Here is a 48,811-nt window from a genome sequence, read left to right on the forward strand (position 1 = left end):
GATGTGCGCGCCGACCTCGGACCCCTTCTCCAGCACCACCACCGACAGGTCCGGATCCACCTGCTTCAGACGGATCGCCGCCGACAGCCCCGAAGGCCCCGCCCCCACGATCACAACGTCGTAGTCCATCGACTCGCGGATCATCTCGGTCATGGCTCGTCATTCTCCCTTGGTTCGCCGGTCTCCGCGAAGCGGCTTTCCCTGCCTTCCTGCCTGCCGCCTGCTGGACAGGCGCCGAGCGGAACCCGCTGGTTCCCTCAGACGGGATCCCAGGTGAAAACGTCGCCCGACTTGTGCAGCGGATAGAAATCGTTGCGGAACATGGGGAACACCCGTTCCGCCACGGTTTCCGGCGTCCAGCCGTCCGCGGTATGCGCGGTGCGGATCGGGCGCGGCTGCGAGAACAGGTAGATCTCGTTGTTGCGCACGCCGAAGATCTGGCCCGTCACCTCCTTGCCCGCGTCCGAGGTCAGGGCCACGACGAAGGGCGCGATCTTTTCGGCGACCAGCTTCTTCAGCCCCTCGACCCGCTTCTTCTGCTCGGGCGTTTCGTCGGGGATCGAGGACACCATCCGCGTCCAGGCGAACGGCGCGACCGCGTTCGAGCGCACGCCGAAACGCTGCATGTCGATGGCGATGCATTTCGACAGGCCGACGATGCCCAGCTTGGCCGCCGCGTAGTTCGCCTGGCCCAGGTTGCCGATCAGCCCCGAAGTCGAGGTCATGTGGACAAAGGCCCCGGACTCCTGCGCCTTGAAATGCGGCGCGGCGGCGCGGCTGACATTGAAGGTGCCCTTCAGGTGCACCTGGATGACCGCGTCGAATTCCTCCTGGGACATGCGGTGGAACAGCACGTCGCGCAGGTTGCCGGCATTGTTCACGACCGCGTCGATGCGTCCGAAGCTGTCCAGCGCCGCCTGCACCATCGCCTGCGCGCCGTCCCAGTCGGCCACCGAATGGGCATCGGCGATGGCCTGGCCGCCTGCGGCCGTGATCTCGGCCACGACCTCCTGCGCGGGGCTGAGGCCGGTTTCCGAGGCGCCGCTCAGCGCCACGCCCAGATCGTTGACCACCACGGCGGCCCCGGCCCGCGCCATGTCCACCGCGATGCCGCGCCCGACACCGCGGCCCGCACCGGTCACGACGACGACCTTGCCCTGCATCAGACCCGTCATGGCGTAACTCCTCAGTAGGATTTCGGCAGGCCGAGAACCTTCTCGGCGATGAAGCTGGCGATCAGCTGTTCGGTGATCGGGGCGATGCGGGTCACCGTGACCTCGCGGAACAGCCGCTCGACATGGTATTCCTTGGCATAGCCAAAGCCGCCCAGGGTGAAGACCGCCCTTTCGCAGGCCTCGTAGCCGGCCCGCGCGCCCAGGAACTTTGCGGTGTTCGCCTCGGCCCCGCAGGGCTTGCCGGCGTCGTAAAGCTCGGCCGCCTTCATGGCCATCAGCCAGGCAGCTTCCAGATACATCCAGCGTTCGGCCAGCGGATGCTGGATGCCCTGGTTCTGGCCGATGGGCCGGTCGAAGACCACCCGCTCCTTGGCGTATTGCGTGGCGCGGCGCAGCGCGTCCTGGCCGATGCCGATGGCCTCGACCGCGATCAGCACCCGCTCGGGGTTGAGGCTGTCGAGGATGTAGCCGAAGCCCCGGCCTTCCTCGCCGATGCGATGCTCGTCGGGGATGAACAGGTCGTCGATGAAGATCGCGTTGGAATCCACGGCCTTGCGGCCCATCTTGGGGATGCGCCGCACGTCGATCTTGCTGCGGTCAAGGTCGGTATAGAAGATGGTGATGCCGTCGGTCGGACGCTTGCAGTCCTCGTATTTCGTGGTCCGGGTCAGCAGCATGATCTTGTTGGCGACCTGAGCGGTCGAGGTCCAGACCTTCTGGCCGTTCACGCGATATCCGCCCGGCACCTTTTCGGCGAAGGTCTTGATGCGGGTGGTGTTCAGGCCGGCGTCGGGTTCGGTAAAGCCGAAGGCCACCTGGTCCGATCCGGCGATCAGGTTCGGGATCCATTCCGCCTTCTGTTCGGGCGTGCCGTGAACCACGATCGGATGCGGCCCGAACAGGTTGATATGCACCGACGATGTCGCGGCCATGCCGCCGCCGTGGCTGGCGACCTCGTGCATCATGATCGCGGCCTCGGTCACGCCAAGGCCGGCGCCGCCGTATTCCTCGGGCATGGTGATGCCCAGCCAGCCGGCATCGGCCATCGCGCGGTGGTATTCGCGGGGAAACACCCCGTCCTCGTCGCGCGCGAGCCAGTAGTCGGCATCGAAGCGCGAGGCGACGGCGCGCACGCCTTCGCGGATCGCGGCGCGGGTTTCGGCCAGTTCCTCGGCGGATTGGTTCGTGGTCTGCAACATGGTTATCCTTTCCGCACGCTGGCGAGGGTTCGCCGCGCCTGCTTCAAATGGGGGATGTCGTACATCTTGCCGTCGATGCCGATCGTGCCGAGGCCGGGATCGGCATCGAAGGCGGCCACGATGCGGGCGGCCAGCGCCAGATCCTCGTCCGAGGGGGCAAAGGCCCGGTTGATGGGTTCCACCTGGGCCGGGTGGATGGCCAGCCTGCCGGCAAAGCCGTCGCGGCGCGAAATCCCGCAAGCCTCGACCAACCCGGATTCGTTGCGGAAATCGGCGAAAAGCGTGTCCAGCGCCGGCACCTCGGCCGCAGCCGCGGCCATCAGGCACAGGCTGCGGGCCAGTTGATAGGGCTGCGACCAGTCGCCGGCCGCATCCTTGTTCGAGACGGCGCCCACGACCGCCGACAGATCCTCGGCCCCCCAGGTCAGCGCGGCCAGCCGCGGATGCGCGGGCGCATAGGAACCGAGGTTGAACATCGCCTGTGCGGTTTCCGTCGCCACAACGATGATGCGGATCCCCCCGGCCGGCAGACCGGCGCGGGTCTCCAGCGCGTCGAGGTAATGGCCCACCCGCGCGACATCCTGCCCGCCGTTGGCCTTGGGCAGCATGATCCCCGCCAGTCCCGGCCGGACCACGGCCGCCAGATCGGCCAGCGTCAGGCCGCTGTCCAGCGCGTTGATGCGGACCCACAGCGCGGGTCCGTCCAGCCCCTCGTCCAGCCATCCGGCCACCATCGCGCGGGCGGCGTCCTTGTTCGGTGGCGCCACGCTGTCTTCCAGGTCGAGGATCAGCCCGTCGGACGCGGTGTCGCGCGCCTTGCGGTATTTCTTCTCGCTGTCGGCGGGAACGAACAGCAGGGAACGCAGCCCGGCGGTCATTCGGGCTGCCTCAGCATCAGCGCGTTGCGCAGGCATTGGCAGACGATCTCGTCGCGCTGATTCCAGCCGCGGTGCAGGAAGGTGACGATGCCCTGGGTCGGACGGCTCTTGGACACGCGCATGGCCCGGATCTCGGTCTCGGCGCGGATGGTGTCGCCGATGAAGACCGGCTTGGGGAACTTCACCTCTTCCCAGCCAAGGTTGCCGACCGTGGTGCCCAGCGTCGTGTCGTTGACCGAGATGCCGACCACCAGGCCCAGGGTGAAGACCGAATTGACCAGCGGCCGGCCGAATTCGGTGGTCTTGGCATATTCGTAGTCCAGATGGATCGCCGCCGTGTTCATCGTCAGGGTCGAGAACAGCGTGTTATCCATTTCGGTCACGGTGCGGCGCACGGCATGGGAAATGACCTCGCCGATGCTGAAGCCTTCGTAATAGCGTCCTGCCATGATTTCCTCCCAGAACTACAGGCGGCCCAGAACCGAAACCGCGACCACCGAATTCGAGGGCTGGCCGCCAAGGTTATGCGTCAGGCCGAAGTCGATGTTGTCCAGCTGGCGCGCCCCGGCCCTGCCCTGAAGCTGGTTGTAGACCTCGTATGCCATGCGCAGGCCCGAGGCGCCGACCGGATGGCCGAAGCATTTCAGCCCGCCGTCCACCTGGCAAGGCACCGCGCCGTCGCGATCGAACCGGCCGTCCAGCACGTCGGCCACCGCCCGGCCGGGATCGGACAGGCCCAGATCCTCCATCGCCACCAGTTCGGTGATGGAAAAACAGTCGTGCACCTCGGTCAGCCCCAGGTCGCGGCGGGGATCGGAAATCCCCGCCTCCTCGTAGGCGCGGGCCGAGGCGATGCGGGTGTTGCGGACGTAGGATCCGTCCCACTCGCCATACTGCATCTCCCACCCGTTCGAGGCGCAGACCTGCACCGACTTGACCGAGACGAGCGCGTCGCGGCCCAGGCTGCGGGCGATCTCGGGCGTGGTGACGATGGCGGCGGCCGCCCCGTCCGAAACGCCGCAGCAGTCGAACAGGCCCAGCGGGTCGGCGATCAGGGGCGCATGGAGGATGGTTTCCATCGACACCGGCTTGCGCAGATGCGCCTTTTCCGACAGCGCGCCGTTCTGGTGCGATTTCCACGACACATGCGCCATGGCGCGCTTCAGGTCGCCCGCGTCGATGCCGTGGCGCGCCGCATAGGCGCCGGCCAGCTGCGCGAAGGTGCCGGGTGCCGAGCCATAGGGCATCCACAGGTCGTTGACCGACCCCTTGGTGCGGATCGGCAACCCGCCGAAGCCGGTATCCTTCAGCTTTTCGACCCCAAGCGCCAGGGCGATGTCCACCGCCCCCGAGGCCACCGCATAGGTCGCGGCGCGCAGCGCCTCGGTGCCGGTCGCGCACATGTTCTCGACCCGGGTGACCGGGATCGGCGGCAGCCGCAGCGCCGTGGCCAGCGGAATGGCCGAATTGCCGACGTTCACGTCGTCCAGCGCCGACCCCAGCCAGGCCGCGCCGATCTGGTCGCGCCCGATGCCGGCATCGGCCAGCGCCTCCTCGAAGGCTTCGGCCATCAGCATGTCCGAACTCATGTCCCAGCGTTCGCCGAAGCGGGTGCAGCCCATGCCGATGATGACGGCCTTGTCGCGGATGCCTTGGGCCATGGGTCTACTCCTTTGCTGCAAGCTGCGGACGCGCCAGCGGCGCAGCCTTCCAGAAATAACTGCGGAACTGGCGCTGCCGGTCAATCGCCTTGATGCGGAACCGCATCCGCAAGGGGGCGCCCACCTCTTGCGCCGCGCCTTCGACATCGCAATGCTCCATCACGACGCGCGCGCCGTTCCCGAACTGCACCAGCCCGAAATGGAACGGCGGGTCCGGCGTGAAGTTCAGCCGGTCCGCCGTGATCGAGACCACGCGGGCCGGTTCGTCGCGCAGGATGACATCCTCGTAGACGCCCCGTTCGGCCAGGGCCGGGTTGACCGGCATCGGCGTCTTGGGGAACTGCACGTTGCCGCCCTGATCGCGGCCGCCGACAAAGCCGTGCATCTCGCGCCCGTGGCGCGCCAGCACGCTGGCCGAAACCTTCTGGTTCACCTCGGCCCGCGGCCCCCAGTCCAGGTCGATGCCGCCGGTCAGCGACAGCAGGCGCGAATAGCTGGTCAGCGGCGCGCCCTCGTCCAGCGCCCGGTGCGCGGAACGGCGATCGGACTTGGCCGTCACCTCCAGCACCAGCACGTCGCAGCCGTTGCCGCATCCCGCCAGCAGCACGATCTGGCCCGGCTCGGCCTGTTCCAGCGCCAGCGCCAGCCCGAAAAGCGGCGCGGCGGTGCCCAACTCGCCCGCCTCGGCGCCCAGCCGGTCGATGACGTTCGGCGCCGACAGGCCCAGCTTGCGCGCGGCAGCGGCATAAAGCCCCGAGACCGTCTCGGGCACCACGGCCAGCGCGACATCCTCGCCCCGCCGTCCCGCCTGGGCCAGCGCGGCCTGCGCGGCGGGAATCAGCGCCTCCGATACCATGACATCGCGGACAAACCGCTCCTCGGCGGCATAGGGCAGGCCGCGCGACACCGAGGTATAGATGTCGAGCAGGTCGAGATTGACCCGCCCGGCGCCCAGCAGCCGCGCCACGCCCGACCCGTCGCCGACCACGACGGCCGCCGCCCCGTCGCCCCAGGTCAGGTGGGCCGCGCTGCCCGGCTGGGCGGCGCGCCTTTCGCCCGCCGCGATCAGTTCGTCGCCTTCCGGGCCGCGCAAGGCCCGCAGCAGGGCGGACACGGCCGTCCGCCGGCAGTTCGCCAGATCGGCCGTTTCCACGTCGCGGGCAAGGTGCAGCGCCTCGGCCAGCAGCACCGCCTGCGAACGGTCGGAGAAGGCCGGAGAGGTCGAGGCGAACACGACCCTTGCAACCGTGCCGGCGCCTTGCGCAAGGGCCTCGCGCGCCGCCTCGACCCCCTGGGTCAAGGCATCCTCGTCCCAGCCGGCGACTGCGCGGCGGCCCTTGCCGTTGCCGCCCAGGCCGGACCATGCCAGTTCGGCCCGCGCGGCCTTCCGCTCGAACCGCAGCAAGGGCAGGTAAGCGCCGGTGCTCTTGATGGATCTGTTCGCCATGCCTTTTCCTCCGTGCAAGGCAAATATGCACTAATGTATACGATACGCAAGCATAACATTCAGCTTGAATTATGTCCTGTGCTTTATAATATGGCAGCGGTCAACAGACCGTGCTGGCCTCGGCTGCCGCGCACATAACCCGCAGACAGGACGAGGACATGGAGTGGAGTTGGACCCAAGCCGGCACGGATCGGCTGATCAGCTGGCTCGAGGCCCGCGAACTGGCGCCTCGGGGCAGCCTGCCCCGGGTCAGGATCATCGGAGAAGGGCATTCCAATGTCACCTCGCTGGTGGATCTGGGGGATTCGCGGCTGATCGTCCGCCACCAGCCGGTGATTCGCGCCAATGCGCCGGACGTGCTGCGCGAGGCGCGCCATATCGCCAAGCTCAACGCCGCGGGCGTGCTGGCGCCGCGGGTCCTGGCGATGGCCGCCGCGGGCGAGGCGCTGGACGTGCCGCTGTACGTCATGGAGCATGTACCGGGCATCGTGGTGTCGGGCGACCTGCCCGAACCGTTGCGGCAGGACCCCCGCGGCATGGCCCATGCGATGATCGACGCGCTTGCGGATCTGCACGGCATCGACGCCGCCCGCGTCACCGCGCGCCCGCTGGACGACCCCGAGGCCAACCGCCAGCATCTTGCCATGCTGCGCGGCCTGATCGCGGACCTGGACGGCGACGAGGGCGCGGCCCTGCGCGCCATGGCCGAACGGCTGGCCGAACGGGTGCCCGATGCGGTCCGCCAATGCGTGGTTCACAGCGATTTCCGGCTGGGCAACCTGATGTGGGCTGCGGACCTGCCGGTCCGGCTGGCGACGGTGCTGGACTGGGAACTCAGCACGGTGGGCGATCCGCGGCTGGACCTGGGCTATTTCATGATCGCCTATCCCGCGCCGGGGATCACCCGCACGCCGTTGCAGGATCTTGGCCGGGCGCTGTACCAGGCGGACTTCCCGGCGGTGGCGGACCTGCTGGCCCGATACCGCGAACGCACGGGCCAGGGGCTGGCGGACCTGCCCTGGTTTGCCGCCTTCGTGTCCTGGAAGACCGCGGTGTTCTATGTCCTGTCGCGCCGGCGCGGCGAGGATTCTTATTACGACGACGACGCACATTGCCGCGCCTTCCTGGGCGCCAGCACCGATTACCTGTCCCGCCGGGACACGTGACGAGGGAAGAATGGACATTGACGTATTGCGCCGCTTCCGGTTCGACGAGACCCGGCAAGGCTATTCCAACAAGGACACCATCCTCTATGCCCTGGGCCTGGGCTTCGGCAGCGACCCGCTGAGCCGGGACGAGTTGCGCTTCACCTATGAGGAGGATCTTCGCGCCGTCCCCGCGATGGTCAATATCCTGGCCCATCCCGGCCTGTGGGTGCAACGCCCCGAACTGCGCCTGGGCTGGCAGAAGCTGCTTCATGCCGAGCAGCGTTTCGACATCCTCCGCCCCCTGCCGCCCGCGGGCGAGGTGATCGCGAAATACCGTGTCACCGGCGTCGTGGACCGCGGCGCGGCCAAGGGGGCATTGCTTTATCTGCGCAAGGATCTGCGCGATGCCGACGGCCAGCCGGTCGCACGGGTCAGCTCGACCTACATGCTGCGGGGCGATGGCGGCTGCGGCATGTTCGGCGCGCCCGAACCCGAACTGGCCCCCCTGCCCGAACGTGCGGCGGATCACGTCCTGCGCCAGCCCACCCTGCCGCAGCAGGCGTTGCTTTACCGGCTCAGCGGCGACATGAACCCGCTTCATGCCAGCCCCGAACTGGCGCGGCAGGCCGGCTTCGACCGTCCGATCCTGCACGGGCTTTGCACGATGGGCATCGCCTGCCGGGCGCTGATGGCGGCGCTGTGCCCCGGCGCGCCCGAGCGGCTGCGGCACCTGTCCGTGCGCTTCTCGCGCCCCGTCTATCCCGGCGAAACGATCCAGACCGAGATCTTCGCCCTGGATGCGGGCGAGATCCGGTTTCGGTCCCGGGTGGTCGAACGCGATGTCGTCGTTCTGGATCGGGGGCGTGCGGAACTGTTGCCTGCGGTCCTGGCGGCTTCCAACGAGATGGAGGTCCTGCGCTAGGCGCATGTCACCCGCCGGCCAAGGCGGCGGACGGAAACGCAACATGCCAAGGGAGAAAGCATGGATTTCGCGACGAGCGAGGAACAGGCGGCGATATTCGATCTGGCGCGGGAATTCGGGGCCGAGCATATCGCCCCCCATGCGCGGCAATGGGAAAATGATGGCACCATTCCCCGCGACCTGTGGACGCGGGCGGCCCGGCTGGGTTTCGGCGGCGTCTATGTCACCGAGGATCACGGCGGCACGGGACTGGGCCGGCTGGATGCCACGCTGGTCTTCGAGGCGCTGGCGATGGCCTGTCCCTCGGTCGGGTCGTTCCTGTCGATCCACAACATGTGCGGCGGCATGATCGACAAGTTCGGCACCGACGCCAACAAGGCGCGCTGGCTGCCGGGCCTGTGCAGCATGGAAACGGTGTTTTCCTATGCCCTGACCGAACCGGGCAGCGGATCGGACGCGAGCGCCCTGCGCACCCGGGCCGAGCGGGTGCCGGGCGGCTGGAAGCTGAACGGCACCAAGGCCTTCATCTCGGGCGGGGGGTATTCGGATTGCTACCTCGTCATGGTCCGCACCGGCGGCGACGGGCCGCGCGGCATCTCGACCGTGGTGGTCGAGGCCGGAACGCCGGGTCTCAGCTTCGGCGCGCTTGAACACAAGATGGGCTGGAAGGCGCAACCCACCGCGCAGGTGCAGTTCGACGACTGCGTGATCCCGGAAGAAAACCTGATCGGCGAGGAAGGCCGCGGCTTTGCCTATGCCATGGCGGGGCTGGACGGCGGGCGGCTGAACATCGCGGCCGGCGCCCTGGGCGGGGCGCAGGCGGCGCTGGACGCGACCCTGCGCTACATGGGCGAACGGCGCGCCTTCGGCCAGACGCTGGACCGGTTCCAGGCCTTGCAGTTCCGCCTGGCCGAAATGGAAACGGCCCTGCAATCGTCGCGCGTGTTCCTGCGCCAGGCGGCCTGGAAGCTGGACCGAGGCGAGCGCGACGCCAGCAAGTTCTGCGCGATGGCCAAGCTGCATGTGACCGACCACGCCTTCGATGTGGCCAATCAATGCCTGCAACTGCACGGCGGCTACGGCTATCTGGCCGACTATGGGATCGAGAAGATCGTGCGCGACCTGCGCGTCCATCAGATCCTGGAAGGCACCAACGAGATCATGCGGCTGATCGTCGGCCGCGCCCTGCTGGCGGAGCGTGGCTGAATGACCGGAATGATCATCCGCAAGGACCGCCGCGCCGGCCGCCTGACCTTCAACCGCCCGCAGGCGCTGAACGCGTTGAACCACGAGATGGCGCTGGCCATCGACGCCGCCTTGCGCGAATGGCGCGATGACCCCGAGGTGGCGCTGGTCGTCATCGACGCCGAGGGGGACCGCGCCTTCTGCGCGGGCGGCGACATCGCGGCGGTTTACCGCGCGGCGCTTGAAGGCGACCACCAGGTCGGGCGCGACTTCTTTCGCGACGAATACCGCATGAACGCCCGGATCAAGGAGTATCCCAAGCCCGTGGTGGCCTTCATGGGGGGCTTCGTGATGGGCGGCGGCGTGGGCGTGGGCGGACACGCCAGCCACCGCATCGTCGGCGACAGCACGCAGATCGCCATGCCCGAGACCGGCATCGGCCTGGTCCCGGACGTGGGCGGCAGCTGGCTTCTGGGCCATGCGCCGGGGCGCTGCGGCGAATATCTGGGCCTGACCGGGGCGTGCATCGGCGCGGGCGACGCGATCTTCACCGGCTTCGCGGACAGCTATATCCCCGAGGCGGAATGGCCGGCGCTGATCGACCGGCTGGCCGAGACGGGCGACGTGGCGGCGATCCGGTCCCGTCCCCGCCCCGAGGCGCCGCTGGAGGGCCGCGACCTTTCGGCCTTCGGCAGGCAGACCATGGCCGAGATCGTCGCGGCGCTGGAGGCTGCGGGCGACGAGGCGGCGCTGAAGCCGCTGCGCCGCAACTCGCCCTTGTCCCTGGCGGCGACGCTGGCGCTGGTGCGCGCGGCGCGCAGCGACGCCAGCCTGCGCGACAGCTTGGCACGCGAGCTGCGCTTCACCTGGCGCGCCACGCGGGACAGCGATTTCCTGGAAGGCGTGCGGGCGCAGATCATCGACAAGGACCGCAAGCCCCGCTGGGCGGCCGACGCCAGCCCTGCGCATGTCAAGGCGATGCTGGCGCCGCTGGGCGACGACGAAATCGAATGGGAGAATGGCAAATGAAGATCGGATTCATCGGACTTGGCAACATGGGCGGCCCGATGGCGGCCAATCTGGCCAAGGCCGGGCATGATGTCGCAGGCTTCGACCTGGCCGCGCCGATGCCCGAGGGCGTCACCCGCGCGGGCAGCGCTGCCGAGGCGGCAAGCGGGACCGACGTGGTCATCACCATGCTGCCCAACGGGGCGATCCTGCGCGCGGTGGCCGACCAGGTGATCCCGGCCATGAAGCCGGGCGCGGTCCTGTGCGACTGTTCCACCGTGGATGTGGACAGCGCCCGCGCGGTGGCCGATCAGGCGCGGGCGGCGGGGCTGGATGCGCTGGACGCGCCGGTCTCGGGCGGGATCGGCGGGGCGCAGGCGGGCACGCTGACCTTCATGGTGGGCGGGTCCGACGACGCCTTCGCCACCGTCAAGCCCTTGTTCGACATCATGGGCCAGAAGGCCGTGCATTGCGGGGCGTCCGGCGCAGGCCAGGCCGCCAAGATCTGCAACAACATGATCCTGGGCGTCACCATGATCGCCACCTGCGAGGCCTTTGCCCTGGCCGACAAGCTGGGCCTCGACCGCCAGAAGATGTTCGACGTGGTGTCCACATCCTCGGGTTACAGCTGGTCCATGAACGCCTATTGCCCCGCACCGGGGGTGGGACCCAAATCGCCCGCCGACAACGGCTACAAGCCGGGGTTTGCCGCGGAACTGATGCTCAAGGACCTGCGGCTGAGCCAGCAGGCGGCCGAGGCCGCGGATGCCGACACGCCGATGGGCGCGCTGGCCGCCGCGCTTTATGCCCGCTTTGTCGAACACGAGGACGGAAAGGGCCAGGACTTCTCTGCAATGCTGCCGAGGTTCGAGAAGCGGGGGAAAACCCATGCCTGACCTGATCGAAGTTTCCCGCGAAGGACATGTGGCGCTGATCCGCCTGAACCGCCCCAAGCAGCTGAACGCGCTGAACAGCGCGCTGGCGCGCGACCTGATCGCCGCGGCCGAGGAACTGGACCGCGACACCGGCATCGGCTGCCTGGTGGTCACCGGGTCCGAACGCGCCTTTGCCGCCGGCGCCGACATCGCCGAGATGGCCGGCAAATCCGCGGCCGAGATGAGCGAGCTTGACTATTTCAGCGAATGGAGCCGCTTTGCCGACCTGCGCATACCGAAGGTCGCCGCCGTGAACGGCTATGCGCTTGGCGGCGGTTGCGAGCTGATGATGATGTGCGACTTCGCCATTGCCGGAGAAGGCGCCAAGTTCGGCCAGCCCGAGATCAAGCTGGGCGTGATCGCGGCGATCGGCGGCACGCAGCGGATGACCCGGCTGATCGGACGGGCCAGGGCGATGGACATGCACCTGACCGGGCGCACCATGGATGCGGCCGAGGCGCTGGCGGCCGGGCTGGTGGCCCGGGTCGTTCCCGACGACCAGGTCCTGCCCGCGGCGCTGGAAGCCGCACGGCAGATCGCCTCGTATTCACGCCCGGCCACCCGATTGGCGCGCGAGGCCGTGCGCCGCGCCGAAGAAGGCCCGCTGGCCGAGGGGCTGCTTTACGAACGGCGCTTGTTCCATTCCCTGTTCGGCACGGCCGACCAGATCGAGGGCATGACGGCCTTTCTGGAAAAACGTCCCCCGGTCTTTCACCGGACCTGACGCGGCCCCGCAGGGCCGCCGGATTGCGGCGGGCAATGCCCCGCCGCACGATCACGCCCGGACATTCGACCGATGTCCAGGACGGCACCTTTCCCTTATCCGATAGTATAGTGTCCTTTATGCCAGCATACAGGGGTTAAGCGTATAAATCGCTTGGTTACTACTTTCTTTCCCTGTAATCTCGAACGCGTGTGCCGATACGTGGCACCGCATCCTCAGGGAGGAGGAAACATGTTGGGGAAACATCAATCTCCCGCCGCAGTCGCGGTGGGCATGGCAGCTGCGTGCTTGATGATGGCGGGCAGCGCCCAAGCGCAAACGATGACGGAACTTGAAGCCCGCGTCGCCGCGCTGGAGGCGGAACAGCAGAAGCCGGCGCAGATCACCAACCGCTTCGGCATGCAGCTGAGCTTTTACGGCAAGGTGAAGGTCGATGCCGTCCTGGACAACAACTACGGGCTTGGCCCCTCGACCGGGGGGATCGCGCTTGTCACCGACGACACGCCCGAAGGCAGCGACCAGCAAATCCATGCCTATCAGACCCTTTTCGGATTCCGCGCCGAACAGGACACCGATTATGGAAAGCTGCGCTTCAACATCGAAGGCGACTTCTTCGGCAATGGCGGCGGCACGGTCCGCCTGCGTCACGCCTATGGGCAGATCGGCAACTGGACCATCGGCCAGACCTGGTCCACCTTCTCGATCCTGAACGAGACGCCGGCGGTCTGGGATTTCAACGGCACCGCAGGTCCGGCGAACTTCCGCGCTCCGATGATCCGCTATTCGACCGATGTCGGCACCGGCACCCATATCGACGCCTCGATCGAGGAGGATTACCAGAACTGGGGCGACCGGCCGGCCGCTGCCTTTGCCGTCAGCCAGAAATTCGAGAGGGGAAGCCTGCGCCTTGCCTATATCAATCGCAAGCTGCGCAGCGAGCAAGGCACCGCCAACGGCTGGGGCTTGAACATCGGCGCCACCTTCAAGCCGTGGGAAAACGGGCTGATCCAGGCCAGCTATACCCGCGGCGAGGGCATTTCCTCGATCATGGGGTTCAGCGGCTTTGCAGGCCAGCAAGCAGGCCCCGAAGGCGGCAGGACCTTCTATGACATCGACGCGGATGGAAACGCGGTCGAGATGGACGGCTATCTTGTCGCCATCAGCCACAAGATCCGGCCCGACCTGTCGGTGCTGGCGGCCTATGGCTCGCAAAGCTATGATTCGTTCGCCGGCGCCTTGCCGACCGACACGGAAAAACTGGAATCGGTCCATATCGGTGCGAAATACAACCTGCTGGAAAACCTCGCCATGGGCGGAGAGGTGATCTGGGACAAGCGCACGCAGGTTGACAACCAGACGGTGGACAACACCCGCCTGCATCTGAGCGCGACCTTCGAGTTCTGAGGCATGGGGCGGGCCGCGCATGGCCCGCCCGGCCAACCCCACGGGGTTCCGGCGCTCAAAACGGTTGATGCCACATATACCGTATGCTAGCGTATCATATGACGGCCGGAAACTGCTCCGGCCGTCTTCTTCCATGGAGACAGTCTATGACCGGAGCCGGTTACCTGCATCGCCTGGATCCCGCCCTTGCCGGCCTGGTTCGTGCCGAGGACGATCTGCGCCACCCCTGCCCGCCCGGCGGGCAGATGCGTGATTCGCTGTTCTGGCAGGTGAGCATCGCCGAGGAACGGATCTGCCTTCAAACCTATTTCTTCGCGACCGATGACGGGAATGCCGGCGCCAACATCTGCCTGTGGGGCGAGGGGATCGAGCCGGCAGTGGTCGATTTCCATTCGGGCAGCATTCCCGACGATTGCGATTTCTCGGTCATCAGCCTGGGGGGGCTGTCGGTGCGCCAGGACATCGCGGCCCAGCGTTCGACGCTGTCCTATGCCGGTGCCCGGCTGAGTTTCGACTTCAGCTTCAGCGCGCTGCACGAGGCCTTCAGCTATCACGCCAATGCGGACGGGTTGCCCGCATGGATGGCGGCGAACCGCATCGAGCAAAGCGGGATCCTGCAAGGCTGGATCGAGATCGACGGAAGGCGCCTGTCCCTGGACGGCCGGATCGGCCATCGCGACCATTCCTGGGGCCTGCGCGAATGGGCCATGCCGCAGCACTGGAAATGGCTTGCGGCCTATACGCCCGACGGGTCGATCACCATGAACGGCTGGATCTGGATCGCGGGCGGCGAACGGGGCGTGGCGGGCTATGTGGCGCGCGACGGCAAGGTCAGCCCCATCACCGCGATCCGCGACCATGCGGAATACGATGCCGAGATGATGCAGCAATCCGCCCGCATGAGCATCGACCATGGCGCCGCGCAGCCGCTGGAATTGGAACTGGACACGTTCTCGGCAATACGCTTTCCCAGTTCCCGGCGGAACCCGGTCACGATCACCGAGGCGGGCTGCGCCGCGACCCTGGATGGCATCGCCGGATCGGGACAGTTCGAGACCCACTGGCCCACGCCCTATCTGGATTACCTGCGCCAGCGCAAGCAGGCGGGCCAGGGCTGAAGCGCCCGCGGTCCGCCTTGCCCGATGAACGGCGGGCGGACTGATCCCGAAGGGGGAAACCTATCCCCTGCCCCGCAAGGCGGCGATCCTTGCCCGGATTTCGGGACCCGTCACCCGTGAATTGACGGCCATGGCCGTGGCGCGTTCCATCGCCAACGCCTCCTCGAAGGGCAACGCCCAGCCTTGCCGCAAAAGGGCCTTGTAGGCTTCGGCGCCGCCCTGGGGGGCCGCAAGGCTTTGCCGCGCCAGGTCGATCGCGGTGGGCAAAAGCGCCTCGGGTGCCACGAGATGATTGACGAGACCCCAGGCCAGCGCCTCCTCGTCGGACAGGAAACGCGCGGTCAGCGCCATTTCCATGGCGCGCGCCGGCCCTATGCGTCTGGCAAGCCGGACGCTTCCCCCCCAGCCTGGCAACAGGCCGACCCGGCTGTGCGTGTCGGCGAAGCGCGACCCCCGTGCCGCGACCAGCAGATCGCAGGCCAGCGCCAGTTCCAGCCCGCCGGTCACGCACAGCCCGTTGATCGCGCCGATCACCGGACCCGAGAAGCCCCGCAGGGCCGCCGCCGGATCATGGAGCCAGGCGCCGGCCGCGGCCGCCCCGGCGCTGTCCCATTCCGAAACCTCCAGCCCGGCCGAGAAGGCCCGGCCGTTCCCGGTCAGGATCAAGGCCCGGACCGCCGGGTCCGCCTCGAGCCGGGCCACTTCGGCGATGAAAGCCGCGCGAAGGGAAACGGTCAGGGTGTTGAGCCGCTCGGGCCGGTTCAAACGCAGGATGGCCCAACCCTCGGCCGAGATTTCCGTCAAAAGCTCCGGATCGGACATGAAGCCTCCATTTCCGTCACGTGCATGTCACAGGGCTGCGATTTAAAGGCGCCAAGGCGGATGCCGCTAAAGATCGTCGCCGATCAGCTCGTCCTCTTGCCCGTTGGTTCCGTGCAGTTCCTGCATGATGTTGGCCTTCATCATCGCCAGGACCTCTTCCGCCAGGCGGATGGAGTCCTGGGGAATATCCTTGAGGATCATGGCGTTCAGTTCCTGGCTGACGCTTTGCATCTGCCGAAGCGTGGCACGGCCCGCCTCGGTCACCACGACCCGCTTGGCGCGCCGGTCGTTCGGGCAGGGCATGCGGCGCACGAATCCCCCGGCCTCCAGCCGGTCGATCAGCCCGCCCACGGTGACCTTGCCCACGTCCAGGACATTCGCAAGCTCGGTCTGCAACATGCCCTGTTCGCCCAAGGTCTTTTCCGACCTGCCAAGTTGCGCCAGCACCCACCATTGCGACCGCGTCACCCCCAGCGGCTTCATCTTCTGGTCGAACAGGGTGCGTCGCAGACGCGATACGTCGTGCACGAAATAGCCGATCCGCAGGTCATTGTTGGTGCGACCGGTCTTGTCGATGACGACCGCCTTCTTGATGTCCATAGCAAACCTTTCGTTCATCCAATGCGCTGTCATCCGCGTCCGGCCCCGAAATCATGAAGCCAACGATCATGCAAACGATAATACCCAAGCATATGTTGCGCTACCAGAGCGAATAGACACATGGCTTACCATATGATACGCATGTGTAATATCAACTGGTGCCCGATGTCGGGCCGAACGAACGCCCGTGTCCGCGGTTCATCAGGATCGCGGCTTCATCAAGGATCCGACGATGCTCTTTTCCGAAGAACAGGACGCCGTTCGCGAAACGGCCATGCGATTCGCGCGCGAGGTGCTGCAGCCGGGCTATCTGGCCCGCGAAAAGCGCGGCGGGCTGGACCGGGACCTGATCCGCGAGCTGGGCAGGATGGGCTTTCTGGGATCCGATCTTCCCGAGGACCTTGGCGGACTGGGCGCCGAATCGATCATGGTGGGGCTGGTGGCCGAGTGCCTCGGCTATGGCGATTTTTCGATCAGCCAGGTGCCGGTGAACGTGTCGCTGAATGCCGCGATCCTGCTGCGCCACGCGCCCAGGCCCATCGTCGAGGAATGGGTGCCGCAGATGGTCCGTGGGGAAAAGATCATGTCGATCTGCCTGACCGAACCCCGGGGCGGGTCGGATGCGGCCAACATCCAGCTGCGCGCCCGCAAGCGCGGCTCGGACTATGTGCTGACCGGCGAAAAGACCTCGATCACCTTCGCGACCGAGGCCGACATCCACCTGGTCTTTGCCCGCACCGGCCCGGCGGACAGCGGCGCGCGGGGGATCTCGGCCTTCTTTGTCCCGGAAGGGGTGGCGGGCATTTCCACCACCCGCCTTGACGATGTCGGGTGCCGACAGATCGGGCGCGGATCGGTGTTCTTCGACGATGTCGCCGTGCCCGCCGAATTCATGCTGGGCGACGAGGGTTGCGGCTTTTCGCAGGTCATGCAGGGGTTCGACTATTCCCGCGCCCTGATCGCCCTGCAATGCTGCGGGGCCGCGCAGGCCTCGCTGGACGAGGCATGGGCCTATGCCCGCACGCGCGAGGCCTTCGGGCGGCCCATCGGCCAGTTCCAGAACGTGTCGGGACCGCTGGCGGATCAGGACACCCATGTCGCGGCGGCGCGCCAGCTTGCCTGGCATACCCTGCAACTGCGCGAAGCCGGCAAGGACCACACGGCGGAAGCCGCGATGTGCAAATGGCTGGGTCCGAAGGTCGCCTTCGAGGCGATCCATCAGGCGCTTCTGACGGAAGGGCATTACGGCTATGTGACCGACAGCGCCCACCAGCAGAGAATGCGCGACGTGCTGGGCCTGCAGATCGGCGACGGCACGGCGGGCGTGATGAAGCAGATCATCGCGCGCAGCCGCATCGGCCGCGCCGCGATCCAGTATTGACCCGCAGCGCCCCTTGGCCGTCGGGCATGGCGGGCGGGAACGGAACGGCCCGACCCCAGGCATCGGCAGGACAACCAGATAGCCCTTTCAGGTAAGGAACTATATGGTATGCTATGATACTAATTGCGGAAACGTGGAGGAGTAAGAGACATGCTGCCTGATCGCGCGGTCTATGACGAGGAACACCAGCAGTTGCGGGACACCGTGCGCCGCTTTGTCGCGGCCGAGGTTGCCCCGAACTTCGCCGCCTGGGAGGAGACCGGCATCGTTGCGCGCGAATTCTGGTCGAAGGCGGGCGCGGCCGGCCTGCTCTGCCCCACCGTTCCCGAGGAATATGGCGGCATCGGCGCCGACTTCCGCATGAACATGATCGTCTGCGAGGAAATGGCCTATTCCGGGTTTGCCGGGCCTGCCGCGGACATCTCGGTCCATTCGGATGTGTGCCTGGGCTATCTTCTCAAGCACGGCACCCCGGAACAGAAGGCCCGCTGGTTGCCGGGCATGGTGGACGGCTCGATCGTCTGCGCCATCGCCATGACCGAGCCGGGCACCGGATCGGACCTGCAGGGCATCCGCACCACCGCGGTCCGCGACGGCGACGACTATGTGATCAACGGGCAAAAGACCTTCATCTCGAACGGCCAGCATTGCGACCTGGTGATCACCGTCGCGCGCACCAGTGCCGAACGCGGGTCCGGCTCGATGAGCCTGATCGTGGTGGAAACCGGCCGCGAGGGCTTTCGCCGCGGCCGCAACCTGGACAAGCTGGGCCAGCTTTCGGCCGACACGTCCGAGATCTATTTCGACGACGTGCGGGTGCCTGTCGGGAACCGGCTGGGCGCTGAAGGCCGCGGCATGAACATGCTGATGTCGGAACTGCCGCAAGAACGCCTGATCATCGGCGTCACCGCGCTGGCGGCGGCGCAACGCGCCTATGATATCACCCTGGCCTACGCGTTCGAGCGCAAGGCCTTTGGCAAGTCCATCGGCGATTTCCAGGTCAACCGTCACAAGCTGGCCGACATGAAGACCGAGCTGACGATCGGCTGGGCCTTTGCCGATCAATGCATCGTGCGGCATGTCGATGAGCAGCTGGGCGCGGCCGAGGCCTCGATGGCCAAGCTGTGGCTGACCGAGATGCAGGGCCGGATCGTGGATCAGTGCCTGCAACTGCATGGCGGCTATGGCTTCATGCGCGAATACGACATCTGCCGCATGTATGCCGATGCGCGCATCCACCGCATCTATGGCGGCACGTCCGAGATCATGCGCGAACTGATTTCCCGTTCGCTGTGAAGCCCCTGCCCGTGCGAACCGGGCGATTGACAGGGTGATGAATTATAATACGATACGCTAGCAAAGCAACTGCCCTACTCCCCTGCTCGTGGCAGGCGCAATGGATGACGCATGACGATCCGCTATCCCGACATCCTGGACCATGCCTTCCCCCGGGGACAGCAGGGTTATGGTCCCAAGGACTGCATCCTTTATGCCCTGGGCACCGGCTTCGGCCGCGACCCGATGGATCCCGTCCTGCTGCGCCATGTCTATGAAAGGGACCTTCGGGTGTCGCCCACCTTTGCCACGACCCTGGGCGAAAACACCGACTGGAGCGGCGACCCCCGGCTGGGCCTGACGACAAGCGGATTGCTGCACGGAGAGGAACATCTGGTCCTGCACCGCCCCTTGCCGGTCTCGGGCGATATTCGCAGCGACACCCGCTTCAGCGAGGTCTTCGACCTGGGACCGGACCGGGGCGCGCTGCTGGTGATGGATCGCCGGATCGAGACTGCCGACGGGCAACTGCTGGCCGAACTTCGCCGAATCGAGTTCGCGCGGGCCAATGGCGGTTTCGGCGGTCCCCCGCCCGGCCAGGGCCGGGTGGACCTGGCGGCGCTGGCGGCCATGCCCGACCGGGAACCGGACCGGCAACTCGTCTTCGACATCGACCCGGCCACCCCACTGATCTATCGGCTGTCCGGCGACCTGATGGCGATCCATGTCGATCCCGACGCGGCACGGCAGGCGGGGTTCGACCGCCCGATCCTGCACGGCCTGTCCACCTTCGGCTTTTGCTGCCAGGCCGTGCTGCTGGCGGCGGCGGATGGCGACGGCGCGCGCCTGGCCCGCATCGGCGCCCGCTTCGCCGCGCCGGTGTTCGGCGGCGACCGCCTGGTCGTCAGCCTGTGGACCCAAGGGCACCAGGTCCTGTTCGAGGCCGGTGTCCCCGACCGCCACGCGACGGTGATCCGGGGCGGCTATGCAAACCTGAGGGAGGCGTGATCCGTGGAAGCGGAGGGGTCGGGGAAAGCCCCCTGCATCCCTGATGAGGCACCCATCGCGCGGGCCTGAAAGGCAGACCCGTTGATCATGACGATGTTCCAGAGGAGGAGAATGGAATGAAACTTGCAATTGTCGCCCTATCGGCGGCCGCGCTTTCAGCGACAGCCGGACTGGCCGGGGCGCAGGAAACGGTCAAGATCGGCGCGCTGATGATCGACAGCGGGCCGCTGGCCGCCTTTTATCAGTATTCGACGGCCGGGCTGGAAACGGCGGTGGCCGAGATCAACGAAGCCGGCGGCATCAACGGCCGCCCGGTCGAGGTGGTCTCGATGACCTATTCCGGCGCGCCCGAGGCTGCCTTGCAGACCGCAACGCGCCTGGTCAAGAACGACAAGGTCGCAGCGATCACCGGCATGATCCCCACCGCAGTCGCGCTGGCTATCGCGGGCCGTGCGACGGCGCTGGACACGATCATCATCGACCCCCTTTCGGCGGCGGGCACGCGCTGCAACCAGAACTACTTCCGGGTCAAGGCGTCCACCGCGATGCTGGGGGCCAGCTACAAGGCCTTCCTGGCGCAGCATCCGATGGAATCGTGGGACATCATCGCGGGCGACACCACCTCGGGTCACGACAATGCCGATTCCTTTGCCAAGGACGTGCAGGAACTGGGCGGCGAGGTCAGGAAGCAGCTTTTCACCCCCGTGCCCAATTCCGACTTCGGCACCTATATCACGCAGCTGAACCAGGAACCGGCCAAGGGCCTTCTGGCGATCATCTATGGCGCGGATGGCGTGACCTTCGCCAAGCAGCAGCAGCAATTCGGCCTGCTTGACAAGTACGAGATGGTGCTGGGCAACAACTTCGCCATTCCGGCCGTGTTGCCCGCCATGGGCGAAGCCGCCATCGGCGTCATCCAGAACGTCAGCTATATCCCGCAGGTCGAGGGCGACGGGGCGCGCAAGTTCTCGGACGCGTTCTCGAAGATCGCCGGGCACGAGCCGGACGATGTCGCCTTCGACATGTACACCTCGATGATCGCCTTGGCGCAGGCCATGAACAAGGCCGGCACCGAGGACGCGTCCGAGGTGTCCAAGGCGCTGGAAGGGCTGGTGATCGACAGCCCCGTCGGGCCGCTGGAGATGCGGGCCGAGGATCACCAGCTGACCCGCCCCTATATCTTTGCCGAGGTGGTGGCAGGCGCCCCCGACAGCGGCAAGGCGGTCGATTACGAGATCAGGACGATCATCCCTGCCAAGGACTACATGCCGCCCCCCTCGGCCGAGTGCCAGATGTAAACCCGAAAGCCCCGCCTTGCGCGGGGCTTTCTTGTCCCGGGGGTTCCTGGACCTCGGGCTTGTGAAGGGCTTTGCCGCCGGTCACCCGGCCCTCTCGGCCAAGGGACGGCAAGGCAGGACCATGCGCCTGTCGCCCGGTCGGCCGCCCCTGCCCAGGGGAAATTTCTTGACGGTTAAGATTCGCTGGCTGACAATATGCTTGGTAAGTTTTTCCTGTCTGCCCGGGCCTGATGGGTTTCCCGCCGGGACGGGACAGCGCCGGGGATCAGGAACCAGGGAGGGAAAATGGGATTTTTCCAAAGGCTCGTGGTCATGGCCGGGGCCGTGCTGATCTTTGCGCTGATGATGCTGACGCTGTTCGACGTGGTCGGGCGCAACATCCTGAACCACCCGGTCCGCGGCGCCACCGAACTGACCGAAATCGGCCTGGTCCTGCTGAGCTTCCTGCTGTTTCCGATCGTCGCCGTGCAGCAGCGCCATATCGTCGCCGACATCGCGGACATGTTCCAGAGCCGGATTCTCGACGCGTTGCAACTGGTGCTGACGGCGGCGTTGGGCAGCGCATTCTTCGCGCTGATCGCCTGGCGGATGTGGCTGATGGCCGAACGCTCGGCGCGCTATCACGACGTGACGGCCAGCCTGGGGATCAGGGTCGCTCCGGTGCTTTACATCGTGGCGGTTCTGGCAGGGTTCGGGGCGCTTTGCTTTCTGCTGCCGCTGCGCGGCCTGCCCCAAGTGCTTCGGGCGCGGCCCAAGGCGCACGACCCACGCAACAGCATTCTCTGAAACCAGAAGGCGGACCCCGTCATGTTGCTTGCCGGTACCGGATTCATCGCCTCTCTTCTGCTGATCTTCCTGCGGGTGCCCATCGCCCTGGCCCTGGGGGTCACCGGCTATGTCGGCTTCGGCCATATCATCGGCTGGAACCAGGCGGGGTCGATGCTGGCGCTGATGGCGCGGGAAAGCACGATGTCCTATGGCCTGGTGGTCATTCCGCTGTTCATACTGATGGGCAACCTGGTGGCGGGGGCCGGGATCTCGGGCGACCTGTACCGCGCCGCGCAGGCCTGGTTCGGGCACCGGCGGGGCGGGCTGGCGACGGCCACGGTGATGTCCTGCGGCGGTTTCGCCGCCGTCTGCGGATCAAGCGTGGCGACGGTCGTGACCATCGGCAAGGTGGCGCTGCCGTCGATGCGGAAATACCGTTATGCCGACCGGCTGAGCACCGCCTCGGTCGCGGCGGGGGCGACCTTGGGGATCATCATCCCGCCTTCGATCATCCTGGTGATCTATGGCATCCTGACCGAGACCCATATCGGGATGCTTTACGTCGCGGGCTTCATCCCGGGCCTGTTGGGAATGCTGGGCTATGTGCTGGCGGTGCAGTGGTCGGTATGGCGGCGGCCCGAAAGCGCCCCCGTGGCCGAACGCGCAGGGCGCGGCGAGAAAATCGAGTCCCTCAAGCGCATCTGGCCGATCTGCGCGCTGTTCGTGCTGGTGATCGGCGGGATCTACGGCGGGTTCTTCACCGCGGCCGAGGCATCGGGCATCGGCGCCTTCGGTGCCTTCCTGCTGGCCTGGTCGATGGGGCGGCTGACCTGGAGGACGCTCCACGACATCCTGGCCGATTCGGCGCTGACCTCGGCCATGCTGATCGCCATGCTGATCGGGGCCTCGGTCTTCACCGAATTCCTGAACTATACCGGCGCGCATGACGGGCTGCTGGCCCTTGTCAACAATTCCGGCCTGCCGCCGGTGGGCGTGGTGCTGCTGATCTGCGCCATCTACATCGTGCTGGGCGCGCTGATGGAGGAGTTGTCGATGATCCTGCTGACCGTGCCGCTGTTCTTTCCGATCGTGATCGGGCTTGGCTATGATCCGGTCTGGTTCGGCGTGCTGGTGGTGGTGCTGTGCGAACTGGGCATGATCGCGCCGCCGGTGGGGGTCAACCTGTTCGTGGTCCGCTCCATCGCGCGCGAGGTGCCGCTGACCACGATCATCAGGGGCATCGTTCCCTTCGCCATGGCCAACATCGTCCGCATCTTCATCCTGGCCGTCTTTCCGGCAATCAGCCTGTTTCTTCCCCGTCTGCTGTTCTGACGGGCCGGACGGGTCCCGCGGGCGGGTTTTCCGATCGGGCGACGCCCCCGGCCCGGACGACCTGCCGCCATGCGCCATGCACAAGGAGAAAACCATGTTCCGAGACAAGGCCGTCGATCTGCTGAGGAACGACATCCCGGACGACCCGCCCGAGGGTTACGAGATGCTCTCGACCGGCGACGGGTTCAACCTGTGGCTGGGACCGGTCTATGGCCTGGTCGAGAAGGGGCGGCTGCGCCTCGGGATGCGGGCGGGGCGCAGGCACCTGAACCCGCATGGAACGATGCATGGCGGCATCATCGCGTCCTTTGCCGATCTTCAGATCTATGTCAGCCAGCGGGACAGCAAGGATCTGCGATACACGCTGATGCCGACGATCCAGCTTTCCATCGACTTCCTGTCGCCGGTGGTGCTGGGGGACTGGCTGGTCGGAGACACGCAACTGCTGCACCGCACGCGCAGCGTCCTGTTCCAGCAGACCATGGCCTCGGTCGGGGACCGGCCGGTCTTCCGGTCCAGCGCGATCTACAGGATCACCCGGCACGACGCACCCGCAGGCAGCACCGTGGGAGAGCTTTTTGCCTGAACCGTCGGTCTGCCATGGCGCTGAACCACGGGCTGTCGGCCCCCGCCCCCAGGCAGGTTTCAGGGGATTGGACAGGCGCGGCTGAATCGTGCAAGGAAGGCGCTTACGGAAAACGGGCGCTTATCGACATGGCACGGCCAATCACGACCAAACCGGCCTCTCGCCGCCTGCCGCGCGACCAGAGGATGGCGGCGATCCTGCGGGCGGCGCGCGATGTCCTGCGCGACCGCGGCTCCGAGCAGTTCACCACCGCCGAGGTGGCCGAACGCTGCGGCACCTCGGAAGGCACCATCTACAAGTATTTCCCGACACGCCGCGATCTGCTGCTGCAGGTCGCCGAAAGCTGGTTCGAGGAGTTCCTGGCCGAGGATTACCCCGCGCGCACCGACGGGCCGATTGCCGAAAAGCTGTATCATGCGATCTGGTGGTCCTTGTCCATCGTCCGGCGGGAACCGGCGCTGACCCGGCTGGTGCTGATGGAACTGCGCGCCGATCCGGGCTATCGCAAGATGGCGGTCTATGACCAGAACCGCATCATCGTCGAACGCGTCATGAGGATCGTGCAGGAAGGCCAGTTGTCCGGCGCCTTCCGCCCCGAACTCGACATCCGGTTGATACGGGACATGATCTTCGGCGCGATCGAGCACCAGACCTGGGCCTATCTGAGGGGCGAGGGCAACTTCTCGGTCGATGCCTCGGCCGCGGGCATCACCGAGGTCGTGATGCGGGGGATCGTGACCGGCTCCCCGCCGGACGATCCGCTTTCGAGCACGGTCAACCGGCTTGAACGGATCGCGCTGCGGATGGAAAAATCCCTCGGCGGGACATGAGGCTCAGCCCGCCCCTGCGATGATCCCGGCAGTGCGCAGGCCGGCGATCCGGTCCGCGTCGATGCCCCAGTCCGCCAGCGCCGGCGCGGTCGTGACCTGCGGATCCGGCGGCGGACCTTGGATCCGTCCCGGGGTCCGGCTGAAGCGCGGGGCGGGGGCAGGCTCGACCACGCCGTCCATGGTCAGGTAGGTTTCGCGCGCCACGGCCGCGGGATGGTCGCGCGCCTCGTCCATGTCCAGCACGGGCGTCACGCAGGCGTCGCTGCCATCGAACACGGCCACCCATTCGTCGCGGGTCCTTTCCATGAACCGTGCGGCAATCGACGCGCGCAGGTCATCCCACCTCGCGCGGTCATTCTGGCCGGGCAGGTCCGCGGCCCCAAGGCCGAGCCGCGCGATGAATTCCGCGTAGAACCGCTTTTCCACCGCGCCGACCGCCATCCACTTGCCGTCCTTCGTCTCGTAGGCCGCGTACCAGGGCGCGCCGCCGTCCACCGCGTTGGTGCCGCGCTCCAGCGACCAGAAATCCGCCTGCCGATAGCCCATGTGCATGGCCATCAGGCTGGCCACCCCGTCCACCATCGCCGCGTCCACCACCTGCCCGGTTCCCGATGCCCGCGCCTCGGTCAGCGCCGCCAGCAGGCCCATGGCGAGATACAGCGATCCGCCCGCGAAATCCCCGACCAGGTTCAGCGGAATGGCCGGGGCGCCGTCCTTCGGCCCGATGGCGGCCAGGGCGCCGGTCATGGAGATGTAGTTGATGTCGTGCCCGGCCATCCGGGCCATCGGCCCGGTCTGGCCCCAGCCGGTAAGGCGCCCGTAGACAAGCTTCGGATTGATCTGCGAACAGACTTCAGGTCCCAGGCCAAGGCGTTCCATGACCCCCGGGCGGAACCCTTCGATCAGAAGATCGGCCCGGGCCACAAGGTCGCGCACCAGCGCCACGCCCTCGGGCGCCTTGAGATCAACCCCCACCGCGCGTTTCGAGCGGTTGAGAAGATCGAAGCGGGGATCGATCGCGAACCCCAGGTCACCGGCGGCCAGGCGCTGCACGCTGATCACCTCGGCCCCCAGGTCGGCAAGCAGCATGGCGCAGAACGGCGCCGGCCCGATGTTCGACATTTCGACGATTCGCACCCCGGCAAGCGGCCCCATGATTCCCCCTATTGAGTCCGTATTACCAAACCGCCCGCGACGGGCCGCGTTCCGCAACGGCCAATTCCCTGAACAATTCAGCGTTTGCTTGCATGATCTTACGGGGGCGCCCCGGCCAACACAAGAGCTAGCGTACTATTTGCGTTGATTCCGAGATCAGGTGAGTTATACTTACTTCCAGCGAAGCGGCTTGCCGCCGCAGCCAGGGGAGGCGTTCTTGGACAGGCAGGACATCATCGGCAGATTTGCGGAGGCCGCCCAGGATCCGCTTGGCTATGCGAAGGCGTGGAAGGCGCGGACCGGCAGGCAGGTGATCGGGTCTTTCCCGATGAACTTCCCCGGCGAACTGGCCCATGCCGCCGGCGCCCTGCCGATGATCCTTCAGGAAAGCGACGAGGCCATCACCGTGGGCCACGGCGTGCTGTTCCCCTTTTACTGCGGATACACGCGGTCGATGGTTGACCAGGCGGCGCGCGGGCGGTTCGAGGTGCTTGACGCGATCATGTTCGGGGACCACTGCGTCCAGCTTCTGGGGATGGCCGATGCGATCCGGATGAAGCTGCCGGGAACGCGGGTGATCTTCTTCCAGCTGATTTCCTCGATGAACGACCCCTGGACCCAGGGCCGGTCCGAGGAAAGCTTCGCCAAGCTGCGCCAGGAGCTTGAGGAGTTTCTTGGCCGCCCGGTCGAGGACGCCGTCATTCGCGAATCCACGCGGCTGTTCAACAGCAACCGCAGGCTGCTGCGCCGGCTGTACGAGATGCGCAAGGAGGGGACCGCGCCGCTGACCTCGGTCGAGATGCAGCACATCGTCAAGTCCTCGATGATCATGGACAAGGCCGAGCATACCGCCCTGGCCGAGAAACTGGTCGCCGGGTTCGAGAACGGCACGGCCGCCCCGTCGCGCGGGTTGCGCCTGCACCTGTCGGGCCATTTCTGCCAGGCCCCCAAGCCCGAACTGCTGGCGATGATCGAGGAATGCGGCGTCACCGTGGTGGGCGACGACCTGTTCCACGGATTCCGCTACATCTCGACCGACGTGCCCGAGGAAGGCGACCCGATCGCGGCGCTTGCCCGCTGGTACATGGATCGCAACACCGGCGTCCCCTGCCCCACCCGCGTGCAGAACAATGTCGATTGGGACGCCTTCCTGCTGAAGGCCATGCGCGAGGAACGCGCCGACGGCATGATCGTGCTGATGGCCAAGTTCTGCGAACCGCACATGTATTATTACCCCGAGGTGAAGGAGGCCTTCGAGAAGGCCGACATGCCGCATCTGCTGATCGAGACCGAGCACGAGGGCATGGCACTGGAAAGCCTCAAGACCCGTGTCGAAACCTTTGTCGAAATCGTCAAGCGCCGCGAAGCCGCCCTCGCGTGAGCCGCCCAACAGGAGAAGCGCCATGAACATCGCCGTCCAGCACGCAACGGGCAAGAAGGCCAACAAGCTGCAATCCACCCGCATCGCGGGAAAGCTGGTGAACGATTACTGGGAAATGGTCTGGCGGGCCAAGGAAGAAGGCAAGCTGATCTGCTGGTACGAGGGATCGGCCATCAATCCCTTCCTGGAAGCCGCCGGCATCTGCTGGGTGCACGGCGAGGCCTATTCCGCCATGCTGGCCGCCCGCCATCAGGAAGCGAAGGCGCAGCAGGTCGCCGAAGAACGCGGCTACATGCGCGAGTTGTGTTCCTATGCGCGCACGCACCTGGGCTGTGCCGTTTCCAACCAGCGCCTGCGGGGGGACGGCGCGGGCGCCGCGCCCGATGACGACGACCTGACATGGAAGCTGCCGGCGCCCGACATGATCATCTCGGCCTATGCCTATTGCTCGACCGGGCAGCAATGGGACGAGATGACCAGCCGCATCTTCGGCAAGAAGGTCCCGATCTTCAACGTGTCGATCCCCTGGATCTGGGGCTCCAAGCCCGATTCAGGTTACCTGCAAGGGCAGGAATGGGAGGAAACGTCGGATTACGTGACGCGCCAGTTGCACGAGATGATCGCCTTCATCGAGAAGCAGACCGGCAAGCCCTATCCCTGGGACCGGCTTTACGAACTGATGGCGGACATCAAGCGCGCCTCGGAACTGCGGCTCGAGGCCATGGATCTGTGCACCGCGCAGCCCGCGCCCGCCAGCTTCTTCGACTGGGTCGTGTCGATCGCGCCGATCAACAACCTGCCGGTCGCCGGGGTCAAGGATTACTTCGAGACCGTGCTGGCCGAGGTCAAGGCCCGTGTCGCCAGCGGCGAAGGCGCCGTTCCCGACGAAAGATACCGCCTGTTCTTCGACGGCATCATGAACTGGAACAAGGTCGGCTGGCTTGCCAACAAGTTCGCCAACTACGACGCCGCCGTGATTGCCGGCCGCTATACGCACATGGCGTTCTGGCAGGAACCGAACCTGATCGACCCGAACGCGCCCGTGCGGGGCATGGCGCAGAATTTCCTGATCTGTCCCAACAACCATTCCTCGCCCATCCTGATCAAGCTGATCATGGACCTTTGCCGCAAGTTCGAGGTCGATGGCATGGTGATCCACGCCTCGCGCACCTGCCGGGCCTTCACCAATCCGCAATTCCTGATCGCGGAAACCGCGCACAGGGAACTGGGCATCCCCACATCCATGTTCGAAGGCGATGTGACCGACGAAAGCTTCTACAAGGACGAGATCCTCAACAGCCGGGTCGAGGCCATGCTGGAAGCCATCGATTCGCGGCGCATCGCAGGCGCCGCCTGAGCGCGCCGGGAAGGAGCAGACATGAAACGCTACGTGATGGGAATCGACTTCGGGTCAACCACGGCGAAGACGGTCATACTCGACCTCAAGGGAAAGCGTGTCGCCCATGCGGTCGCCCATATGGGCGCGGTTTCCGGGGACGGGGTGAAGGCGTCGATCAAGATGGCGCTTGACCAGGCGGGCCTGACGCAGGCCGACATGGGCCGCACCGTATCGACCGGCTACGGCCGCCGGATGCTGGACATGGCCGACAAGAACTATACCGAGATCACGTGCCACGCCCGCGGCGCCGTGGCGATGGTTCCGGGCGCCCGGCTGGTGATCGACATCGGCGGCCAGGACAGCAAGGTCATCGCGGTCGATGACAACGGCCTTGTGGCGCAGTTCGCGATGAACGACCGCTGCGCGGCGGGCACCGGCAAGTTCCTGGAGGTCCTGGCCCGCGCGGTCGAGGTCGATCTGGACAAGCTGGGCGAGCTGGCGCTTGGCGCCAGGGAAAAGCTCAAGATCTCGTCCATGTGCGCGACCTTTGCCGAAACCGAGGTGATTTCCCTGCTGGCGGAAGGCCATCCCAAGACCGACGTGATGGGCGCCGTCCATGCCGCCATTGCGGCGCGGACGCTTGGCCTGGTCGGGCGTGTCGGCAAGAAGGGTCCGGTCGTCATGACCGGCGGCGTCGCGCGCAACCCGGCGGCGGTCCATTACATCGAGCAGGCGCTGGACATGCCGCTGATCCTTCCCGAACTGCCGCAGATCGCCGGTGCCCTTGGCGCGGCGCTGATCGGGCTGGACGATTACCGGGCCGAATACAAGCACCAGATCACCGAGGCCGAGGACATGGCCCGCGAGGAGCAGATGGCCGAGGACAAGGCCTGCATCCCGGGTTGCCGCGGCGTGCCGGAACTTGCCGTGGATCCGCGCGAGAAACAGCCCGCCCCGCGGGCCGGCGGGTTGAAGTCCTTGCTGAGCACCCTTCAGAACAACCTCTGACCCGGGGCCGCCGCGAATGGACCGCTTTCCGGCCTTGCGCCTGATCCTGAAACTGGGGCGCACCGGCCCCGCGATCATCGGCCTTGCACTGACCGGGGTTTATCTGTGGCTTGCCTGGGGCGGATTGGGCTGGTGGTGCCTGCCTGGCGCGCCGATCGTTCTGGCGATCACCTATTATCTGTTCAAAAGCTATGTCGAGGTCATTCAGATCATCACCGAAATGGTTCACTGACCATCCCCCGAATATCCGGGTCCGACAAGATCCAGACCGGCTGCATTGCACATGCATTTCCATGTGCAATGCCCGGACCTGAAATATATCCTATTGAATTATATATTCATTTCAGCTTGTGCAATAAGGGTTTTCCGGCTGCCGGGCCATGATAATTCTTGTTCGCATTAGGAAAGTAATATATCTTACCACAATGGCGACGTGCGGTTCAGGCTTTTGCCGGACAACGCCGGGACGCGGGAGGCGTCTTTCACAAGTGGGAGGATTGACATGCCGAAAATGAAGAGATCCGCGGCCGGACTGGCCGCGATCCTGGCCATGACTGCGGGTGTTGCCGCAGCCGAACCGCTGGATCTGGTCGTCTGCGCCGTGGACGACCGGTCGGGATCCGCCGCGGATACCGGGATCGAAAGCCTGAACGCCCTGCACATGGTCCTGGACCCGGTCAATGCCGCCGGCGGCATCAACGGCCAGGACATCAGGATCGTCGAATATGACAGCAAGACCGACCCGCAGCTTGCCGCGAACTTCGGCACCCGCTGCGCCGAAGACGACAACGCGCTGCTCATCATCGGGGGCAGCCCGTCTGCCGTGGCGAACTCGCTCGTGACCGTGGCGAACCAGAACAAGATCCCGCTCTGGATCCTTGCCGCCGCGTCGCCGGAGCTGACGGACGATGCGCAATACCAGTTCCGGTTCGGTCCCAAGGTGACCCAGGATTCGATCGCCGTCGCCGATGCGCTGGCCGCGCAGGGCATCAAGAAGGTCGGGATCATCAACAACTCGGTGCCGTTCGGCATTTCCGGCGCGGCTTCGGCGATCGAGGCGCTCGAGCCGAAGGGGATCGAGATCACCACCCAGCAGACCTATGACGTTGCCGCGACCGACGTGTCGCCGCAGATCATCAACCTGATGCAATCGGAGCCCGAGGTCGTCCTGGTCTATCCCTATCCGGCCGACGGCGCGCGGGTGATCCGCACCATCCGGCAGATGGGCATGACGCAACCCGTGATCATGCCGCGCGTCGGGGCGATGAAGGCCTTTCGCGAACTGGCGGCGGACGCCGGGAATGGCGTGATGATCCCGTCCTCGGTCGATCCGTCGCGCGAGGACGTGGAAAAGTTCTTCGACGAATATGCCGAGAAGTTCGGCGAGCTGGCCCTTTCGCCGTCCCCGGCACAAGGCCATGACGCGGGAATGCTTCTGACCCAAGTCCTGAAGGATGCCGCCGTGCAGGAGAAGATCCAGGCGGGCGATCTGCAAGGCGCGCGCGACGCGATCGTCGAGGCCACGGGCCGGTTGGGCAACTTCAACGGCCTGCAAGGCCAGAAGGACGTGGCCTACAATTTCGCCGCCGGGCATCACGGGCCGCCGGATACCGGGTTCTTCGTGTTCATCGAAGTCGCCGGCAACGGCAAGGAACTGGTCGGAGCCGACATTTCCAAACTGGCGAAGTAAGCCTGGCGGCGGGCAGGATCCGCCTGTCCGCCGCCCGTTTCCCCCCGCACGATCCTGGAATGGACTTCGCCCATGCTGATGACGCTAAGCTACCTGCTGCTGGCCGGGCTGACGAACGGCAGTGTCTACGGGCTGATCGCCCTGTCCCTGTCGGTCATCTACAGCGCGTCCCGCGTGATCAACTTCGCCCAGGGCGAGTTCGTGATGCTTGGCGCGATGTCCGCCGTGCTGTTCCTCGTGACGCTGGCCCTGCCCTGGCCGGTTGCGCTGGTCGCGGTCATCGTCGTTTCGGTCGTCGTGGCCCTTGGTCTCGACCACGGGATCTACCGGCCGCTGGTGCGCCGCAAGGCCGAACCGCTGACCATCATGATCGGGACGCTGGCCGGGGCGATCGTGATCTATGGCAGCGCCTTCCTGATCTGGGGACCGGAACCCAGATTTGTCCCCCCGGTCCTGTCGCTGGCGCCGATACGGCTTGGCTTCCTGATCTCGAACGCGCAGCAATTGTCGCTGATCGTGCTGTTCTTCGGCTTTCTGGCCCTGACCTGGTTCATCCTGTACCGGACGCGGTTCGGTCTGTCGGTCCGGGCGACCGGCGTCGATCCCAAGGTGGCGCTTCTGATGGGCATCCGGTCCGAAAGGATCGTGCAGTTCACCTTCATCTATTCCGCCGCCATGTCCGGCATCGCGGGCATGATGATCGGGCCGCTGCTGGGTGCCCATGTCAGCATGGGCATCCTGATCACCGTGAAGGGCTTCATGGCCGCGATCCTGGGGGGACTCGGCTCTCCCTTCGCCGCTGCCGCGGGCGGTCTCGCCATCGGGATGCTCGAGGCCTTGATGGCCGGCTACGGCACGTCTCTCTATGCGGAACCTGCGATTTTCGTTCTCATCCTCATGGTCCTGATCGTCCGGCCTTACGGCCTTCTGGGCGACTACGAAGCGGAACGACGCTAAGATGGCCCATTCCCGTCATATCGAAGCGCCCCGCGCCCCGACCCTGCTGCCGGTGGCCGTGTTCATCGCCCTCGGCGCCCTTCTGCCCCTGCTGCTGAGCAGCGGCTTCCATGTCCGGCTGGCCATGCTGATCTGGATCTATGCGATCCTGTGCATGGGCTTCAACCTGCTCTACGGCTTCACGGGCCAGATCTCGCTTGGGCTTCCGGCCTTCTACGCCATCGGCGCCTATGGCTTCGGGATGCTCCAGACCATGCTGGGTTTCCCGCCGCTTCTTGCCTTTGCAGGCACGCTGGCCATCGTCGCCCTGCTGTCGCTGCTGATCGGCCTGCCGCTCCTGCGATTGCGGACGCATTACCTCGCGATGGCGACGCTGGCCTTCATGCTGATCCAGAACGGCGTGGCGAACCGCTGGATCGGCTTTACCGGCGGGCAGAGCGGCATCGCCGTGCCGCCCCTGGAATGGGCTGGCGAGACGCTTGGCCGGACCGAAATCTACTACGTCGTGCTGGTGATGGCCTCCCTGACGCTTCTTCTGCACGATTTCCTCATCCGGTCCCATATCGGCCGCGCCATGCAGGCGATCCGCGACGACGAGACCGCCGCGCAGGCGCTCGGCATCCGGGTGACGCGGTACAAGCTGCGCATCCTGGTGGTTTCCGGCGTGCTGGCCGGGGTCGCCGGGGTCTGTTTCGGCATCACCTCGCTGCGGGTGGACCCGTCGCTGTCGGAATTCCATGTGCTCGTCTCGGTCCTGACCATCGTGGTGATGGGCGGGTTGGGGACGCGGTTCGGCCCGATCGTCGGCTCCGTGATCGTGGTGCTGCTGCCGCAGTTCCTGACCAGCTTCGGCGCGTTCGAGACCGTGATCTATGGTGTCTTCATCCTCGTCTTCCTGCTGTTCATGCCGCACGGCCTGTCCGGCCTGTTCGAGCGCCGCCGCTGGAGCCTGCGAAGACGATCGTCCCCCCAGGCGGATGCGCAGGCCCGGGAAATGAGGAGATCGGCGGAATGACGGTTGAACGGAACAGCGGTCCTCTTCTTCGGCTGGAAAACGTCGTCCAGAAATTCGGCGGCCTTGTCGCGGTCAACAACGTGTCGTTCGAGATCCGGAAGGGCGAGGTCAAGGGCCTGATCGGCCCGAACGGGGCCGGCAAGTCCACGACCTTCGACCTCGTGACCGGCGTGCGTCCCCCGACCTCGGGCGAGATCCATTTCAACGGGATCCGCGTCACCCGGCAGCCGGCGCACACGCGCAGCCCCATGGGCATGGCGCGGACGTTCCAGATCGTCCGGCTGTTCCGCGGCCTGTCGGTGCTGGAGAACGTCCAGATGGGGATGCATCCGGCGTTCCCCGATGGCCTTCTGCCGTCGATCCTCCGAAGCGCAGAGCGCCGCAGGCAAGAGGCGGAAAGCCGCAAGCGGGCGATGAAGCTGCTGGACTTCGTCGGCCTTGCCGACCGCGCCGGAGAGCGGATCGAGACGCTGACCCTTGGCCAGTTGCGCCTTGTCGATATCGCGCGGGCGCTTGCGTCAGGGCCGGACCTGCTGATGCTCGATGAACCGGCGGCGGGTCTCAACGACGCCGAGACGCGCAACCTGGCCGAGATGCTGGCCCTGCTGAAGAAACGGGGCATGAGCATGCTTCTGGTCGAGCATGACATCGACTTCATCATGTCGGCCTGCGACACCGTCGTGGTGATGGACCACGGCACGAAGATCGCCGACGGGACGCCCGCCGAGGTCAGCCGAAACCGCGAGGTCATTGCTGCCTATATCGGACGGAGGGCTGCCGATGTTACGGTTTGAGAACGTCACTGCCGGTTACAATTCCTCGACCGCCCTCGAAGGCGTGTCGCTGAAGGTGCCCGAGGGCAAGATCGTGTCCATCGTGGGCGCCAACGGGGCCGGGAAATCGACCGCCATCAACACCATCTCGCGCCTTGTCTCGATCTATTCGGGAAAACTCTACCTGGACGACCGGGACATCACCCGGATGAAGCCGGCGGAGGTCGTGGAGCTTGGCGTGGTGCAGGTCCCCGAGGGGCGACAGCTCTTTGCGCCCCTGACGGTCGAAGAAAACCTGAAGCTGGGCTTTCATCGGCTTGCGCGCCTGCCGGATGCGGCGGACCGGTACCAGGAAAGGCTTGCCTATGTGCTGGACCTTTTTCCCGTCATGAAGGAACGGTTTTCGCAACGCGCCGGCACCATGTCCGGCGGGGAACAGCAGATGGTGGCGGTGTCGCGCGCGCTGATGGCCGAACCCAGGCTGCTGATGCTGGACGAACCCAGCCTGGGCCTGGCCCCGATGGTGGTGGACCGGATCTTCGACATCCTGGCCCGGCTGCGGGAAGACGGGTTGACGATCCTTCTGGTCGAACAACATGCCGACGCGGCGCTGGAACTGGCCGATTACGGCTATGTCCTTGCGGTCGGGAGGGTGCGGGCCGAGGGTCCTGGCGCCGACCTGCGCAACGACCCGGCCCTGCATCACAGCTATCTGGGCAACGTGGGCGCCCACGCCTGACCGGGCCCTTGCAGGCTAGCCGTGCGGCAGCAGCACCGCGCGGCCCCGGATTTCGCCGGCTTCCAGCAGGTCAAGCGCCTCCAGCGCCTCGGACAGGGCGAAGGTTCTGACGATGGGCCGCAGCGCGCCGGACCGGGCCATCGCGATCACCTCGGCCAGGTCGTTGTAGGTGCCGCTATAGGGGCACATGATCGTCACGCCGCGCGGCAGCGGATTGTTCGCCGACCGGGCCAGGAAGGAAAGACTGCCGCCCGACAGCCCGACGACCCGGATCGCCCCGCCCCGCGCCACCATGCGCGCCGCCATGTCGAGCGTGGCGTCGGTCCCGACGAAATCCAGCACGACCTCGGCGCCGTGGTCCGCGGTCAGGGCCTCCACCTCGTTCGCGGTGCCCGCGCCCGGGATCAGCAGCACATCCGCCCAGTCCCGGGCAAGCTCGACCGCCGCCTCGGACCGGTCGATGCCGACGATGCGCGCCGCAGACAGCGCGCGCAGGATCTGCAGCGCCATCAGACCCAGGCCGCCAAGTCCGATCACCGCCACCGTCGCGCCCGGGGCCAGCAGTTCGCGACAGGACATGATCGCGCGATAGGGGGTCAACGCGGCGTCGGTCAGCGTCGCGGCCACGGCCGGGTCAAGATCGCCGATGTCGAAGATGGCCGAGGCGGGAACGGTGACATAGCCCGCCATGCCGCCGTTCCTCGTGACGCCGGGCGTCGCGGGTGGATGCTTGCGCCCGCCGGTCCGGTGGCATTCGTTCTCGCGTCCGGCGCGGCAGGCGCGGCAGGTGCCGCAGGCCCAGCAGGGATGGACCACGACCCGGTCGCCGACCGACCAACCCGGCACGCCCGCGCCGAGTCCGGCGATTTCCCCGGCGATCTCGTGGCCAAGGATCGTCCCGTCCGGCGTCCGGCTGTCGGTCGCGCGGCGGATATGCACGTCGGTCTGGCAGATGCCGGCGGCCAGAACCTTCAACAGCACCTCGCCCGCGTCCGGCCGGGGGCGCGTCACGTCCGTCACCCGCAGATCCCCGGGCGCGCAAAGCCGGACCGCCTGCATCCTGTCGTTTCGCGTCATGAAGGCCACCTTGTCAGATCTGCCGGAACAGCGGCAGTGTCCCGTCCCGGATCATGTCGATCAGCTTGAATTTCTGCAGCTTGCCGGTCTCGGTGAACGGCAGCGATGGGACCACGTACCAAAGCCGGGGCGCCTTGTGATGCGCCAGTTCCCGGCGGCAGAAGGCGAACATCGCGTCGATGTCGGGAACGGCATCGGGGTCGCGCATCACCAGGACCGCGCCGACCTGTTCGCCCCAGTGGGGGTCCGGCACGCCGACCACGGCGGCAGAAGCAATTCCCGGCATCTCGGCCAGCAGAAGCTCGATCTCGCGCGGATAGATGTTCTCGCCCCCGCGGATGATCATGTCCTTGATCCTGCCCGTGATCCGCACGAACCCCCGCGCGTCCATCGTCCCGAGATCGCCCGACCTCAGCCATCCGTCGGGCAGCAGCGTCCTGGCCGTTTCCTCGGGCATGTCGAAGTAACCGATCATGTTCTGATAGCCGCGGGTCTGGATTTCCCCCTGCACGCCGATCGGCTGCGTTTCGCCCGTTTGCGGATCGGCGATGCGCAGTTCCATCTGCGGCAGGGGTTGGCCGATCGTCTCGGCCAGGTCGGCCTCGGCATCGTCCGGGTGGGTGCCGGTCACGCTGCCCTGCATCTCGGTCTGGCCGTAGATGTTCGAGATTGTCGCGCCGAGTTCGTCACGGGTACGCCGGATCAGCCGCGCTTCGACGACCGAGGCCCCGGATGTCAGCCGCCGCAGGGTCGAGAGATCATAGGCGCCGCGCCGGGGATGGGCCAGCACCTGTTCGATCATCACCGGCACCAGCAGGGAGAAGGTGCCGCGATGACGCTGGACCTGGTCCATATAGGCTTCCGCATCCCATTCCGGCATCAGCACATGGGTCGCGCCCAGCATGACCGACCCGATCCCGGCATGGCCCAGCGAACCGATGTGGAACATCGGCATCGGATTGACGAAAACCCCGCCGGGGGTCAGCCCGCCACGGGTCTGGGTGAAACGGGTCATGTTGGCCACGCCGGTGTGGTGAAAGATCACGCCCTTTTGCGCCCCTGTCGTGCCCGACGTGAACATGATCACCGCCGGGTCACGCGGATCCACCAGGGGCAGCGGGCTGTCGTCCTGACCCTCGGCGATCAGGGCGGGCACCTCGCGCAGGGGGATGATCTCGCGCAGGTCCGGCAGATCCGGCGCCGTTTCCCGCGCGGTCGCTTCCAGCATGTGGCCCCGGTAAAGGTCGTTGACGAACAGCCCGGCGGCGCGGGACCGGGCCAGCACGTAGTGAAGCTCTCGTCTGCGATAGGCGGGGTTGACCGTGACAAGCACCACCCCGGCCAGGGCGCAGCCATAAAAGACGGGCAGCCATTCCGGCAGGTTGTGCGCCCAGAAGGCGACACGCTCGCCCGGGCGGAACCGCCGGGCAAGGGCGCGGGCGATGCATTCGGCGTCGCGCAGCAGTTCGGCATAGCTCCAGCGCCGCGCGTTTTCCGCGATACCCTCGATCAGCGCCGCCCTGTCCGGCGCCTTTGCGGCCATCCGGCGCAGGGCGTCGCCCAGGGTGATCTCGTCCAGGTCGAAGCCGGTGAAGGCGGGCCAATGCGATCGGGCCAGAACCCGGGTGCGGTAATCCTGTTCGGGAACATCGTGCTTCATCCTCTCCCCTCCTTCCGCCATCGCCCGCACCCCCCTCCGGGCTTGTCAGGCAGCCCGGTTGCGCTGCACGTCGATGGTTTCCAGCATCGCTTCAAGCCGGCTCAGCAGCAGTTCGTCCTTGTAGAAGGACTCGTCCGCAACATCGCCCTCGAGGTACATCGTCTGGATGCCGCGCCTTTGCGCCATCTGCGCCAGGATCATCTGTCCGTTCGTCGCCGAGCGGCAGGTTCGGGTCGCGTGAAAGACGATGCCGTCGATGCCATAGCTCTCGCAGTCGCGCAGCACCTGTTCGGCAAGGTTGCGCGCGCTGTGGTTGAACGGGCAAAGCAGATAGTGCTGCGCCATCCCCAGGATCGGATCGTCTTCGTCGATCAGGTGCGGCTCGTGCCAGAAGCTGTTGTGGGTATAGCGCCCGCAGACCACCGCCGCGTCATGTTCGGCGAACTTGTTGGCAAGCCAGCCGACCTTGTTCCAGTTCATGATGCCGTCAAAGGCCAGGCGATAGTGTTCGTTCGGCAAGGCCGCGACGCCGTCGGCCAGACGCTGCTCGATCTCGGCCTTCACCCCGGCGAAATAGTCCACGAGATCCTGGTTGCCGGGCAGGAAGTTGATCGGCGCGATGCTGGCGACCCAGTCCCAGAAGACGGCAGGCGCGGGCGTGGACCTGCACAGGTCCAGCGCCTCGACCCGAAGCTGGGCCGCCTTCTTGATGTAGTGCATCGATTCGCGCAGGCCCTCCCAGTCGAAGGGGTTTCCGGTCTCGTGTTCCAGAAAGGCGATCAGTTGATGGATCTGGCCTGCGACATAGCGCGAGGCATTGTGCCATTCCTCGCCGCGCAGATAACCCGCATCGGCATCGTTGCCAAAGAGAAGGGGATAGGAGATCTTGAAGAACGGCAGTTTCCTGTTGAACATCCGATAGGTGACCTCGTCCCACTGCTGCCCGGTGCTGCACCCGGCATAGGCGTTGACGAACAGGTCAGGGGGCGGCAGGCGGCTTGCCAGAACGGCCTTGTCGGGGATGCCGGGCGCGCCGTCCATCTCGACCTTTCCGGCCGCTTCCTGCTTGGTCAGCAGCGCGCAGCCCAGGGTCGTGCGGGCATAGGAGCAAAGCTCGTTGATATAGCCATACGATTCGCTGGCCTGCTGCGCCGGGCCTTCCAGGTGCATCGCGGCAAGGCGCGCACCGAAGGCTTCGCCGTGGCACCACTCGACACCGGCATTCTGCAGGATCGGATTGATCGCGGCGCCGTTGTACCAGACGACCTTCGCGCCCCGCTCGCGGGCGGTGAACAGGTTTTCCCAGTAATCCGCGACCATCTTGCCGCCGGCCCGGGTGCTGAGAAGGCGGTTGGCCAGCGGGGCTTTCGGCAGGGTGCGCGCAGCGGGGATCGCTCGTGTATCGACATCAGACATCTTCAACTCCTTGGTTCCGGCGTCCGGTCAGGCGGTTTCACGGGTCCGGCCTGATTGCCGGATGCCTTCGATCAGGGCTTCGACGCGCGTCTTGACCATCTCGAGCGGCAGCCCCTCGTGTTCGGTCTCGATCAGCAGATGGGGGATCCCGTTGGCGTGGAACATCTTGCGCAGTTCGGGATAGTAAAGCATGTGCGGCTCGCAGAACTTGGCGACCAGCACGATGACGCCATCGGCGCCGTTGCGTCGTATCGATGCCGCGAGATAGCTTTCCCAGTCCGCCGACTTCTGTGCGCGGGTGGAACAGGGGACGTTGTCGTTGCGGTCGAAATACCAGCGCGCCAACGCTTCGGCGGGATCGCCGTCCTCGGGGATGTCGGTGGCCACGAAGCGCGTGCCGGTGAACAGGTCGTCATCCACGATCGTCACCCCGCAGCTTTCGATCATGTCCAGCAGCTCGGGTTTGGGCGCGTGACAGAAATGACCGGAAAGGTGCAGCCGGACGCGGTTCGACGGTTCGGCTTGCTGGCCTTCCAGCAGGGCGACAAGGGCGGTCAGGGCCTTGCCGTGTTCGGCCGCGTCCATCACCATGGCCGACTTGACCAGCGCCTGCATCTGGCGCCCGCTCAGCGCGATCTGCCCCGCGCGCCGCATGTCGTGGATACGGCGAAGCATCGCGCGGTTGGCGTTCGAGGCGGCGATAGCGGCGCGAAGGGCCTCGGGGGTGATCGTCGTTTCGCAGACCTGCTCCAGCTTCCGCCACAGGCCGCCCAGCCTTTCGCGCACCATCGGCGGAGTCGCCGGTTCGTCCATCGAGGCGGGATACTGGGCAAGATACACCGGCAGGTCCGGCAGTTCGAAGCGGATCGCATCGACGGCGCCAAGCAGGGCAACGCAATGGTCCACGAGGAACAGCCCGTCCAGTCCGCCGAACTTTCCGGTCGCGGCCTGATCGACCAGGCTGCGGGTATAGCCGCAGTAGAATTCGAACAGCAGACTGCGGCCATAGGTGATCGCCGCATCATCTTCCTGGATCAGCAGCGGCAGGGCGCCGGCAGCGCGGACCAGTTCGGCGGGGAAGTTCATCGGCAGGATGCCGATGACCTTGCCCTGCGTCCGATCCTTCCAGGCCCTTGCATAGCCAAGCGGATCCTCGGCAACCGCGGCCAGAGACGAGATGATCTTGTCGATGTCAGTCAACTTGCCCACACCGCTCCTCCAGTTCCTGTTGATCCCGCCTTGTTTCAAGCCATTCGCGGGTCTGTTCATATCGGTCTGCCAGCGCATCGTAAGCTCGTCATGCCGATGTGCCCTTGCGGCACGCCGGCCGTTCATCGCGGACGGGCTGCGGCCAGCCCTAAAACGTCTTGAACCGCATCCCGCCATCGACATGGATGGTCTGTCCCGTGGAATAGCTCAGCCGTCCCGATGCCAGCATGGCGACCGCCTGGGCGACTTCCTCGGTGTGGCCCCATCGGCCTGCGGGCACGAAGCCGCCCTGGATCAGCGCGTCGTAGCTGGCCGTCGAGGTCGAGGTCATGTCCGTCTTCATCATCCCCGGCCGCACCTCGAAACAGTCGATCCCCTCCGGGGCAAGGCGGGTGGCCCAGTGCCGCAGCGAATGCGACAGCCCGGCCTTGGCGATGCAGTATTCGGCAAGACGGGTGCCCACCAGGTGATCCACCGCGACCGTGGATACGGTCACGATGCTGCGCCGGCCAGCCGACGGGGTGCGGATCATCCGCCGGGCGACGGACTGCGTCAGAAAGAATTGCGCGCGCAAGTTCACCCCGACGCAGCGGTCGAAGCTTTCCGGCGTGACGTCCAGGATGTCGCCCCGGCTCAGCACGGAAACGCCCGCGTTGTTCACGAGGCAATCAAGCCTGCCGAACGCGTCGAAGGCAGCCTCGACGAAGCCTTCCCGCGCCCGGTCGTCCGACAGGTCGAAGGGGATCGCCCGAACCGATGCCCCCTGCCTTTCCCATTCGGAGGCCACGACGTTCAGATCGTCGGCCCGCAGGTCGGTGACGACCAGCGCAAACCCGTCCGCCGCAAGGCCGCGCGCAATGGCGCCGCCCAATCCTCCGGCCGCGCCCGTGACCAGCGCGGCACGCTGATCCCCCCTCGCCATCAGGCGATCTTGGAATCGCGGTGCGGGCGCACCCAGTCACAGGGCACCAGACGGCCTTCGTGATACCATTCCAGAAGGACGTTCTTCTGGATCTTGCCCGTCGCCGTAAGCGGGTACTGCTTGACGAAAATCCAATGCTCGGGCGTCTTTTGCGGCGACAGGTTGTTCCGGCAATGCGCCCAGAGCAGGTCCGCTGCCGGGGGGTTCTCGGGATCGCGGGCCAGGATCACCGCACAAACCGTCTCGCCCCAGACCTCGTCCGGAAGGCCGATGACGGCGACTTGGCCCACGTCTTCATGCTCGAACAGGACGTTCTCGATCTCGGACGGGTACAGGTTCATGCCGCCCCGGATGATCATTTCCTTCAACCGGCCGGTGATGCGGAAATACCCGTTCTCGTCCATCGTCCCCAGATCGCCGGTGCGCAGCCATCCGTCCTCGGTCAGCGCGGCGGCGGTCGCCTCCGGCTGGCCGTAGTAGCCCTGCATCGTGTTGAAGCCGCGCACCCACCATTCGCCGATCGTGTTGACCGGCAGCGTCCTGAATGTCTCGACATCCACCACCTTCACCTCGACATGCGGAATGGGGCGGCCGATGGTCTGGGACTGAAGCTCGTCGGAATCGCTGGTGAAGGTTTCAAGGAAGGGCCCGTTGGATTCGGTCTGGCCGTACATGATGGCGAAATCGACGCCGAATTCCTTCTTCGCCCGCTTGACCAGGGCCTCGGGCACCGCCGCGGCCCCGGACAGGATGGACTTGAACGAGGACAGGTCGCGGGTCTTGGCGTCCGGATGGTTCAGCAGCGCCAGGATCATCGTCGGCACGATCAGCGAAGAGTTCACCCTTTCGGACTCGATCAGTTCCAGGAACAGGCTTGGGTCGAATGCCTGCATCAGCACAAAGGTGCCCTGCCGGGAAAACGTCCCGATCTCGGACACGACGGCCCCGCCGATGTGGAACATCGGCATGGTGTTCAGCCAGATTCCGCCCATGGGAAAGGCCGCGCGTTCGACGATGAAATGCGCCGCGTTGATCACGCCCCGGTGGTGCAGGCAGGCACCCTTGGGAAAACCGGTCGTGCCCGAGGTATACTGGATTTGCAGCATGTCGTCGGGCGAAACCTTGGGCAGTTCGCGGTCCGGATTGCCCGACGCCTTGATCTTGTCGAGATCGGCAACGTTCAGCGCAACGGTCAGGCAATCCAGCGATGCCATCACCTTCCGGACGGTGGCCGCCAGATCCTTGCCGCGCGATTCATCGGCATGGATCACGCCCACAGCCTCGGCATTGCCAAGAACGAACTCGACCTCGCGCGCGGTATAGGCGGGATTGATCGGCACCATGATGAGGCCGGCAAAGCTCATCGCGTGCTGGAAGATCACCCATTCCGGTGTCTCGGGCGCCAGCAGGCCGACACGGTCGCCGGGCTGGAAATGTTCAAGCAGGCCGCGCGCGGTGGCAAGCGATTCGTCCACCAGTTCGCGATAGGTCCAGCGGCGGCGTCTTGACGCGTCGGCGATGCCCTCGATCAGGGCCACGCGGTCAGGCTTCTCCTCGGCGTTCCTCAGCATGAGGTCGCCAAGCGTGCAGTCGATCAGCCCGCCAGTTTCCTGTTTGGGAAAGTGGCTTTCGGTAAAGTGCAGCGTTGCAGTCATGTGGTCTCCTCCCCAGGAAATGTCGGCACCTCCACCCTCCCGCTTCGGTGCCGATCTCATGTCGTCTTCAGAACCTCCGGCATTGGCGTGCAAGCCCCGCGCCGCCTTCGGCGATGGCGCATTGCCTGGACAGACCTGGGGGAATACCCATGTCCGCCTCAGGCCGCCGAGATGCCGCCATTCAGGCTGATGGCCTGCCCGGTCAGCTTCGCGGCCGCGGGACTGGCCAGGAAGGTGATCAGCCCTGCCATCTCGTCGGCATTGACCACGCCAAGCTGCGCCATCTTCTTGGCCTTGGCGAACAGCTTGCCCGAGAATTCGCCCCCCATGACCGTGTCATGCGTCAGCGTGCCCTCGATGATCGAGGGGGTGACGCAGTTGACCCGGATGCCCGAACGCTTCGCCTCCATCGCCAAAGCGCGGCAGAACATCATGATCGCGGCCATCAGCCCGCCGATGATCGTCTCGCCCGGGGTCGCCGCCTTGCCCGCGTCCGAGGCGATGCTGATGATCACGCCGTTCTCGCGTTCGCGCATCCCGTCCATGACCACGCGCGCCAGCAGGAAATGCGACATGACCTGCGTCAGCACCATGCCCTTGATGTCGTGGGGGTCGATCAGGTGGAACAGCGTCGGATAAGGATAGGCGCTGACGGTGGAGTTCACGAGGATGTCCACCCCGCCCATCAGCTCGTCCGCCTTGCGTCCGATTTCAAGCGCCTGGTCGGTATCCCCGGAATCCCCGGCGATGAAATGCACCTTGCAGTTCGGAAAGTCCGCCTGGATCGCGGCCCTTGCCTTTTCCCCCCGTTCGATCGTGCGGCCGTTGATGGCGACATGGGGCGCGCCAAGTTCGGCGAAACGCCGGGCGGTCGCAAGGCCGACCCCGGCGGTGCCGCCCGCGATCAGCACGCGAGACTCTTCGATCCTGAGCGGGTTCCGCTTGGGCGATTCGGACATCAGACAGTTCCTCCCTCGTCTTGTCCGAGATTAGTAAGTTAGCGTATCTTCTGGCAACATGTTTATCGCCCGCCGCTGGGAAATCCTTGTCATGCCGCACGTTTCTTCGCGTCCATCGCCTCGACCATGGCTTCAAGCCGGACGTTCAGAAGCTCGTCCTTGTAGAAGCTTTCATCGGCGACATCGCCTTCGAAGAACATCGCCTGGCGGCCGTATTTCTTGGCCGATCCGGCGATCTGGAACTGCGCGTTTGTCATGCCCCGGCAGGTCCGCGAGGCATGGCAGACCACGCCGTCGATGTCGAACTTGTCGCACACCTTCTCGATCTCGCCGATCATGATGGGCGCGCCGTGGTTGTTGGGGCAGATCAGATAGTTCTGCGCCATTCCAAGGATCGGATCCTTCAGGTCGATCAGTTGCGGTTCCTGCCAGAACGACATGTGGGTATAGCGACCGGCCACGACGCAGGCATCGACCTGCGCGAACTTGTCGGCCAGCCATCCCACCTTGTTCCAGTTCATCATGCCGTCGAAGAACAGGCGGTGCCTTTCCTTGGGAACAGCCCCTTCCCCGGTCTTCACCCGTTCCGCGATCTCGGCCTTCACGCCTTCGAAATACGTCACGAGGTTCTGGTCGCCGGGCAGGAAGTTGACCGGCGCGATCGACACGATCCAGTCGAAGAAGCTGGCCGGCGACGGGTGCACCGTGCACATGTCCATCGCCTCCAGCCGCAACTCGGCCGCCTTCTTGACGAAGCTCATCGTCTCGCCCAGGCGGTCGTAATCGTATTTGCGCCCGGTGTTTTCTTCCAGGAACTTGGTCAGGGCGAAAAGCTGCTCGGCCACGTATCGTGACCGTTCTTCCCATTCCTCGCCCTGCATGTAGCCGGCGTCGGGCCGTCCCCCCCACAAAAGCGGGATCTGGATGGTGAACATCGGGATCTTCTTGCCGAAGGTCCGATAGGTGATGTCGTCCCACTGCTGCCCCGAGGAACAATAGGGATAGGCGTTCACGATCATGTCGGGCGCCGGCAGCTTCAGCATCGTCTCGACGCGCGGATCGTCGGCGGCCATGGCGTGATGACCCGACTTCACCTTGTCCAGCTCGATCAGCATCTGGCCGATATGCGTGCGCGCATAGGAACAAAGTTCCCGGTCGTATCCGCGCTGGTCGGATCGCCCCTGCGCCCCGATTTCCTTGTGGCGGGCGGCCAGCATCGCCGACCAGGCCTCGCCATGCACCCAGACAAGGTCGTGGGAATGGAAGAACGGCGGAATGTAGGTACCGTTGTACCAGACCACCTTCTTGCCTTCCTCCTTGGCCCGGAACACGCTTTCCCAGTATTCCGAGACCAGCTTGCCGCCGAACTTGGTCGCCTTGAGCTTGTTCGCCTTCAAGCCGTTGCCGAAGACCGGCCTGGCCTGATCAGTCTGCACGAGAGTTTCCATGGGTTTTCCTCCGGTTCAGGCGGCTTCGGCCGCAGAGCGGCGCTTGGTGATTTCGACAAAGGTCTCGACGCGCGTCTTCAATGCTTCCATCGGCATTTCCTCGTGCTCGGTCTCGAGAAGAAGATGGGGCACGCCCCGGGCGTCGAAGGCTTCCTTGATCTCGGGATAGAAATACATGTGCGGTTCGCAGAACTTGACCATCAGCACGATCAGGCCCCGGGCGCCGGATTCGGCGCATTGCTCCAGAAGATAATCCTCCCAGTCCTGCGACTTGGTGGCGCGGGTCGGACAGGGCACCTTGCGGTTCTTGTCGACATACCACCGGGCCATCGCCTCGGCCGGAAGCAGGCCGTCGTCCATGTCGGCATGGATGAAGCGCCAGCCGGTGAAAAGGTCATCGTTCACGATGGTCGCGCCGCAATCCTCGATCAGGTCCATGATCGCGGGATCGGGCGCGTGGCACAGATGGCCCGAAAGATAGACCGGCACCGCCCCCTGCGACGGGGCATGGCGGGGGATTTCGGCCAGCAGCCGGTCCATCAGGGCAAGATGCTCTCCCTTTTCCATGACCATCGAGGACTTGATGACCGCCTGCATGTCGCGGCCCGTGATCGACACCTCGCCCCGCTTGCGCAACCGGTAAAGCTCGCGCATCTGCCCGCGGCTGCGGTTGAAGGCGCGGATCGAGGCCCGAGCGGTCTCCTCGGGGATTGGCTGGCCGGTCAGCGTTTCAAGCTCTTTCCAGAGCTGGACAAAGGTGTTCCGCGTCTCGCGCATGGCCCAGTCGGCATCCAGGACCGAGCAAAGCTGGTTGAACAGGATCGGCATGTCGGGCCGCTGGTCGCGGATGATGTCGGCCGTTCCCAGAAGCTGCACGCAGTGATCGCCGAACATGATCGCATCCAGCCCGTCAAGGGCGCCGCGCGTCACCTGATCGACCAGCGACCGGTTATAGCCGCAGTAGAAGCTGAAGATGTTCGCCTGGCCGACGGTGATCGGCTCGTCATCGGCCTGGAGGATCACGGGCAGGCAGCCGGCGGCATGGGCCAGTTCACCCGGGAAATGCATCGGCAGAAGGCCGATCACCTTTCGTCCGGTCCGCGCCTTCCATTCCGCCGCATAGTCCAGCGGCGATTCGGCGACCTGGCGCATCCGATCCAGAATGTCCTGCACGACCAGTCTCCTTCTGCCATGGCGACGTTAGCTAGCGTACTAAGGATTCATCACCACGTCAATCACGGTGTGTTATTCCATCATATACCGGCTGGCGCAAAAGGGACGCATGAAAAATTCCGCCCTTGGTGAGAGATACTCATCTTTAATCCCGAGACGTGCTGCGCTAGCGTCCCGTTGTGCGTTCACGACAATCGAAAGGGGGGCGGCCCATGGACTTCGCGCTGACGGAAGAACAGGTCCTGATGCAGGACAGCCTGAAATCCTTTGCCCTGAACGAACTTCTGCCGAAATACGCCCATTGGGACCGGACCGGCCAATTTCCGGCCGAACTGTGGCCGAAGCTGGGCGAAATGGGCGCCTTTGCGCTGCGCGTTCCCGAAGAACACGGCGGGGGCGCCTATTCCTATCTCGACGCCGGGCTGACGATCGAACAGATCGCGAAGGGGGACTTCAACCTGTGCTACGGCATCCTCAACGCCTGCTTCTGCGGCGACATCCTGAGCCGATTCGCCTCGCCCGCCCTGTGCGAGACCTGGCTGCGCCCCCTTGCCGCCGGGGACATCGCGATGTGCGTCTGCCTGACGGAACCGCATTGCGGCTCGGACGCCGCCTCCATCCGCACATGCGCGGTGCGGGACGGCGACGACTATGTCATCACGGGCGAGAAGTCGTCGGTCACCCTGCTGATGGCGGGAAGCGCGGCGGTGCTGTTCGCGAAGACGGACCCCGACAAGGGTGCAAGGGGCGTGTCCGCGTTTCTCGTTCCGCTCGACGGGCCGGGGCTGAGCAAGACGAGGTATGCGGACATGGGCGCAAGGGGGATCGTGCGCGGCTCGCTGTTTCTCGACAACGTGCGCGTCCCGGCGACAAGCATGATCGGACCCGAGAACGCCGGCTTCAGCCAGGTCATGGCGACCTTCGACTATACCCGCGCGCTGATCGGGCTGATGTGCCTGGGCGCCGCCGAGCAGACCCTGGAGGAAACCGTCGGGTACGTGAAGCAGCGCCAGGCGTTCGGCCAGCCGGTCTCGAAGAACCAGGGCGTATCCTTCCCCCTGGCCGAGGCGAAGGCAAGGCTCGAGATGCTGCGCTGGCTTTGCTACCGGACGCTCTGGCTGCGCGACGCGGGCCTGCCCCATACCGCCGAGGCCGCGATGTGCAAGGCCGAAGGGCCTGCGCTTTGCGCGGACGTGATCCGCGATTGCATGGTGCTGCACGGGCATTATGGCTATACGCAGGACTATCCCGTCGAGCAGCGATACCGGGATGTCCTGGGCCAGATCATCGCCGACGGCACGCCGCAGATCATGAAGATGATCATCGCCCGGCACATGCTGGGACGGGAGTTCGCCTGACCCGTGACCCCGGCGTCCAGGGGCGGATGCCGGGGTCATGGCTTGCCGGCCGGCGGTGCAGGGCGATGTCCTGCGCCAGCCCGCCGGAAAGACGGGACACGCGACGCGGATTGCATCCGGGCGCAAGGTCCGGTCTGTTTGAACCAGCCACGGCCGTGCCGGAAGGCGGACGCAGGAAGCGATGACCATGACCGATACGATCCGCCCGGCCTCGACCCTCATCCTTGCCCGTGACCGGGGCGGGCTGGAAGTGCTCATGGTCAAGCGGCATCACCAGATCGACTTCGTGGCCGGCGCGATGGTCTTTCCCGGCGGCAAGGTCCATGACGGCGACAGCGATCCCGCCTGGGCCGACCTGGTGCCCGACTGGGCGTCCATTCCCGTGCTCGAGCGCGGGCCGCGCATCGCGGCGATCCGGGAATGTTTCGAGGAATGCGGCCTGATCGTCGGCGATCCGGGCCGCGTCGAACCCGGCCCCCGAACGATCGCCGCGCGTCTTGCCATCGACCGGCGCGAGCTGGATTTTATCGATTATGTCCGAGCCATGGAGATCAGGATCGACCCCGCCCGTCTGACGCTTTTCGCGCGCTGGCTGACGCCGCCAGTCGTGCCGAAACGGTTCGACACCTTCTTCTACCTCGTTTCCGCCCCCCAGGATCAGGACGCCCTGGCCGACGGGCGCGAGGCGGTGGAAACCGAATGGATCGCCCCGCAGGCCGCCCTTGCGCTTGCCGCGCGCGGCAGCCGCCACATCGTCCTTCCGACCCGCATGAACCTGAAACATCTTGCCGAGGCCGGAACGATCGACCGTGCCCGCGCCGCGGCCGAGGCGCGGCCTCCCCGGACCGTGATCCCGCGCATCGTCACAAGGGGCCAGAACCGCTTCCTGCAGCTGGATGAGGAAGATGGCTACGGCATCGTCGAGGAACCCCTCGACCTGCCCTGACGGCCCGGACCATTATCTTAGCGCCTTACGCCATAGGCAGCGGCATCGGCCGGCTCCGCCACAGCCGCGAGCGGATGCGGGAGACGACCCTGCGCTGATGCCTTGGCGCACCTGATGCGGGACCTAGCGGCATGATCCCGGTGCCAGTCAACAGGTCTGGCTAGAAGCCTTGCTGACAGGCTCTGACCGGATGGTGGCGGCCAATGCTCTGCTGCGGGAGCTGCCGG

46 protein-coding genes are annotated in these 48,811 nt (G+C 65.8%); 27 read left to right on the plus strand and 19 right to left on the minus strand.

All coding sequences use genetic code 11. The features are described 5' to 3' along the window. The 7 genes from GIY56_RS15130 to GIY56_RS15160 all read right to left on the minus strand — a co-directional run. Positions 1-153 (minus strand): FAD-dependent oxidoreductase (locus GIY56_RS15130; RefSeq protein ID WP_154765698.1); only part of this gene is annotated, 153 nt, incomplete at its 3' end. A gap of 104 nt (positions 154-257) precedes the next feature. Beyond that, complete coding sequence (locus GIY56_RS15135) at positions 258-1,175, minus strand: SDR family NAD(P)-dependent oxidoreductase (protein ID WP_154765699.1); 918 nt, start codon at positions 1,173-1,175, stop codon at positions 258-260. 11 nt (positions 1,176-1,186) lie between these two features. Next, positions 1,187-2,374 carry an acyl-CoA dehydrogenase family protein gene (locus GIY56_RS15140; protein WP_154765700.1) on the minus strand — a complete coding sequence of 396 codons (1,188 nt, stop codon included), beginning with the start codon at positions 2,372-2,374 and terminating at the stop codon, positions 1,187-1,189. A 2-nt stretch (positions 2,375-2,376) separates the two neighbouring features. Next, a complete protein-coding gene (locus GIY56_RS15145) occupies positions 2,377-3,252 on the minus strand; it encodes an HpcH/HpaI aldolase/citrate lyase family protein (RefSeq protein WP_154765701.1) in 876 nt (291 codons plus the stop codon). Next, on the minus strand, positions 3,249-3,701 hold the full coding sequence (locus GIY56_RS15150) for a MaoC family dehydratase (RefSeq protein ID WP_154765702.1): 453 nt from the start codon (positions 3,699-3,701) through the stop codon (positions 3,249-3,251). The genes GIY56_RS15145 and GIY56_RS15150 overlap by 4 nt, the downstream gene beginning before the upstream one ends. Before the next feature lie 15 nt (positions 3,702-3,716). Next, complete coding sequence (locus GIY56_RS15155) at positions 3,717-4,913, minus strand: acetyl-CoA acetyltransferase (protein ID WP_154765703.1); 1,197 nt, start codon at positions 4,911-4,913, stop codon at positions 3,717-3,719. Between the two features lie 4 nt (positions 4,914-4,917). Beyond that, positions 4,918-6,360 (minus strand): hydroxymethylglutaryl-CoA synthase family protein, encoded by a 1,443-nt coding sequence (locus tag GIY56_RS15160; protein WP_154765704.1) that lies wholly within the window; start codon positions 6,358-6,360, stop codon positions 4,918-4,920. A gap of 158 nt (positions 6,361-6,518) precedes the next feature. On the opposite strand from GIY56_RS15160, the gene GIY56_RS15165 reads away from it, so the two are divergent. The 8 genes from GIY56_RS15165 (at position 6,519) to GIY56_RS15200 (ending at position 14,804) form a co-directional block, all read left to right on the plus strand. Then, complete coding sequence (locus GIY56_RS15165; RefSeq protein WP_154765705.1) at positions 6,519-7,526, plus strand: phosphotransferase family protein; 1,008 nt, start codon at positions 6,519-6,521, stop codon at positions 7,524-7,526. Positions 7,527-7,536: 10 nt separating this feature from the next. Beyond that, positions 7,537-8,430, plus strand: a complete 894-nt coding sequence (locus GIY56_RS15170; protein ID WP_196053647.1) for a MaoC family dehydratase — start codon at positions 7,537-7,539, stop codon at positions 8,428-8,430. 60 nt (positions 8,431-8,490) lie between these two features. Continuing rightward, on the plus strand, positions 8,491-9,636 hold the full coding sequence (locus GIY56_RS15175) for an acyl-CoA dehydrogenase family protein (RefSeq protein ID WP_154765706.1): 1,146 nt from the start codon (positions 8,491-8,493) through the stop codon (positions 9,634-9,636). After that, positions 9,637-10,644: an enoyl-CoA hydratase/isomerase family protein gene (locus GIY56_RS15180; protein ID WP_154765707.1), complete on the plus strand. Its 1,008-nt coding sequence runs from the start codon at positions 9,637-9,639 to the stop codon at positions 10,642-10,644. It begins immediately after the preceding gene. Next, positions 10,641-11,519 carry a 3-hydroxyisobutyrate dehydrogenase gene (mmsB, locus tag GIY56_RS15185; RefSeq protein ID WP_154765708.1) on the plus strand — a complete coding sequence of 293 codons (879 nt, stop codon included), beginning with the start codon at positions 10,641-10,643 and terminating at the stop codon, positions 11,517-11,519. Before GIY56_RS15180 ends, mmsB begins: the two co-directional genes overlap by 4 nt. Next, on the plus strand, positions 11,512-12,282 hold the full coding sequence (locus GIY56_RS15190; protein ID WP_154765709.1) for an enoyl-CoA hydratase-related protein: 771 nt from the start codon (positions 11,512-11,514) through the stop codon (positions 12,280-12,282). The genes mmsB and GIY56_RS15190 overlap by 8 nt, the downstream gene beginning before the upstream one ends. Before the next feature lie 321 nt (positions 12,283-12,603). Further along, positions 12,604-13,686: a DcaP family trimeric outer membrane transporter gene (locus GIY56_RS15195; RefSeq protein WP_154765710.1), complete on the plus strand. Its 1,083-nt coding sequence runs from the start codon at positions 12,604-12,606 to the stop codon at positions 13,684-13,686. 146 nt (positions 13,687-13,832) lie between these two features. Continuing rightward, the gene (locus tag GIY56_RS15200) at positions 13,833-14,804 is read left to right on the plus strand and encodes a DUF7064 domain-containing protein (protein ID WP_154765711.1); all 972 of its coding nucleotides are present in this window, start codon (positions 13,833-13,835) and stop codon (positions 14,802-14,804) included. A gap of 60 nt (positions 14,805-14,864) precedes the next feature. Here the strand turns inward: GIY56_RS15200 and GIY56_RS15205 are convergent, their stop codons facing one another. Beyond that, entirely contained in the window at positions 14,865-15,626 is a 762-nt protein-coding gene (locus GIY56_RS15205) for an enoyl-CoA hydratase-related protein (protein ID WP_154765712.1), read from the minus strand. A gap of 66 nt (positions 15,627-15,692) precedes the next feature. Next, positions 15,693-16,226: a MarR family winged helix-turn-helix transcriptional regulator gene (locus GIY56_RS15210; protein WP_154765713.1), complete on the minus strand. Its 534-nt coding sequence runs from the start codon at positions 16,224-16,226 to the stop codon at positions 15,693-15,695. Between the two features lie 232 nt (positions 16,227-16,458). Here GIY56_RS15210 and GIY56_RS15215 point away from each other — a divergent pair, with 232 nt between their 5' ends. The 8 genes from GIY56_RS15215 to GIY56_RS15250 all read left to right on the plus strand — a co-directional run bounded on the left by GIY56_RS15215 (position 16,459) and on the right by GIY56_RS15250 (position 24,704). Continuing rightward, positions 16,459-17,607: an acyl-CoA dehydrogenase family protein gene (locus GIY56_RS15215; RefSeq protein ID WP_154765714.1), complete on the plus strand. Its 1,149-nt coding sequence runs from the start codon at positions 16,459-16,461 to the stop codon at positions 17,605-17,607. 150 nt (positions 17,608-17,757) lie between these two features. After that, entirely contained in the window at positions 17,758-18,903 is a 1,146-nt protein-coding gene (locus GIY56_RS15220; RefSeq protein ID WP_154765715.1) for an acyl-CoA dehydrogenase family protein, read from the plus strand. Positions 18,904-19,014: 111 nt separating this feature from the next. Then, entirely contained in the window at positions 19,015-19,890 is an 876-nt protein-coding gene (locus tag GIY56_RS15225) for a MaoC/PaaZ C-terminal domain-containing protein (protein ID WP_154765716.1), read from the plus strand. 116 nt (positions 19,891-20,006) lie between these two features. Further along, the gene (locus GIY56_RS15230) at positions 20,007-21,188 is read left to right on the plus strand and encodes an ABC transporter substrate-binding protein (RefSeq protein WP_154765717.1); all 1,182 of its coding nucleotides are present in this window, start codon (positions 20,007-20,009) and stop codon (positions 21,186-21,188) included. A gap of 285 nt (positions 21,189-21,473) precedes the next feature. Further along, positions 21,474-21,974: a TRAP transporter small permease gene (locus GIY56_RS15235; RefSeq protein ID WP_154765718.1), complete on the plus strand. Its 501-nt coding sequence runs from the start codon at positions 21,474-21,476 to the stop codon at positions 21,972-21,974. Positions 21,975-21,995: 21 nt separating this feature from the next. Further along, positions 21,996-23,288, plus strand: a complete 1,293-nt coding sequence (locus tag GIY56_RS15240) for a TRAP transporter large permease (protein ID WP_154765719.1) — start codon at positions 21,996-21,998, stop codon at positions 23,286-23,288. 94 nt (positions 23,289-23,382) lie between these two features. Then, positions 23,383-23,874: a PaaI family thioesterase gene (locus tag GIY56_RS15245; RefSeq protein ID WP_196053648.1), complete on the plus strand. Its 492-nt coding sequence runs from the start codon at positions 23,383-23,385 to the stop codon at positions 23,872-23,874. A gap of 128 nt (positions 23,875-24,002) precedes the next feature. Continuing rightward, positions 24,003-24,704: a TetR/AcrR family transcriptional regulator gene (locus GIY56_RS15250; protein WP_154765721.1), complete on the plus strand. Its 702-nt coding sequence runs from the start codon at positions 24,003-24,005 to the stop codon at positions 24,702-24,704. Positions 24,705-24,707: 3 nt separating this feature from the next. Here GIY56_RS15250 and GIY56_RS15255 read toward each other — a convergent pair whose 3' ends face one another. Beyond that, positions 24,708-25,859 carry a CaiB/BaiF CoA transferase family protein gene (locus GIY56_RS15255; RefSeq protein ID WP_154765722.1) on the minus strand — a complete coding sequence of 384 codons (1,152 nt, stop codon included), beginning with the start codon at positions 25,857-25,859 and terminating at the stop codon, positions 24,708-24,710. Positions 25,860-26,076: 217 nt separating this feature from the next. Between GIY56_RS15255 and GIY56_RS15260 the strand changes: the two genes are divergently transcribed. The 9 genes from GIY56_RS15260 to GIY56_RS15300 all read left to right on the plus strand — a co-directional run bounded on the left by GIY56_RS15260 (position 26,077) and on the right by GIY56_RS15300 (position 34,761). Next, positions 26,077-27,240, plus strand: coding sequence for a 2-hydroxyacyl-CoA dehydratase subunit D (locus tag GIY56_RS15260; RefSeq protein WP_230312561.1), 1,164 nt, complete (start codon positions 26,077-26,079; stop codon positions 27,238-27,240). 22 nt (positions 27,241-27,262) lie between these two features. Next, positions 27,263-28,597: a 2-hydroxyacyl-CoA dehydratase subunit D gene (locus GIY56_RS15265; protein WP_154765723.1), complete on the plus strand. Its 1,335-nt coding sequence runs from the start codon at positions 27,263-27,265 to the stop codon at positions 28,595-28,597. 21 nt (positions 28,598-28,618) lie between these two features. Beyond that, complete coding sequence (locus tag GIY56_RS15270) at positions 28,619-29,587, plus strand: acyl-CoA dehydratase activase (protein WP_154765724.1); 969 nt, start codon at positions 28,619-28,621, stop codon at positions 29,585-29,587. A gap of 16 nt (positions 29,588-29,603) precedes the next feature. After that, on the plus strand, positions 29,604-29,819 hold the full coding sequence (locus GIY56_RS15275) for a hypothetical protein (protein ID WP_154765725.1): 216 nt from the start codon (positions 29,604-29,606) through the stop codon (positions 29,817-29,819). A 279-nt stretch (positions 29,820-30,098) separates the two neighbouring features. Continuing rightward, complete coding sequence (locus tag GIY56_RS15280; RefSeq protein ID WP_196053649.1) at positions 30,099-31,277, plus strand: ABC transporter substrate-binding protein; 1,179 nt, start codon at positions 30,099-30,101, stop codon at positions 31,275-31,277. 72 nt (positions 31,278-31,349) lie between these two features. Continuing rightward, positions 31,350-32,234: a branched-chain amino acid ABC transporter permease gene (locus GIY56_RS15285; protein WP_154765727.1), complete on the plus strand. Its 885-nt coding sequence runs from the start codon at positions 31,350-31,352 to the stop codon at positions 32,232-32,234. A 1-nt stretch (position 32,235) separates the two neighbouring features. Next, positions 32,236-33,249: a branched-chain amino acid ABC transporter permease gene (locus tag GIY56_RS15290; protein ID WP_154765728.1), complete on the plus strand. Its 1,014-nt coding sequence runs from the start codon at positions 32,236-32,238 to the stop codon at positions 33,247-33,249. Then, the gene (locus tag GIY56_RS15295) at positions 33,246-34,043 is read left to right on the plus strand and encodes an ABC transporter ATP-binding protein (protein ID WP_154765729.1); all 798 of its coding nucleotides are present in this window, start codon (positions 33,246-33,248) and stop codon (positions 34,041-34,043) included. The genes GIY56_RS15290 and GIY56_RS15295 overlap by 4 nt, the downstream gene beginning before the upstream one ends. Then, entirely contained in the window at positions 34,030-34,761 is a 732-nt protein-coding gene (locus GIY56_RS15300) for an ABC transporter ATP-binding protein (protein WP_154765730.1), read from the plus strand. Before GIY56_RS15295 ends, GIY56_RS15300 begins: the two co-directional genes overlap by 14 nt. A gap of 15 nt (positions 34,762-34,776) precedes the next feature. On the opposite strand, the gene GIY56_RS15305 is transcribed toward GIY56_RS15300, so the two are convergent. The 9 genes from GIY56_RS15305 to GIY56_RS15345 all read right to left on the minus strand — a co-directional run bounded on the left by GIY56_RS15305 (position 34,777) and on the right by GIY56_RS15345 (position 46,280). Then, a complete protein-coding gene (locus GIY56_RS15305) occupies positions 34,777-35,838 on the minus strand; it encodes an alcohol dehydrogenase catalytic domain-containing protein (RefSeq protein ID WP_230312562.1) in 1,062 nt (353 codons plus the stop codon). Between the two features lie 13 nt (positions 35,839-35,851). Continuing rightward, a complete protein-coding gene (locus GIY56_RS15310; RefSeq protein ID WP_196053650.1) occupies positions 35,852-37,498 on the minus strand; it encodes a class I adenylate-forming enzyme family protein in 1,647 nt (548 codons plus the stop codon). A 45-nt stretch (positions 37,499-37,543) separates the two neighbouring features. Further along, on the minus strand, positions 37,544-38,914 hold the full coding sequence (locus tag GIY56_RS15315) for a 2-hydroxyacyl-CoA dehydratase subunit D (protein WP_154765732.1): 1,371 nt from the start codon (positions 38,912-38,914) through the stop codon (positions 37,544-37,546). Positions 38,915-38,941: 27 nt separating this feature from the next. After that, on the minus strand, positions 38,942-40,123 hold the full coding sequence (locus GIY56_RS15320; RefSeq protein WP_328288573.1) for a 2-hydroxyacyl-CoA dehydratase subunit D: 1,182 nt from the start codon (positions 40,121-40,123) through the stop codon (positions 38,942-38,944). Between the two features lie 148 nt (positions 40,124-40,271). Beyond that, entirely contained in the window at positions 40,272-41,045 is a 774-nt protein-coding gene (locus tag GIY56_RS15325; protein WP_154765733.1) for a 3-ketoacyl-ACP reductase, read from the minus strand. Then, the gene (locus GIY56_RS15330) at positions 41,045-42,700 is read right to left on the minus strand and encodes a class I adenylate-forming enzyme family protein (protein WP_196053652.1); all 1,656 of its coding nucleotides are present in this window, start codon (positions 42,698-42,700) and stop codon (positions 41,045-41,047) included. Before GIY56_RS15330 ends, GIY56_RS15325 begins: the two co-directional genes overlap by 1 nt. Before the next feature lie 158 nt (positions 42,701-42,858). Next, positions 42,859-43,659 carry an SDR family NAD(P)-dependent oxidoreductase gene (locus GIY56_RS15335; RefSeq protein ID WP_154765735.1) on the minus strand — a complete coding sequence of 267 codons (801 nt, stop codon included), beginning with the start codon at positions 43,657-43,659 and terminating at the stop codon, positions 42,859-42,861. Positions 43,660-43,748: 89 nt separating this feature from the next. Beyond that, a complete protein-coding gene (locus GIY56_RS15340) occupies positions 43,749-45,107 on the minus strand; it encodes a 2-hydroxyacyl-CoA dehydratase subunit D (protein WP_154765736.1) in 1,359 nt (452 codons plus the stop codon). Between the two features lie 15 nt (positions 45,108-45,122). Next, on the minus strand, positions 45,123-46,280 hold the full coding sequence (locus tag GIY56_RS15345) for a 2-hydroxyacyl-CoA dehydratase subunit D (RefSeq protein ID WP_328288574.1): 1,158 nt from the start codon (positions 46,278-46,280) through the stop codon (positions 45,123-45,125). Between the two features lie 212 nt (positions 46,281-46,492). On the opposite strand from GIY56_RS15345, the gene GIY56_RS15350 reads away from it, so the two are divergent. Both GIY56_RS15350 and GIY56_RS15355 read left to right on the plus strand, forming a co-directional pair. After that, on the plus strand, positions 46,493-47,638 hold the full coding sequence (locus GIY56_RS15350; protein ID WP_154765737.1) for an acyl-CoA dehydrogenase family protein: 1,146 nt from the start codon (positions 46,493-46,495) through the stop codon (positions 47,636-47,638). 181 nt (positions 47,639-47,819) lie between these two features. After that, complete coding sequence (locus tag GIY56_RS15355; protein WP_154765738.1) at positions 47,820-48,584, plus strand: NUDIX hydrolase; 765 nt, start codon at positions 47,820-47,822, stop codon at positions 48,582-48,584. Positions 48,585-48,811: the final 227 nt, after the last annotated feature.

The organism is Paracoccus lichenicola, assembly GCF_009708075.1.
Classification (GTDB): domain Bacteria; phylum Pseudomonadota; class Alphaproteobacteria; order Rhodobacterales; family Rhodobacteraceae; genus Paracoccus; species Paracoccus lichenicola.

Coding starts and splice junctions, on each gene's coding strand:
- GIY56_RS15135 (WP_154765699.1), bottom strand. CDS start 1,175: ATGACGGGTCTGATGCAGGGCAAGGTCGTCGTCGTGACCGGTGCGGGC.
- GIY56_RS15140 (WP_154765700.1), bottom strand. CDS start 2,374: ATGTTGCAGACCACGAACCAATCCGCCGAGGAACTGGCCGAAACCCGC.
- GIY56_RS15145 (WP_154765701.1), bottom strand. CDS start 3,252: ATGACCGCCGGGCTGCGTTCCCTGCTGTTCGTTCCCGCCGACAGCGAG.
- GIY56_RS15150 (WP_154765702.1), bottom strand. CDS start 3,701: ATGGCAGGACGCTATTACGAAGGCTTCAGCATCGGCGAGGTCATTTCC.
- GIY56_RS15155 (WP_154765703.1), bottom strand. CDS start 4,913: ATGGCCCAAGGCATCCGCGACAAGGCCGTCATCATCGGCATGGGCTGC.
- GIY56_RS15160 (WP_154765704.1), bottom strand. CDS start 6,360: ATGGCGAACAGATCCATCAAGAGCACCGGCGCTTACCTGCCCTTGCTG.
- GIY56_RS15165 (WP_154765705.1), top strand. CDS start 6,519: ATGGAGTGGAGTTGGACCCAAGCCGGCACGGATCGGCTGATCAGCTGG.
- GIY56_RS15170 (WP_196053647.1), top strand. CDS start 7,537: ATGGACATTGACGTATTGCGCCGCTTCCGGTTCGACGAGACCCGGCAA.
- GIY56_RS15175 (WP_154765706.1), top strand. CDS start 8,491: ATGGATTTCGCGACGAGCGAGGAACAGGCGGCGATATTCGATCTGGCG.
- GIY56_RS15180 (WP_154765707.1), top strand. CDS start 9,637: ATGACCGGAATGATCATCCGCAAGGACCGCCGCGCCGGCCGCCTGACC.
- mmsB (WP_154765708.1), top strand. CDS start 10,641: ATGAAGATCGGATTCATCGGACTTGGCAACATGGGCGGCCCGATGGCG.
- GIY56_RS15190 (WP_154765709.1), top strand. CDS start 11,512: ATGCCTGACCTGATCGAAGTTTCCCGCGAAGGACATGTGGCGCTGATC.
- GIY56_RS15195 (WP_154765710.1), top strand. CDS start 12,604: ATGACGGAACTTGAAGCCCGCGTCGCCGCGCTGGAGGCGGAACAGCAG.
- GIY56_RS15200 (WP_154765711.1), top strand. CDS start 13,833: ATGACCGGAGCCGGTTACCTGCATCGCCTGGATCCCGCCCTTGCCGGC.
- GIY56_RS15205 (WP_154765712.1), bottom strand. CDS start 15,626: ATGTCCGATCCGGAGCTTTTGACGGAAATCTCGGCCGAGGGTTGGGCC.
- GIY56_RS15210 (WP_154765713.1), bottom strand. CDS start 16,226: ATGGACATCAAGAAGGCGGTCGTCATCGACAAGACCGGTCGCACCAAC.
- GIY56_RS15215 (WP_154765714.1), top strand. CDS start 16,459: ATGCTCTTTTCCGAAGAACAGGACGCCGTTCGCGAAACGGCCATGCGA.
- GIY56_RS15220 (WP_154765715.1), top strand. CDS start 17,758: ATGCTGCCTGATCGCGCGGTCTATGACGAGGAACACCAGCAGTTGCGG.
- GIY56_RS15225 (WP_154765716.1), top strand. CDS start 19,015: ATGACGATCCGCTATCCCGACATCCTGGACCATGCCTTCCCCCGGGGA.
- GIY56_RS15230 (WP_154765717.1), top strand. CDS start 20,007: ATGAAACTTGCAATTGTCGCCCTATCGGCGGCCGCGCTTTCAGCGACA.
- GIY56_RS15235 (WP_154765718.1), top strand. CDS start 21,474: ATGGGATTTTTCCAAAGGCTCGTGGTCATGGCCGGGGCCGTGCTGATC.
- GIY56_RS15240 (WP_154765719.1), top strand. CDS start 21,996: ATGTTGCTTGCCGGTACCGGATTCATCGCCTCTCTTCTGCTGATCTTC.
- GIY56_RS15245 (WP_196053648.1), top strand. CDS start 23,383: ATGTTCCGAGACAAGGCCGTCGATCTGCTGAGGAACGACATCCCGGAC.
- GIY56_RS15250 (WP_154765721.1), top strand. CDS start 24,003: ATGGCACGGCCAATCACGACCAAACCGGCCTCTCGCCGCCTGCCGCGC.
- GIY56_RS15255 (WP_154765722.1), bottom strand. CDS start 25,859: ATGGGGCCGCTTGCCGGGGTGCGAATCGTCGAAATGTCGAACATCGGG.
- GIY56_RS15265 (WP_154765723.1), top strand. CDS start 27,263: ATGAACATCGCCGTCCAGCACGCAACGGGCAAGAAGGCCAACAAGCTG.
- GIY56_RS15270 (WP_154765724.1), top strand. CDS start 28,619: ATGAAACGCTACGTGATGGGAATCGACTTCGGGTCAACCACGGCGAAG.
- GIY56_RS15275 (WP_154765725.1), top strand. CDS start 29,604: ATGGACCGCTTTCCGGCCTTGCGCCTGATCCTGAAACTGGGGCGCACC.
- GIY56_RS15280 (WP_196053649.1), top strand. CDS start 30,099: ATGAAGAGATCCGCGGCCGGACTGGCCGCGATCCTGGCCATGACTGCG.
- GIY56_RS15285 (WP_154765727.1), top strand. CDS start 31,350: ATGCTGATGACGCTAAGCTACCTGCTGCTGGCCGGGCTGACGAACGGC.
- GIY56_RS15290 (WP_154765728.1), top strand. CDS start 32,236: ATGGCCCATTCCCGTCATATCGAAGCGCCCCGCGCCCCGACCCTGCTG.
- GIY56_RS15295 (WP_154765729.1), top strand. CDS start 33,246: ATGACGGTTGAACGGAACAGCGGTCCTCTTCTTCGGCTGGAAAACGTC.
- GIY56_RS15300 (WP_154765730.1), top strand. CDS start 34,030: ATGTTACGGTTTGAGAACGTCACTGCCGGTTACAATTCCTCGACCGCC.
- GIY56_RS15305 (WP_230312562.1), bottom strand. CDS start 35,838: ATGACGCGAAACGACAGGATGCAGGCGGTCCGGCTTTGCGCGCCCGGG.
- GIY56_RS15310 (WP_196053650.1), bottom strand. CDS start 37,498: ATGAAGCACGATGTTCCCGAACAGGATTACCGCACCCGGGTTCTGGCC.
- GIY56_RS15315 (WP_154765732.1), bottom strand. CDS start 38,914: ATGTCTGATGTCGATACACGAGCGATCCCCGCTGCGCGCACCCTGCCG.
- GIY56_RS15325 (WP_154765733.1), bottom strand. CDS start 41,045: ATGGCGAGGGGGGATCAGCGTGCCGCGCTGGTCACGGGCGCGGCCGGA.
- GIY56_RS15330 (WP_196053652.1), bottom strand. CDS start 42,700: ATGACTGCAACGCTGCACTTTACCGAAAGCCACTTTCCCAAACAGGAA.
- GIY56_RS15335 (WP_154765735.1), bottom strand. CDS start 43,659: ATGTCCGAATCGCCCAAGCGGAACCCGCTCAGGATCGAAGAGTCTCGC.
- GIY56_RS15340 (WP_154765736.1), bottom strand. CDS start 45,107: ATGGAAACTCTCGTGCAGACTGATCAGGCCAGGCCGGTCTTCGGCAAC.
- GIY56_RS15350 (WP_154765737.1), top strand. CDS start 46,493: ATGGACTTCGCGCTGACGGAAGAACAGGTCCTGATGCAGGACAGCCTG.
- GIY56_RS15355 (WP_154765738.1), top strand. CDS start 47,820: ATGACCATGACCGATACGATCCGCCCGGCCTCGACCCTCATCCTTGCC.